The organism is Streptomyces sp. NPDC052023 (assembly GCF_044548465.1).
Taxonomy (GTDB): Bacteria; Actinomycetota; Actinomycetes; order Streptomycetales; family Streptomycetaceae; genus Streptomyces.
Genome location: NZ_JBIUBW010000025.1, coordinates 57,040 through 97,601, shown reverse-complemented (window position 1 = coordinate 97,601; position 40,562 = coordinate 57,040). Strand labels below are relative to the sequence as shown.

33 protein-coding genes and 6 pseudogenes (1 of these 39 running past the window's edge) are annotated in these 40,562 nt (G+C 72.0%); 26 read left to right on the top strand and 13 right to left on the bottom strand.

The window, feature by feature from the left end; translation table 11 throughout:
* The first annotated feature begins 49 nt into the window (after positions 1-49).
* The 6 genes and pseudogenes from ACIHCM_RS33505 to ACIHCM_RS33480 all read left to right on the top strand — a co-directional run bounded on the left by ACIHCM_RS33505 (position 50) and on the right by ACIHCM_RS33480 (position 4,833).
* Positions 50-613: a transposase gene (locus tag ACIHCM_RS33505; RefSeq protein WP_399904428.1), complete on the top strand. Its 564-nt coding sequence runs from the start codon at positions 50-52 to the stop codon at positions 611-613.
* Between the two features lie 23 nt (positions 614-636).
* Positions 637-1,959, top strand: coding sequence for an ISL3 family transposase (locus ACIHCM_RS33500; protein WP_399904425.1), 1,323 nt, complete (start codon positions 637-639; stop codon positions 1,957-1,959).
* Positions 1,887-2,243, top strand: a complete 357-nt coding sequence (locus ACIHCM_RS33495) for a transposase (RefSeq protein ID WP_399904422.1) — start codon at positions 1,887-1,889, stop codon at positions 2,241-2,243. Before ACIHCM_RS33500 ends, ACIHCM_RS33495 begins: the two co-directional genes overlap by 73 nt.
* A gap of 51 nt (positions 2,244-2,294) precedes the next feature.
* Positions 2,295-2,664: pseudogene (locus ACIHCM_RS33490) on the top strand (transposase); the annotation flags it as partial.
* 28 nt (positions 2,665-2,692) lie between these two features.
* Positions 2,693-3,544 carry an IS5 family transposase gene (locus tag ACIHCM_RS33485; protein WP_399904419.1) on the top strand — a complete coding sequence of 284 codons (852 nt, stop codon included), beginning with the start codon at positions 2,693-2,695 and terminating at the stop codon, positions 3,542-3,544.
* Between the two features lie 203 nt (positions 3,545-3,747).
* Entirely contained in the window at positions 3,748-4,833 is a 1,086-nt protein-coding gene (locus tag ACIHCM_RS33480) for an IS110 family transposase (protein WP_399904434.1), read from the top strand.
* A 116-nt stretch (positions 4,834-4,949) separates the two neighbouring features.
* On the opposite strand, the gene ACIHCM_RS33475 is transcribed toward ACIHCM_RS33480, so the two are convergent.
* Positions 4,950-5,837: an alpha/beta hydrolase gene (locus ACIHCM_RS33475; RefSeq protein ID WP_399904418.1), complete on the bottom strand. Its 888-nt coding sequence runs from the start codon at positions 5,835-5,837 to the stop codon at positions 4,950-4,952.
* Between the two features lie 147 nt (positions 5,838-5,984).
* On the opposite strand from ACIHCM_RS33475, the gene ACIHCM_RS33470 reads away from it, so the two are divergent.
* The 5 genes and pseudogenes from ACIHCM_RS33470 to ACIHCM_RS33450 all read left to right on the top strand — a co-directional run bounded on the left by ACIHCM_RS33470 (position 5,985) and on the right by ACIHCM_RS33450 (position 8,573).
* Positions 5,985-6,848 (top strand): helix-turn-helix domain-containing protein, encoded by an 864-nt coding sequence (locus ACIHCM_RS33470; RefSeq protein WP_399904416.1) that lies wholly within the window; start codon positions 5,985-5,987, stop codon positions 6,846-6,848.
* Between the two features lie 69 nt (positions 6,849-6,917).
* Positions 6,918-7,097, top strand: a pseudogene (locus ACIHCM_RS33465) (DDE endonuclease); the annotation flags it as partial.
* A gap of 291 nt (positions 7,098-7,388) precedes the next feature.
* Positions 7,389-7,796 (top strand): hypothetical protein, encoded by a 408-nt coding sequence (locus tag ACIHCM_RS33460; protein WP_399904413.1) that lies wholly within the window; start codon positions 7,389-7,391, stop codon positions 7,794-7,796.
* Between the two features lie 44 nt (positions 7,797-7,840).
* A complete protein-coding gene (locus ACIHCM_RS33455; RefSeq protein WP_399904411.1) occupies positions 7,841-8,308 on the top strand; it encodes a hypothetical protein in 468 nt (155 codons plus the stop codon).
* A 37-nt stretch (positions 8,309-8,345) separates the two neighbouring features.
* On the top strand, positions 8,346-8,573 hold the full coding sequence (locus ACIHCM_RS33450) for a hypothetical protein (RefSeq protein ID WP_399904408.1): 228 nt from the start codon (positions 8,346-8,348) through the stop codon (positions 8,571-8,573).
* A gap of 333 nt (positions 8,574-8,906) precedes the next feature.
* On the opposite strand, the gene ACIHCM_RS33445 is transcribed toward ACIHCM_RS33450, so the two are convergent.
* Positions 8,907-10,106, bottom strand: a complete 1,200-nt coding sequence (locus tag ACIHCM_RS33445; protein ID WP_399904406.1) for a hypothetical protein — start codon at positions 10,104-10,106, stop codon at positions 8,907-8,909.
* 85 nt (positions 10,107-10,191) lie between these two features.
* On the opposite strand from ACIHCM_RS33445, the gene ACIHCM_RS33440 reads away from it, so the two are divergent.
* From ACIHCM_RS33440 to ACIHCM_RS33390, 11 genes and pseudogenes are all read left to right on the top strand, one after another.
* Entirely contained in the window at positions 10,192-11,169 is a 978-nt protein-coding gene (locus ACIHCM_RS33440) for an ABC transporter substrate-binding protein (RefSeq protein WP_399904403.1), read from the top strand.
* A gap of 104 nt (positions 11,170-11,273) precedes the next feature.
* Positions 11,274-12,272 (top strand): annotated as a pseudogene (locus tag ACIHCM_RS33435) (FecCD family ABC transporter permease); the annotation flags it as partial.
* 302 nt (positions 12,273-12,574) lie between these two features.
* Positions 12,575-13,582, top strand: coding sequence for a FecCD family ABC transporter permease (locus tag ACIHCM_RS33430; protein WP_399904399.1), 1,008 nt, complete (start codon positions 12,575-12,577; stop codon positions 13,580-13,582).
* 20 nt (positions 13,583-13,602) lie between these two features.
* Positions 13,603-14,424: an ABC transporter ATP-binding protein gene (locus ACIHCM_RS33425; RefSeq protein WP_399904396.1), complete on the top strand. Its 822-nt coding sequence runs from the start codon at positions 13,603-13,605 to the stop codon at positions 14,422-14,424.
* A gap of 57 nt (positions 14,425-14,481) precedes the next feature.
* Positions 14,482-14,595 (top strand): streptamidine family RiPP, encoded by a 114-nt coding sequence (gene amiA, locus ACIHCM_RS33420; RefSeq protein WP_240499128.1) that lies wholly within the window; start codon positions 14,482-14,484, stop codon positions 14,593-14,595.
* Between the two features lie 91 nt (positions 14,596-14,686).
* On the top strand, positions 14,687-15,535 hold the full coding sequence (locus ACIHCM_RS33415) for a hypothetical protein (protein ID WP_399904392.1): 849 nt from the start codon (positions 14,687-14,689) through the stop codon (positions 15,533-15,535).
* A complete protein-coding gene (locus ACIHCM_RS33410; protein ID WP_399904389.1) occupies positions 15,532-17,013 on the top strand; it encodes a CocE/NonD family hydrolase in 1,482 nt (493 codons plus the stop codon). Before ACIHCM_RS33415 ends, ACIHCM_RS33410 begins: the two co-directional genes overlap by 4 nt.
* Positions 17,010-18,389 carry a YcaO-like family protein gene (locus ACIHCM_RS33405; RefSeq protein WP_399904386.1) on the top strand — a complete coding sequence of 460 codons (1,380 nt, stop codon included), beginning with the start codon at positions 17,010-17,012 and terminating at the stop codon, positions 18,387-18,389. The genes ACIHCM_RS33410 and ACIHCM_RS33405 overlap by 4 nt, the downstream gene beginning before the upstream one ends.
* A gap of 11 nt (positions 18,390-18,400) precedes the next feature.
* Positions 18,401-19,615 carry a SagB/ThcOx family dehydrogenase gene (locus ACIHCM_RS33400; RefSeq protein ID WP_399904384.1) on the top strand — a complete coding sequence of 405 codons (1,215 nt, stop codon included), beginning with the start codon at positions 18,401-18,403 and terminating at the stop codon, positions 19,613-19,615.
* A complete protein-coding gene (locus ACIHCM_RS33395) occupies positions 19,612-21,351 on the top strand; it encodes an ABC transporter ATP-binding protein/permease (RefSeq protein WP_399904381.1) in 1,740 nt (579 codons plus the stop codon). The genes ACIHCM_RS33400 and ACIHCM_RS33395 overlap by 4 nt, the downstream gene beginning before the upstream one ends.
* The gene (locus ACIHCM_RS33390) at positions 21,348-23,132 is read left to right on the top strand and encodes an ABC transporter ATP-binding protein (protein WP_399904378.1); all 1,785 of its coding nucleotides are present in this window, start codon (positions 21,348-21,350) and stop codon (positions 23,130-23,132) included. Before ACIHCM_RS33395 ends, ACIHCM_RS33390 begins: the two co-directional genes overlap by 4 nt.
* Positions 23,133-23,709: 577 nt before the next feature.
* On the opposite strand, the gene ACIHCM_RS33385 is transcribed toward ACIHCM_RS33390, so the two are convergent.
* Both ACIHCM_RS33385 and ACIHCM_RS33380 read right to left on the bottom strand, forming a co-directional pair.
* Positions 23,710-24,186 carry a hypothetical protein gene (locus tag ACIHCM_RS33385; RefSeq protein ID WP_399904375.1) on the bottom strand — a complete coding sequence of 159 codons (477 nt, stop codon included), beginning with the start codon at positions 24,184-24,186 and terminating at the stop codon, positions 23,710-23,712.
* Positions 24,174-24,880, bottom strand: a pseudogene (locus ACIHCM_RS33380) (permease); the annotation flags it as partial. The gene ACIHCM_RS33385 and the pseudogene ACIHCM_RS33380, both read right to left, overlap by 13 nt.
* A 57-nt stretch (positions 24,881-24,937) precedes the next feature.
* On the opposite strand from ACIHCM_RS33380, the pseudogene ACIHCM_RS33375 reads away from it, so the two are divergent.
* The 3 genes and pseudogenes from ACIHCM_RS33375 to ACIHCM_RS33365 form a co-directional block, all read left to right on the top strand.
* A pseudogene (locus ACIHCM_RS33375) lies at positions 24,938-26,805 on the top strand (ABC transporter ATP-binding protein).
* Positions 26,802-28,538, top strand: a complete 1,737-nt coding sequence (locus ACIHCM_RS33370) for an ABC transporter ATP-binding protein (protein WP_399904372.1) — start codon at positions 26,802-26,804, stop codon at positions 28,536-28,538. Before ACIHCM_RS33375 ends, ACIHCM_RS33370 begins: the two are co-directional and overlap by 4 nt.
* 68 nt (positions 28,539-28,606) lie before the next feature.
* Positions 28,607-29,753: pseudogene (locus ACIHCM_RS33365) on the top strand (chorismate-binding protein); the annotation flags it as partial.
* 88 nt (positions 29,754-29,841) lie between these two features.
* Here ACIHCM_RS33365 and ACIHCM_RS33360 read toward each other — a convergent pair.
* From ACIHCM_RS33360 to ACIHCM_RS33320, 9 genes are all read right to left on the bottom strand, one after another.
* Positions 29,842-30,624 (bottom strand): GTP-binding protein, encoded by a 783-nt coding sequence (locus ACIHCM_RS33360; protein ID WP_399904369.1) that lies wholly within the window; start codon positions 30,622-30,624, stop codon positions 29,842-29,844.
* Positions 30,625-30,820: 196 nt separating this feature from the next.
* Complete coding sequence (locus tag ACIHCM_RS33355) at positions 30,821-31,276, bottom strand: Fur family transcriptional regulator (RefSeq protein ID WP_399904365.1); 456 nt, start codon at positions 31,274-31,276, stop codon at positions 30,821-30,823.
* Positions 31,273-32,025 carry a class E sortase gene (locus ACIHCM_RS33350; RefSeq protein WP_399904362.1) on the bottom strand — a complete coding sequence of 251 codons (753 nt, stop codon included), beginning with the start codon at positions 32,023-32,025 and terminating at the stop codon, positions 31,273-31,275. Before ACIHCM_RS33350 ends, ACIHCM_RS33355 begins: the two co-directional genes overlap by 4 nt.
* 5 nt (positions 32,026-32,030) lie before the next feature.
* Positions 32,031-32,966: an anchored repeat-type ABC transporter permease subunit gene (locus tag ACIHCM_RS33345; RefSeq protein ID WP_399904359.1), complete on the bottom strand. Its 936-nt coding sequence runs from the start codon at positions 32,964-32,966 to the stop codon at positions 32,031-32,033.
* Positions 32,963-33,742, bottom strand: a complete 780-nt coding sequence (locus ACIHCM_RS33340; protein WP_399904356.1) for an anchored repeat-type ABC transporter ATP-binding subunit — start codon at positions 33,740-33,742, stop codon at positions 32,963-32,965. Before ACIHCM_RS33340 ends, ACIHCM_RS33345 begins: the two co-directional genes overlap by 4 nt.
* The gene (locus tag ACIHCM_RS33335) at positions 33,739-34,674 is read right to left on the bottom strand and encodes a TIGR03773 family transporter-associated surface protein (protein ID WP_399904353.1); all 936 of its coding nucleotides are present in this window, start codon (positions 34,672-34,674) and stop codon (positions 33,739-33,741) included. The genes ACIHCM_RS33340 and ACIHCM_RS33335 overlap by 4 nt, the downstream gene beginning before the upstream one ends.
* A complete protein-coding gene (locus ACIHCM_RS33330) occupies positions 34,671-36,239 on the bottom strand; it encodes an anchored repeat ABC transporter, substrate-binding protein (RefSeq protein WP_399904350.1) in 1,569 nt (522 codons plus the stop codon). The genes ACIHCM_RS33335 and ACIHCM_RS33330 overlap by 4 nt, the downstream gene beginning before the upstream one ends.
* 103 nt (positions 36,240-36,342) lie before the next feature.
* Positions 36,343-38,076 carry a choice-of-anchor M domain-containing protein gene (locus ACIHCM_RS33325; RefSeq protein WP_399904347.1) on the bottom strand — a complete coding sequence of 578 codons (1,734 nt, stop codon included), beginning with the start codon at positions 38,074-38,076 and terminating at the stop codon, positions 36,343-36,345.
* Between the two features lie 125 nt (positions 38,077-38,201).
* A complete protein-coding gene (locus tag ACIHCM_RS33320; protein ID WP_399904344.1) occupies positions 38,202-39,503 on the bottom strand; it encodes a choice-of-anchor M domain-containing protein in 1,302 nt (433 codons plus the stop codon).
* Between the two features lie 363 nt (positions 39,504-39,866).
* Here ACIHCM_RS33320 and ACIHCM_RS33315 point away from each other — a divergent pair, with 363 nt between their 5' ends.
* Positions 39,867-40,562, top strand: the start of a protein-coding gene (locus tag ACIHCM_RS33315) for a Y4yA family PLP-dependent enzyme (RefSeq protein WP_399904341.1). The gene runs 807 nt beyond the window's last position; 696 of the gene's 1,503 nt are visible here — the first part of the coding sequence; its start codon is at positions 39,867-39,869; its stop codon lies beyond the right edge, outside the window.

Sequence of the window (40,562 nt, the reverse complement as noted above, 5' to 3'; positions counted from 1 at the left end):
GCGCACCGCACGACGGCGGAGCTCAAGCGGGTAACGGGAAGGTCGTGCCATGACTCGATCCTTTCATAAAATCGAGTCTCCATTCGAACCGGGGCAGTTCAGTGAGAAGTTGCGGTTGGAGGCGGTTGAGCGCTTCCAGCAGGGTGACGAGAACGCGGTCATCGCTCACGACCTGCGGGTCAGCGTCCGGTCGGTACAGCGGTGGCGCAGGGCCTGGTCGCAGGAGGGGCCGAGAGCCCTGGCCTCGAAGGGGCCGGCGTCCTTGCCGTTGCTCAGCGACGAACTCTTCGCCGTACTCGAGCGGGAGCTGTTCAAGGGACCGGTCGCGCATGGCTGGCCGGACCAGACCTGGACGCCTTCGCGGATCAAGACCGTGATCGGGCGCCGGTTCCACAAGAGCTACACCGTCCAGGGCGTTGCCGCGCTGCTCAGACGACATGGCTGGACCTGCCAGGTTCCCGCCCGCCGTGCCATCGAGCGAGATGAAGCGGCCGTGGCCGGCTGGATGAAGGAGACCTGGCCCCAGGTGGAAGGACCGTGGCGGCGCTCGACGCCTGGCTCGTCTTCGAGGACGAAGCCGGATTCTCGATGGGCTCAGTCAAGATTTCCGTGACGGGGTGACGGAGTGTCATTCCGGTGGCATGGTCGGCCGTGTGTGATGACTTGCTGGGCATCGTGTTCCCGCATCTGGAGAAGGTGCGGGTGGAACACATGAGGGTGGAGGACGGCGTGGTGCGGGTCAAGGCCCGCACCCTGGAGGGTGCGTTTCCATGTCCGTCGTGCGGTGTTTGCTCGTACCGGGTCCACAGTCGGTACCGGCGACACCTGGCGGATGCCGCCGTGGGCGGGCGTCCGGTGGTCGTCGACTTGTCGGTGCGGCGGTTGTTCTGCGATGTCGCTGATTGTGCGCGTCGCACCTTCGTCGAACAGGTCGAGGGCCTGACCATCCGCTATGGACGTCGCATTGTGATGTTGGTGGTCCTGGTGCAGGCGATTGCCCTGGCACTTGCGGGCCGGGCAGGCGCCCGGCTGGCCGCCGTACTCCACATCGGCGTCAGCAGAGTGACCTTGTTGAACGTGCTGATGGCGCTGCCGGACCCGTGCCCTCCCTCACCACGGGTGGTCGGGGTGGATGACTTCGCCACCCGACGTGGGCGCAGATATGGAACGGTGCTGGTCGACGTCGAGTCCCGAGCCGTCCTCGACTTGCTGCCCGGCCGGGAGAAGGAACCTGTGGCGCTCTGGCTGGCCGGACACCCGGGGATCGAGGTGATCTGCCGGGACCGGGCCGGCGCCTATGCCGAGGCGGCCCGCGCAGGCGCTCCGGGCGCGCTGCAGGTGGCCGACCGGTGGCATTTATGGGGCAACCTGGCCACCGCTGTCGAGCGCACGGTGATCGCTCACCGTCCTTGCCTGCAAGAACCTGAGGTGAGGACCCCTTCGGCCCGGCGCATGGCCGCGGCTCCGCCCTCGACACGCAATCCGGACACCGGCGCAGAGAAATGGCTGGTCACCCGGACACGGGAGCGACACAAGGCAGTTCACCGACTGCTGGCCCGCGGATGGACGATCAGCGCCATCGCACGGGAACTGGGCCTTGCCCGACACACCGCGGAACGCTATGCCCACTGCCAGAACCTGGACGGCCTCATCGAAGGCTCCCTTCGCACCACACGCCTGGACGACTACAAGCCCTACCTGATCCGGCGCTGGAACGAAGGATGCACCGACGCCGCACGTCTCTTCCGAGAGATCCAGACCCAGGGCTACCCGGGACGAACCCCCCAAGCGGTGCGACGCTATCTCCGGCCGCTTCGCACCAGCCTCGGCTCCATCCGTTCGCCAGCCCCGGTACTCAAACCGCAGCAGGTCACCAACTGGATCATGTGGATCCCCAGCACCTGCGCGACGACGAAGAGCGCCAGCTGGGTGAAGTGTTCACCCGTTGCCCGGAGTTGACTGCCGTCCGTGGCCACGTGCATGCCTTCGCGCGGATGGTCTGCGACCTCGGCGGAGACCGCCTGCCGGCGTGGACAGACGCTGTCCGCGCCGATGACCTACCCGCTCTGCACGCCTTCGCCGACGGTCTCCGGCGTGATTACCAGGCTGTCACCGCGGGTCTTACGCTGCCCTGGAGTTCCGGTCCTGTCGAAGGCCACGTCAACCGAATCAAGATGCTGAAGCGACAGATGTATGGGAGAGCCGGGTTCGCGCTCCTCCGTAAACGAGTGCTCCTGGCCTGACCCAAGTCACGCTTCGTGACCCCGTCACGGAGATCTTGACTGAGCCTCTCGATGACGCCGCCGACCACCCGCACCTGGTCCCGCCGCGGCCACACCCCTGTGGTCCACGTCCGGGGCCGTTCCCGCCGCCGCTTATCGGTGGCCGCCCTGGCCTGCTACAAGACCGGCGAACCCTCGCGACTGATCTACCGGCCCTGCCCGGACGCCCGGCCCGACGGGCGTAAGAGCTTCTCCCTGGCGGGACTACCGCGACCTGATCCAGACCGCCGACCAGCAACTGGGCGGCCCGATCGTGCTGGTCTGGGACAACCTCAACACCCACCTCACCGCCGGCATGCGCCGCTACATCGCCGACCGCGACTGGCTCACCGTCTACCAACTGCCGTCCTACGCACCAGACCTCGGGCGTGTGTCGAAAGTAGATCTTGGGCTGTGAATGATCACGTTCCATGGGTCGGGGAGATCTCACGGACGAGCAGTGGGCGGTGCTGGAGCCGTTGTTGCCGAAGGGCACGAAAGCGGGGCGGCCGCCCGTCTGGTCCCGCCGGCGGTTGATCGACGGCATACGGTTTCGGGTCCGGACCGGTGTTCCGTGGCGGGATGTGCCCGTGGAGTACGGGCCATGGGGCCGGGTCTACGACCTGTTCCGTCGGTGGCAGCGTAACGGCACCTGGCACCGGATCCTGACCCGGCTGCAGTCCCTGGCCGACACGAAGGGGGCCATCACGTGGATCCTGAGCGTCGACTCCACGGTGTGCCGCGCCCATCAGCACGCGGCCGGGGCCCGCAAGCAGTGTGACCTGCAGAAGGAACCGCCGGGCGGTGTGTTCACCGAGCCCGATGACCACGGACTGGGACGCTCACGCGGCGGGTTCACCACCAAGCTGCACCTGGCCGTCGAACAGGGCCAGAAGCCCATGGCCATCGTGATCACGGCCGGGCAGCGCGGCGAGTCGCCGCAGTTCGGACCGGTGCTGGAAAAGGTCCGCGTGCCCCGCATCGGGCCGGGCCGGCGACGCGTTCGCCCTAACCGCGTGCGGGTCGACAGAGCCTACGCCTCCCGCAAGAACCGTGCCTACCTGCGGCGCCGAGGAATCCGATGCACCATCCCCGACAAGGCTGACCAGGCACGCAACCGGCAGAAGCTCGGCTCCCGCGGCGGTCGGCCTCCGCGTTTCGACCCGGCCGACTACCGCGAGCGCCATGCTGTCGAGTGTGGGATCAACCGTCTCAAGCGGCATCGCGCGGTCGCCACGAGATACGACTGTGAGGATGGCAGTGCCGTCTCGGCGGTGGCCTGACCCGCGATACGACTGACTGTCATGTCCTGAGTCTTGATCTGTCGGCCACCGTTCGGGGCGGCACTCGCCGTCACCAGGCTGGCGGGTGTGTCCCGATAGGGGCCTTCGCTACAGGCACCGTCACAGTCCTGACCACCCTGCCGGCCCGGCGACGGCCACCAGCCTTCCGGTTCAATGGCAGGAGACCGATGACCGGCGCCAACATGGCCGAGCCGACCCGATTGCACCATGACCGCGACCGAGAGGTCGTCCTCGGCGTCGACACCCACAAGGACGCACACGTGGCAGCCGTCGTCTCCACGACCGGCAAATTGATCGACTCCCGCAGCTTCCCCACCACGGCCGACGGCTACCAGCAACTGCTGGACTGGGCCCGCTCGCACGGCATCGTCCACCGCGCCGGAGTGGAGTGCACCGGCTCCTACGGAGCCGCGTTGAGCCGATTCCTGCGGGGCAACAGCCTTGCAGTGATCGAGGTGAACCAGCCGGACAAAGCCACCCGGCGCCGGCGGGGCAAGACCGACACCATCGATGCTGAAGCAGCAGCTCATGCCGTGCTGTCCGGCAGAGCCACAGCGACGGCGAAGCTCGCGGACGGCCCGGCCGAAGCACTCCGGCTCTTCAAGATGGCCAAGGTCTCCGCGGTCAAAGCCCGCACCCAGGCCATCAACCAGCTTCGAGCGGTCCTCGTGACGGCGAGCCCAGAGTTACGAGAGCCTCTGGAGGGACTGACCATTCCCAAACTCGTCCGAGCCTGCATCGCTCTGCCGAAGGCCGCGGCCGGCACGGTCACAGCAGCGGCTGTCTTCACACTGCGGCTCCTGGCCCGCCGCATCGAGGAGCTCGACGACGAGATCGCGGCCCTGAAACAGCAGATCACCGACGTGATCAGCCAGCACACACCCCAACTACTCGAGTGTTACGGAGTGGGTCCGGACACCGCGGCAGCCCTCCTCATCGCCACTGGCGACAATCCTGAGCGACTCGGCAGCGAGGCTTCATTCGCCTCACTCTGCGGCGTCAGCCCGGTCGAAGCCTCCTCGGGCAAGACACAGCGCAGAAGGCTGAATAGAGGCGGTGACCGGCAGGCCAACTCGGCCCTCTACACCATCGTCCTGGCCCGTCTGCGCTGGGAGACCCGCAGCCGCAGCTACGTCGAGCGACGCATCGCCGAAGGCAAGACCCGACGCGAAGCCATCCGCTGCCTCAAACGCTACGTCGCCCGAGAGCTCTACACGATCATCATCCGAGCCCGCACGCTGCCCCAGGAGCAAGTCTTGGCCGCTTGACATCCATAGGGGCATCAAGCTTGCCGTCCGCTATGAGGCCGTCGTGCTGGTCGCGGCCATCGGAGAGTGGTTGCGACCAGCACCCTGGCGTCCCTTGCCCACACAGGCTTGCCGACTCAGGCGAGGTGCTTGCTGAAGAACTCGACCAGCTTGGCGACGGCAGGAGTCACGTACTCGTCGCGGTCGTACAGGTCGACGTGGGTGGCGCCGTCGACGAGGAACAGTTCGGCGTTGCCGGGGCTGTCGGCGACGGCCTTCTCGGAGAAACCGCGGGTCACAGCCTCGGTGCCGGCGATCATGAGCAGCGGGCGGGGCGCGATCTTGGCGACGTCTGCGAAGGAGTCGAACTGGTCGAGGAGATCCGCGCTACGCACGACCACGTCACCTGTGGAGCGCGGGTGGTAGCCGCGGGGCGTCTTGTAGTAGTCGACGAACTCGGCCGTCGGGGCGGGGGTGTCGGCGTCGGCCGTCTCCGGCAGCACGGCGAACGTCGCCGCGGGCTCGCCGGCGGCCTCGGCGCTGCGGAGGTTGCCGGAGTTCGCCACCATCTGCTGCCAGCCCTCGGGGTCGGCTCCGCGGAAGAAGCTGGGAACGTCCGTCCCGGACACACCGGCCACAGCCTTCATCCGGTGGTCGGTCTGCGCGGCGTAGGGCACGTAGGCACCGGAGCCGCACACGCCCATCACACCGATGCGGTCGGGGTCGACCTCGGGGCGGGTGGTGAGGTAGGAGACTGCCGCACGGAAGTCCTCGGCACGCTGGAAGGGGTCCTCCAGAGCGCGGGGCGTGCCCTCGGACTCGCCCTGGAAGGCGGCGTCGAAGGTCAGGACGGCGAATCCCTCGTTGACCAGGCGTGTCGCGTACGCCGCCGGCGCCTGCTCCTTGACTCCGGTCGTGGGGTGGCCGACGACGATGGCGGCGAGCGGTCCGTCGACGCCGTCGGGGAGGTAGAGGTGGCCGGCGAGCTGCAGGCCGTTGGTCGGGAAGCGGACGTCAGTCCTCATGTTCTGCTCCTGCGGGATCGTAGGTGGCCGGCGATCTGCGGGCCTGTATCCACTGTCCGGCCGATGGCCTGGCGCAGGAAGGTCGCGTTGCTTCCTAGGAAGGATCTTTCCCAGGCAGGGCCTTCTCCCCGGTGCCATGCTGAAGGAATGACTGGTTCCGCCCACCTTCGTGAGCTCGGTGAGTTCCTTAAACACCGCCGTGGCGAACTCACACCCGCGCAGGTGGGGCTCCCCGAGCGCGCGCACACTCAGCGCCGAGTGCAAGGGCTGCGCCGCGAGGAGGTGGCCGAGCTCGCCGCGATCAGCACCGACTACTACGTACGCATCGAACAGGGCCGACTCGCACCGTCACCGCCGGTGCTCGACTCCCTCGCGCGGGAGCTGCGGCTGAACGGCGACCAGAGGACGTACGTGGAAGGACTGGTCGCCCAGGCCGCACGGGCCGGGCACCGCAAGACGCCGCGTCGGTCCGCCCGCCCCAAAGCACACCCGCACCTGACCCGGCTGCTCGCCCAGCTCACCGGCACACCCGCCCTCGTCTTCGGCCCGCGCCTCGACATCCTCGCGTGGAACCCGCTGGCGGCGGAGCTGCTGTGCGACTTTGCGGCCGTGCCCGAGTCCGAGCGCAACTACGTCCGCATGGTCTTCACCGACCCGGTGATGCGCGACATCTACCCGGATTGGGAGGACGTGGCCCGCACCTGTGTCGAGGTCCTGCGCATGGAGGCCGGAACGAACCCGACCGACCCGGCCCTCACCGCCCTCGTGGGCGAGCTGGCCGTCGCCGACCAGCACTTCCGGGCCTGGTGGGCCGAGCACCGCGTCGCACACCAGGACTTCGGCAGCAAACGCATCGCGCACCCCACCGTCGGCGAACTCACCCTTGACTGGGACACTTTCCGCTACGCGGGTGCCCCGGAACAGCAGCTCGTGCTCTGGTCGGCCGAACCGGGCACCTCGGACGCGGAACGACTGGCCGCTCTGACCCGCAGCACGGCCCAGAGCCCGTGACCTTCCTGAGCATCACTGCAACTGAAACGTTCGAGGAGCGATGGGCCAGCGCCACTTACGAAACAGGCCCTCAACCCGGTCGAGAGCATCTGGTCCGTCCTGCGACGCACCACCACAGCCAACCGCGCCTTCGCCGACCCCCATGACCTGATCACTGCCGTCCGGCGCGGCTTACGCCAGCTCCAGTACCGTCCCGACGTCCTCGACGGCTGCCTCACCGGCACCGGTCTCCGACGCCAGCCACCATGACGACATCACGCATTCAAAGTCAGTAGTCGACCCAGATGCCGTACGCATCGCGTCAAGGATTCGGTCGCCGCCGTACCAGTGCGACAGCTTCGACCCGGCGCTTCCGTTCTCCGATCCGGGCACCATCCTCACGGAGAAGTTGCCGTCACCGACGCCGGCGCCTTCCTTGGCGGACGTGAAAGGGAACTCGTCGTACTCATAGCCCTGGGGGGCGCTGCAGACCGGCGCAGGCCGCGTCCTTGGCGCTCCTGTTGCGTCGCTCTACGTCGCGGAGGCGGTCAGGTAGGGATCTTGACCGTCCTTTTCGGCCACGCCTCGGTGATCGTCGTCTGTGTGCGTGAGAACGACGAGGACGGCGATAACTACTCCTCCCTAGACTGGGAGTACAACGACATCCCGACCCGCAACGGCACCAACGACTTCGGCGCCCGGTCCGCCGCCACCAAGCACAACATGCGCAGCAAGAAGGCCGTCACCCCTCCCTGCAACGGCCGTGCCGAGCAGGGAAGCGGAAACCGCTGGGAGTACGACGGAGTCATCACCAGCGGAGGAAGTGTCCGCATGACCATTACCAGCGTTGCCGAACGTGGTGAGCGCGGGCAGGGAGGCGTCCGGACACCCGATGGACGCCCCATCGGGACCATTGCCGCCATCTGCCGCGGGCAGACGCTGTGCCCTGACTGGGTGAACCGGATCTGACCAGACGCAGCGCCGGCGGACACCGGAAGAGGGATTTATGCGTCATGGAAGATTTCTTCTCGCGCGTTCTGCTGGCGCTGCGCCGGTTCATCGGGGTCCCGCTGCCGGGAACAGCCTGGTACCTCTACGGCGCACATCCCCTCGGCAACACTGTCTTCAGGGTCTGGCTGAACGGCCCCGGCCATCCGGCCGAGCGCGCCGGCTCCCTCCTGGTCGACCTTCCGTTACCGGCGAGTGCCTCGGAGGAACGCGGCTGGTGGTGGTACGTCGGAGCCCTGCGCCGGATCACCCGCCTCATCTCCGAAACCGGGAGCGCGCTCGCGTACGGCGATGACGGCGTGGTGGTGGTGGTGGACGTCGGCGCCGTCCTGGAGCAGGAGACATTCCCGGACGAGCCGGAGGTCACGCTGGAGGACGGAGTGGACTACCTCATCGGCGACCTGGGCGGCGACGCGCTGTGGCACGAGACCCCCGCGTCCGCTTCGGCGGCAACCGGACTCGCCCGAAAATGAGCTGTGGGCATAGCGGTTGGGCTGACAGTTCGCGGCTGTGGAAGAGGTCGTGTTCCAGCTGCAGAGGTTGTTGCTGCCGTCGATCGCCGACGTCGCGGTGCTGTCGGTGGACGTGAACATCGAGGTAGTACGCGTTGACGCTCTATGCATCGCTGACGGCGCCTTATGCCCGGTGTGCGGAGTCTGGTCGAACCGGGTTCACGGTTCCACCTGCGGTTTCTCGCTGATGTTCCGAGTGGTGGACGAAGCGTTGTTCACCAGTTGAGGGTTCGTCGATTCGCCTGCGGCAACCCGGCGTGCACACGCCGTACCTTCGTCGAGCTGAACCGCCCCCGGTTCGGTAGAGATCTCAGTGTGTGGTTGTGACCTGGGGTTTTGCGGATTCCATGTAGGGGGTGGCCTCGTACTCGAGGGGCGGGACGTGGCCGCCCGCGCGGCGGGTCCGGCTCGACCGCCTGCCGCGACGAACTCGTGGCATCCGCAGCGCCGATGGGGGCGTGCGCGCACGCGCCCCCCGGCGCTTCGTGGGGGGCTTGGCCTCGGCGAACGCCGCCCCGCCCGTCGCGGACGCCCCGGCCGCGCCGGCCCGAAAGCGTCGTCAACGGCCCACAGGATCACGGTCGGCACCGTCGTCGCGGCTGCGCAGGGTCACGTGGCCGCCGTGGTGCAGCGGTGTGCCCAGCCGCGGACGGGCCGCCTCGTGCCCCGTCTCCGCGTCGAACAGGTGCACCTCGCCGTGGCCGCCCCGGGTGACGGCGATCCAGTCGGAGTCCGGTGAGGCTGCCACCGCCCTGCGCTGGACGCCTTCCCAGGGGGTGCCGCCGCGGCGCGGTGCGCCGTCCATGGCGGGCAGGGGAATGCGGCGGACGGAGCCGTCGGCGCCCAGGAGAACCAGTTCGTCGCCGTCGGGGTGGATCCGGGTGAAGGCGGTGTGGCGCCGGGCGAGGGCCAGGCGGAACACGAGCCCTGGGCCGAGTTCCGTGTGGAGCGTGCGGCCGGTCTCCAGGTCGTGGTGCCATGCCTGGTTGGTCCACTCAGGCCAGCGCAGCGGGTCCGGGTCGCCGCCGCGCAGCGTGCTCCAGAGCGCCGGCCGGCGGGTGTCGAGCCGGAGGTACCAGCCTCGGGCGGGGGACCCCCAGGGGATGACCGCCTCGGCGGCGAGTGCGTAGCCCCTCCTCCGGGCCCGGTGTACTCCCTCGCCCGTGGCCGCGAACACGTCTCCTCTGCCGGGTGCGTGCGCGTCCCCGTGCCCGTCGTCCGGCAGCGGCAGGACCGCGTGAGGTGTGACCGGAGGGCAGCCGGGCGGAGCCGCGAGGAGGTCGGCGAACCGGTGGACGGCAAGCTCGCCGGGCTCCCGGTGCCGCAGCACGACGAGCGGATCGTCGCCGCCCAGCACCGTCACGCCCGGTTCGCCGACGCGGGTGCGTACCCTCGCCGTGTCTCCGGTGTCCAGGTCGAGGACGGTCAGCAGGTCCGACCAGGGTTCGGTGTTCTCGCCCAGGCCGGTGGTGACGGCCAGTAGGCGACCGGACGGGTCGCAGCCGAGGTGCTCGGCCGGCACGGCGACCGGGACCGTGAGTTCCACGAGCTGCTCGGCGAACGGGTCGAGGACCAGCAGTTCCCCGCGACGGTCGTCGACGCAGGCCACCCGCCCGCCCGGCAGCGCCAGGAACCCGGCATGCTCGGAGAGATGACGGCCGGTGAGGCGTCCCACGACGGTGCCGTCCGGCACGGTCAGCACATGGACGGATCCATCCACATGGTCGGAGACGAGCAGGACGGGTGGGGCAGTGGGCATGGGTCCTCCAGAAACCGATTGGGTGAAAACGATTATCATGTATCTTCGGTGCGTTCCCGGTATCTGAGGAAGAGCGAGGGCATCGATGCTGCGCGCACCGTCGAGATTCGTCCGTAGTTGGATCACCGCAGCGGTGGTCGGTTCCGTCCTGGTCGGCTGCGGCTCGTCGTCCGGGGAACCTGTGAGTGACAAAGCCAAGCCGGCGGCGAAGACCGAAGTCACCGTCGAACCCATCACGGCGTCCACGGAGTTGACCGATACGAAGGGCGTCGAGGTCTCTTTGAAGAAGGAACCCGAGCGGATCGTCTGCCTGTTCGCGCTCTGCGATGACATCCTGACCGAGTTGGGCATCGTCCCGACGGCCACCAACAGCGCGTTGCTCGCCCACCCGGACTTCCTGGGGGAGGAGAAGGCCAAGGACGTCGACGTCATCCCGGGCGGGTTCATCGCCCCGGAGGTGGAGGCGATCCTCTCCCACAAGCCCGACCTCGTCATCGGACTGGGCGACACCCACGGCAAGCTCGCCCCGGCGCTCAAGGGCGCCACGACGTTCTGGGCGATGCAGCCCGCGACGTGGGAGGACAGTGTCGGATACCTGCGCGACCTCGCCGCGCTCACCGGGCGCACCGCCGAGGGTGAGAAGGCCGAGAAGACCTTCCGGACCAAGCTCGCCGCCGCCGAGAAGACTCCCAGCGACAAGACCGCTCTCATCATCTACGGCAGTGACGAGAACTTCGGCGTCGCGACCCCGGAGACCGACGTGGCCGCCAGTCTCTTCCCCAAGATCGCCGACTACCCCTGGAAGTCCCGTGGTGTGGAAGGCAGTTACAGCCTCGAGGAGATCCTCGCCCAGGACGTCGACGTGCTGTTCGTCGAGACGCTGAGCTTCGGCGACGCGGACGGCAAGCTGTCCGAGAAGCTGGCCGAGAACCCCCTGTGGGGCAAGATCCCGGCGGTGAAGAACGGCGACGTCCACGAGGTGAACTCGGAGGTGTGGGCCAAGGGCCGCGGCACCCGCTCGCTGGGCATCGTCCTCGACGAGGCCACGGCCGCGCTGCGGTGAGGACGTCCTTCTCGGCGCCCGCCGCGGCGGATCCCGTCGCGGCGGGCGGACAGCGGCCGTCGCGCGGGGCACGGAGCGGGCAGCCGCTCCTGGTGGTCGTCCTGCTGGCCGTCTCCTCGGTCTGCGCGCTCAGCCTCGGCACCCCATACGTCCCACCGCACCGGCTGGTCGCCGCGGTGCTGGACGGGGACACCACGCTCGCCGGGATCGTCGTCTTCGAACTCCGCGTGCCCCGACTGGTGCTGGCGCTCGTCGCCGGAGCTTGTCTGGGGGCGGCCGGACTGGTGCTCCAGGAGGCGCTGCGCAATCCCCTGGCGGTGCCGGAGATGCTGGGCGTGTCGTCCGGTGCCGCGCTGGGGGTGGCCGCGCCGCTGGTACTGAGCCTGTCACTGCCCGCCGCCGTCCAGCCGATGCTCGCCATCGGCGGGGCCGCGCTCGGCGGCGGGCTCACGCTCCTGGCTGCCGGACTCGGCCGCAGTCCGTCCGCGGTGCTGCTGACAGGGGCCGCGGTGGCGGCGGCGTTGCAGGCCGCGCTGCTCGTTCTGATGGTCATGGCCGACCAGTTGGACCTCCAGCTCATCTACCGTTACCTGCTCGGCTCCCTGTCCGCCCGGACCTGGGACGACGTGACGGGACTGTGGCCGTGGCTGCTCGTCGCGCTCCCCGCGCTCGTGCTGTGCGCGCCGGTGCTGTCGGTGATGCGGCTGGGCGACCAGGACGCCGAGGCGCTGGGGGTGCGCGCCCAGCGTGCCCGGCTGGCGGCACTGGCCATCGCGGTGGTGCTGATCGCCCCGGTGACGGCCGTGTGCGGGCCCGTGGCATGGGTGGGCTTCCTCGCCCCGCACCTGGCCCGGTGGTTCAACCCCGTGGCGGGAGCGGTGCGCTGGCTTCCGTGGTCCGCCGCCTGGGGCGCGGTCGTCGTGGTCGTCGCCGACGTCCCGGCCCGGCTGGCGCTGGCGCCCGTGGAGACACCGGCCGGCGCGTGGACGGCCCTGCTGGGGGTGCCGGCCGGGGTCGCGCTGATGCGGTCGCGTGGTCGCGGCCGGTCGGCCCGGCGCCGGCCGACCGCCTCGGCCGCGGTGCGCGGGCCGCTGCCCGGACCGCGGAAGGCGGCTTCCGTCGCGGCCGACGACGTTTCCCACGCGGGGGTGCCGGACGCGATCCCTCGCGCCGACGCGGCGAAGGACCTCCCCCGCGCCGACGCGGCGCACGCGACCCCCCGCGCCGTCGCGGCCGACGGCGTCCCCGGCGCCGGGGCGCCGGACGCGACCCCCCGCGCCCATGCGGTCAACGACATCCCCCTCGCCGGAACGTCGGACGACGCCGGCGGAGAAGACCCCGGGCGCGGTGGGCTCGATGACAACTGCTCGCCCCCTTCCGGGGCGTTCGGTACGGAGGATGTACGGTGACCCGGCGATTCACGGCTCTCGCCGTACTGGCCGTCGTGTGCGCCGGCGTGGAACTGGTGGCCGGGCGCGGCATGTCCCCGGGCGTGGCCTGGGAGGTCCTGAACGGCGGCGGGGACGCGACGGAACGCCACATCCTGTTCCAACTTCGCTTGCCCAGGCTGCTGGTGGCTCTCTGCGCGGGCGCCTGTCTCGCGGTGGCGGGGCTGGTCCTGCAGTCCGCTCTGCGCAATCCCCTTGCCGGGCCGGAGGTGACGGGCGTGACCCCGGGGGCGGTGCTCGGCGCCGTCACCGCGACCGCCCTGGGACTCGCCGGGTGGGACTCACCCCTGGCCGTGGTGCTCGCCGCGTGCGTGGGCGGGTGCGCCGGAGCCGCGCTGCTGTGGTTGCTCGCCGGGCGCGGGCGCGGTGACCCGGCGCAGACCGCCGTGCACGGGGTGCTGGTGTCGGCGGTGCTGGGCGGACTCACCGCCATGGTGCTCCTGGTGGAGCCGGGCGAACTCGGCAGTGTCGTCCAGTGGCTGGTGGGCACCACGGAGGGCCGGGTGTGGCAGCACTGGCACCTGCTGTGGCCGTGGGCCCTCGTCTGGGGGGTCGTGGCCTGGCTGCTGGCCGGGCCGTTGACGCTGCTGCGCTGCGGGGACGACATCGCCCTGGCCGCCGGCCTCTCGGCTCGCCGGGCCCGGACCCTGGCCCTGCTGTGCGCGGTGGCGCTGACGGCGGGCGCGGTGGCCGCCGTAGGAGCGCTGGGTTTCGTGGGGCTGCTCGTCCCGCACGTGGCCGTGGCCGTCTTCGGCGCGGACTTGCGGGTGAGTCTGCCCGGCGCCGCCCTGGCGGGCGCGGTGGTCGTGTGCGGGGCGGACGCGGCGGCGCAGCTGTCCTCGCGGCTGCTGGCGGGGGTGCTGGACTCCGGACGGCTCACGCTGCCGGTCGGGGCGCTCACCGCCTGCCTCGGGGCCGCGTTGCTGCTGGTCGTCGTGCGCCGCACGCCGAGCCGTTCGTTCTGACGTCGAATCGAGGACAGAGCATGACCGAGCCCGTGGGGATCCACGTCGAGGGGGTCCATTTCGGCTACCCCGGGCGACCCGTGCTGCGGGGCGTCGACCTGACCGTACGGCCGGGCGAACTGACCGCCCTCATCGGCCTGAACGGCTGCGGCAAGTCGACCCTGCTGCGACTGGCCGCCGGGCTGCTGCAACCGGACGAAGGGCGCGTCCGGCTCGGCGGGGACGACCTCGCCCGGCTGTCCCGGCGCGCGACGGCCCGGAGGGTGGCCCTGCTGCACCAGTCCGCCCCGGCCGTTCCCGGCATGACCGTGCGTCACCTCGTCCGCCAGGGGCGGTACGCGGCGCGCGGACCGCTGGGCATGCTGCGTGAGGGCGACGATCCCGTCGTGCACCGGGCGCTGCGGGATGTCGGGGTGGCGGAGTGGGCCGACCGTGACGTCGACGCGCTGTCCGGAGGCGAGCGGCAGCGGGTGCGGCTCGCGATGGCGCTCGCCCAGGACACGCGCGTCCTGCTGCTCGACGAGCCGACCACCTACCTGGATCTGCACCACCAGCTCGACGTGCTGCAGACGGTGGTCCGCCTGCGTGAGGAGCGCGGGCTCACCGTGGTGATGGTGCTGCACGACCTGGCCCACGCGGCCCGGTTCGCCGAACGCGTCGTCGCCCTGCGCGACGGCCGTGTGGTGGCCGACGGGGCGCCGGGGGAGGTGGTGACCCCGGGGTTGCTGGCGGACGTGCTGAAGGTGGCCGGACGGGTCGGCCGGGACCCCGAGGGAGGCTGGCCGGTGTGTTACCCAGATCACCCTCTCCCAGACCTAGAATATGAAAATCAGATTCATTAGATTGTCATCGCGGCGCTCGCTCGAGCGTCGTAACTCCCGATCTAACAAGGAGAGTTCATGGAGAACGAGCAGATCTTCACGCCGATCGCCGACCAGGGCCAGCTGGCGCACGCCTCGGCTTCCCACTCCAACGCGCTCGTCGAGAACCCCTTCGACGACAACGAGGAGTAAGCGAGGGCCTAGCCACCCTCGACCGTGGGCCCGCCCGTTGCCTTCCGGGCGGGCCCACGCCCATCCCCACCCTTTCGTCAGGAGGATCGTCGTGTCCCGCAGCCGACTCGCCCCCGGTGTCGACGTCGTCGCCGTGCCCGGCCGAGGGCTCGCCGTCCGGACCCCGGAAGGGGAGTTCTTCAGCGTCAGGACAGGGGGCGCCGACCAGGACGTTCTGCTCTCCCGGCTCACGGGCGGGTTCACAGGCCCGGCGGACGACGAACTCGACCGTGTGGTACGGGCGTTCGAGGAGACCGGCTATCTGGCGGAAGGGCCGCGGGACGCGCGGTGGCCCGCCGCTCGCCAGGACATCCGGATCCTCGGCGACCCGGTACTGACCGAACCGCTCGCGGCGCAACTGGCCGCCCTGGGCGCCCGGCCTCGCGTGACGGAGACCGCCTCGGGCGGATCACCGCTCGCCGTCGAGGATCTGCTCGACGGAGACCCCTCCGCGGTCGTGTGGTGCCTCGACGGACCCGTGCCGGACGGGTTGTGGGACGCCGCCGACCGCCTGCCCGACCACGGCGTCGCGTGGCTGCGCTGCCACCGCGAGGGCTGGCAGGCGTACGTCGAGCCGGTGGCCGCCGCTCCCTCGGACGTCACCTCGGGGCATGTCCGGTCCCGCCGGCTCGCCGCCACCCCCGCCCACCGCGAACTGGCCGCGTACTGGAGCGGACCTCGTACCTCCGGCGCGCCGGTCCGGCTCACCCCGCCCGCCGCCACGCTGCTCGCCGCCCTGCTGGCGGACGATCTCCATCGGTGGGCCACCGGCGCACCCGGCACCGTCGGCCTCCCGGCCCGGCGCCGGCTCCGCCGCGTGGACCTGCGCACGCTGACCGTCACCGAGCACCCCGTCCTCCCGGTGCCCGCCGTCGCCCCGATGCCGAAGAAGGACGGATGACAGCGTTCGACGCGGCCGTGGAGGAACTGGCCACCGACGTGGTCCTCCCCGCCGGTGACGGTCCCTTCCCGGCCGTCCTGGTGCGCACCCCCTACGACCGGACCCGGCACCGGGCCGAGGCGCACGGCTGGGCCCGCCGCGGATTCGCCGCCGTCGTCCAGGACGTGCGCGGCCGGTTCGCGTCGCCGGGGGAGTGGCACCCCTACGCGAACGAGGCGGCCGACGGCGCGGCGGCCGTCCGCTGGATCCGACGGCAGCCGTGGAGCGACGGCCGGCTGGTGGCCGTCGGCGCCTCCTACGCGGCCCACTGCGCCCTCGTCCTCGCCCTCGACGCGCCCGACGACGCCCGGCCCGACGCCGTCCTCGCGGCCGTACCCGCCCTCGGCCTGGCGGAGACGGCCCGCGAGGCGTCCGGTGTGGAGCGGCTGCTGTCCCGCGCCGGATGGTGGGCCGCCCACGGTGACCGACCGGACTCGGACGAGGGCGCGCTGGACAAGGCCCTCGCGGCGGACCCCGGTCTCCTCACCCACCTGCCGCTCACCGGCCTCCCCGAACGGCTGGGCCGCGCCCTGCCCTCCTGGGCGGGCCTGTGGCGCCACCGCGACCGCGGACGCCTGACCGCCCGGGCGGCGCAGGCCGCCGTGCCCCTGCTCGCGGTGGGCGGCCACCACGACCACTTCACCGAGGAGACCGTCGCACTCTGGCACGCCTGGGGCGGACCCTCGGCGCGGCTGCTGCTGGGCCCCTGGGGCCACGGCCTCGGTTCCACACCCGGCCCCGACGCCGGCCCGGCCCACCGGGTGAACCTCGGCGAGCTGTACGTGCGCTGGGCCCGCCGCGCCCTGGCCGGCGAACTCGCCCCCGGCCGCCACGGCGCACAGGGACTGGGCGGGGCCGACCTGTGGCTGCCCGCCGGTACGAACGGCGAACCGCGCACCCGGCGGCCGCGGCTGCTGCACGGGGCCGGCTTCACCGCCGACCCCGGCCGGCCCGTCCGCTCCGACGATCTGACCGTCCCCACCGACGGCCCGCCCGACCGCTGCCTGCTCATCACCCCACCGCTGCCGCGTCCGCTCGACGTCGTCGGCCCCGTGAGCGTGCACCTGCGGGCCACCGCGCACACGCCGTCCGCCGACTGGGCCGCCCGGCTGGTCGCCCTCACGCCGGAAGGAGTCGCCGAGCGGCTCGCCGTCGGCATCGTCCGGCGCGCCGAACCGGTTGGCCGCCAGGCCGCGTTCACCCTCGCCCTCGGCCGGCTCGCGCGCCGGCTGCCCGCCGGCACCCGGCTACGCCTGGAGATCGCCGGACACCACTTCCCGGCCCACGCCCGCAACCCGCACACCGGTCAGGACCCGGTGACGGCCGCCACGCTGCACGCCTCCCGGCGCGAGCTCGATCCGGACAGCGTGGTGCTGAGCCTGCCCGTGCTCCCCTCCCGCCCCACCCCCGTCGACCCCGCAGAGGAGATTCCGAGATGACGACGCTGCCGCTGGAAGCACTCGTCGACCCCGTCTGCGGCATCGTCCGCAACGTCGAGCCCGTCGAGCACCCGGCGGGCACCCCGCCCCGCTACACCGCGCTCACGGCCGAGATATCCGACGCCCGCAGACACGGCCTGTGGCCCGCCGACCGGGTCTCCCTCGGCACCACCTTCGGTGACCCCGCCCAGGCCCGCGTCGCCGCGATAGCCGAGGGGGTGGAACGGTACTGCGGCAACCGCGTCCCGCCGCCCGGCCACCCCGACGCCCCCGTGCGGGCCACCGCCACCGAACTGGCCGACAAGGGCCTGCGGCTCTACGGCCCCGGCGACCTGCCCGCGTACGCCGACTGGCAGTACGCCCGGGAGAAGTTCCCCTACCGCCCGCTCACCCCCGACACCCCGGCCCTGTGGACCCGCGGCACCGAACTGCTGCCCGGCGGAGGGACGACGGAGGTCTGGGCACCCGTCGCGCTCACCCACCTCAACTGGCGCCAGGGCGCACTGCGCGAGCTACCCCGCACCCACCACCTCAACTACGCCGGGATCGCCACCGGACAGGGCCTCGACGACGCCGTCGAACGCGGCCTGCTGGAGATCGTCGAACGCGACGCCCTGGAACTGTGGTGGCATCTGGACGGCCCGGCCCGCGGCATCGACCCGGCGAGCGTGCCCGGCCTCGCCGACGACCTCGCCGGCTCGGCGTTCGACGTCCACATCGTCCAGATGCACTCGGAGTTCGCCCCCTGCATGGCCGCGCTCGTGCACGATCCGCGCCTCGGCCTGTACGCCGCCGGGTTCGCCTGCAAGTACGACCCGGCCGAGGCCGCCCGCAAGGCCGTCCTGGAGGCCGTCCACACCTGGGTCTTCACCCAGGGCCTGACCGGCTCCGACGGCTGGGTGTTCCAGGCCGTGGAAGCCGGACTGCTCGCCCGCGGGCTGTACCTGGACCATCGTGCCGACGGCCGCTATCTCGACGCGTGCGGCGAGCAGTTCGAGCACGTACGGGACCTGGGCGCCCACGTGCAGGTGTGGCTCGACGAGCGGATGGCCGCCGAGGCCAGGCGGTTCACCGAACCCGCGCTCGGCACCGTGTCCGTCGGCGAGGTCGAGCCCGGCAGCCGGCAGCGCCTGGACAGCGCGCTGCGGACGGGCGGCCACCGGGTCATGACCTTCGACCTCACCACGGAGGACGTGGCCGAGACCTCCCTGCGCGTCGCACGGGTGCTCGTCTGCGGACTGCTGCCCAACGCCCCCGCCGCCTTCGGCTACTTCGGCTGCCCGCGCCTCGCCGAGGCCGCCGTCGCCCGAGGGTGGCGCACGAGCCCGCCGAGCGCGCCGGAGGACTTCACGCTGGCGCCTCCGCCGCACATGTGAGGGCCGCAGCCGTGGAAGAAGACCTCCGCGAGGACCGGCCGGTGGACCTCGTCGCCGCCCTCGCCCGCGCACGCTCCCCGGAGCCACCAGGACCCGGCACCCCCGCCGGGGGAGCGGTCCGGGCCTGGCCCGGACCGCCGAGCCCCCTCCCGCCGGCCGGCCCGGCCGACCTCGACGTGGGGGCCCTGCTGGGTCTGTCGCTGGCCGCGGCGGACGCCTCGGGACGCCTCCGGCCCGTGGCCTCCGCCGGTGCGCTGCACCCGGTGGACACCGAACTGGTGGTGGGCGCGGGCTGTTCCCTGCCGCCCGGCCGCTACGGCTACGACCCGCTGCGCCACCGCGTCCATCACCTCGGCCGGCCTCCGGGGAACACACCTCCCGGCGTGACCGCCGAACTCTCCGTCACCGCACGGCGCACGGTCTCCCACTACGGTCACCGCGCCTGGCCGCTGCTCCTGCTGGACACCGGGCACGCCGCCGCGGCCCTGTTCCTCGCGGCCCGCGCGCTGGGCACGGACGAGCCCGAGGCACGGCTGGACGGACTCGCCGAGAGCCCGCTGGCCGCCGTGCACATCCCGCCGCCCGACGGGCGGGGCGGCCCGGCGGCGCACCAGGCCGGTGGGCGGGGCCCGGCGCACCAGGACGGTGGGCAGGGCAAGGCGCGCCCGGACGGCGGCGCCCGCGTCCCGGACCCGCCGGGGGGCCCGCCCGCGCCCGCCGAACTGCTGGCGCGCCGCAGTACCCCACCGCCGATGCCGGGCACCCCGTCCGAGGACGCGCTGCGGGCGGTCCTCACCGCCGCCGTACAGGCGGGCACCGGCGACCTGCGCTGGTGCGCCGCGGTCGGTCCGCCCCGACCCGCCCTGGTGGCACTGTCCGCCGACGGCACGACCCTGCGGCGGCACGCGGCGGGAGAGGCCCGCCCGACGCTCGCCGCCTGGGCCGCGGGCCAGGCGTGGCTCGCGGCCGCGGGCGCCGTCCTGCTCGCCCACGGCTGCCCCGCGGACGCCGACGCCATGCACATCCGCCGCGCCCACCTGCGGGCCGGCTTCGCCGTTCACCTTGCCCATGTCACCGCCCTGCGCCACGGGCTGTCGGCCCGGCCCGTCGGCTCCTGGCAGCAGGCGGACCTCGGCGCCGCCCTCGGCGCCGCTCCGGGCCGGGACTGGGTCGTCCACGGACTGGCCCTCGGCACCCGCCACGCCGACGAGGAGAACACCACGTGATCGTCCACCCCGAGCTGCGCCGCGCCGCCGGGCGCACCCGGCGCCCCCTGCTCGCGGCCACCCTCCTGCAGGGCGCCGTCACCCTGACCCACCTGGCGCAGGCCGCACTGCTGGCCCTCGCGCTCGCCCACTTGGCCCGCGGTGACACCGGCGAGCTTCCGCGGCTGCTGGCCGCGGTGCTCGCCGTCGTCGCCGCCCGCGCCGGGCTCACCCTGTGGCAGCGGCACACCGCCACCCGTGCCGGGGCCCGCGTCAGGGTGGCCCTGCGGGACGAACTGCTCGTCCACCTGGGTCGGTTGGGGCCCGCCCACCTGACCACCGCCCGAGCCGGGGCGGTCCGCACCACCCTCGTCGACGGGGTGGAGGGCGTCGACGCCTACGTCTCCCGCTACCTGCCCCAGCTCCTGGTCACCCTCACCGTGCCGCCCCTGGTACTGGCGGCCCTGGCCGTGGTCGAACCGTGGGCACTCCTCGGCCTGGTCCCCGCCCTGCTGCTGGCCCTCGCCGGGCCGCGCGCCTGGGACCGGCTGCTGGCCGCCCGCGGCAAGGAGCACTGGGACACCTACGAAGGGCTCGGCGCCGACTACCTGGAGGCACTCCAGGGCATGCCCGCCCTCCGTGCCGCCGGCGCCGTCGGGCGCACCCGCGCACGCCTGGAGGAGCGGTCCGCCGCGCTGCACCGGGCGACCGTCGCCAAACTGCGGGTGTCCCTGGTCGACACCGCCATCACCGACCTCGCCATCCAGGGCGGCACCGTCGCCGCCGCGCTCCTGGCGTGCTGGTCGTCCGCCACCGGATCCACCACGGCGACCGGCACCTATTTGGTGCTGCTGCTGGCCTCCGAGTGCTTCCGGCCGGTCCGCGACCTGGCCCGCGAATGGCACGCCGGATACCTGGGGGTGTCGGCCGCGGACGGTCTCGCGGCCCTGCGCACCGCCGAGCCGGCCGTACCCGACACCGGGGAGATGCGCCCCCACTGGACCACCCCGCCCGAAGTGCGCTTCGACGACGTCCGGTTCGCCTACGACGGCACACCTGCGCCCGCCCTGGACGGCGTTTCCTTCACGGCGCCGGCGGGACGGACCACGGCGATCGTCGGCCCTTCCGGCGCGGGCAAGTCCACGCTGCTGGCCCTGCTGCTGCGCCACCACGACCCGCAGGAGGGCCGCATCACCCTCGACGGGCGCCCCACCACCGCGTACGCACTCGACTCGCTGCGGCAGGGCATCGCCGTCGTCTCACAGGAGACCTACCTCTTCCACGCCACCATCGCCGACAATCTGCGCCTGGCCAGGCCCGGCGCCACGGACGACGACCTGACCCGTGCGGCGCGCGTCGCCGGGGTCCACGACGAGATAGCCGCCCTGCCCGACGGCTACGCCACCGTCCTCGGTGAGCGTGGCGCCACCCTCTCGGGCGGCCAGCGCCAGCGTCTCGCCCTCGCGCGTGCCCTGCTCGCGGACGCCCGGGTGCTGGTCCTCGACGAGGCCACCAGCGCGGTCGACGAACGCCGCGAAGCGGACATCCTCCGGGAACTGATGAACGCCGCGAGCGGCCGGACCGTCCTGGTGGTCGCCCACCGACTGGCCGCCGTCCGGCACGCCGACCGCATCGTCGTCCTCGACCAAGGACGCGTGGACGCCGTCGGCGAGCACGCCGGCCTGGTCGAGGCCGGAGGCGTCTACACGCGGCTCGTCGACGCCGGCCGCGCCCACCGAGGAGAACTCGCCGCATGAGCACCGCCACCGCTACCACAAGCTCAACCACAACCACCTCCACCACTGCCAAATCCGACACGGACATACCTGCGCGAGGCGCACTGCGGGCCCTCCTGCCCGCCCTCGCCGCCCACCGCGCCATGACGGCCCGCACCTGCGCCGCCGCCCTCCTCGAACAGGGCTCCCTCGTCGCGCTGGTGACCCTGGCCGCGCACACGGTGGGGACCGCCGTCATCGAGGGACGCGCGCCTTCGACCGCCACCGTCACCGCGCTCGTCGTCCTGGTCCTCGTCCGCGCCCTGACGACCTGGCGGGAGATGGACCTCTCGCACGATCTGGCCTACCGGGTGCTGGCCGTCCTGCGGGTGCGCGTCTTCGACGGACTCGCCCGCAGCGCGCCCGCCCGCATCGCTGGCCGGCGCAGCGGCGACCTCGCCGCCACCGCCATGGCCGACGTGGAGGCGCTGGAGTTCTTCTACGCCCACACCACCGCCCAACTGCTCGCCTCGGGAACGGTCCTCACCGGCGGCTCCCTGTTCCTGGCCGTGGTGGAACCCTGGCTGCTGGCCGCCGTACTCCCGGTGGCGGCCCTGCTCGCCGCGGCGCCTTTCGCCGACGCGCGGGGACGCGCGGTACGCGGCGGCCGCACCCGGACGGCCACGGCGAGGCTGTCGGCCGACACGGTGGAGACCGTCGACGGACTGCGCGAGCTGCTGGCCTTCGGCCGGCTCGCGCAGCGCCGCCGCACGCTGGCGGAGCGGGGGCGGCAGGTGGCCGACGCCCAGCGTGCCGAGGCCACGTGGGAGGCGGTCGCCGCATCGGTCCGCGACCTGCTCATCGTGGCCGCCGTCCTCGGCACGGTCGCCGCGGCGGCGCAGTCCGTGACCTCGGGACGGCTGCACGGCGCGTGGGCCCCGGCGGCGATGGCCCTGGCCCTGTCCGTCCTCGGTCCGGTCGCGGAGTCGGCCCGCGCCCTGAGCCAGGCCGTGGCACTGCGCGCCGCGGCATCCCGCGTCGGCGCGGCCGTCAAGGCCCCCGCCCTCGCCCCGCCGCCCGCGGCGCCCCGACCCCTGCCGCCCGGTCCGCTGGGTGTCCGGCTGCACGGGGTGCGGTTCGACTACGGCGGACAGCCCGTGCTGGACGGCGTTGACCTGACCATCCCCCCGGGGCAGACACTCGCCCTGGTCGGTGTCTCGGGCGCCGGCAAGTCGACCTGCGCTCACCTGCTCGCTCGGTTCTGGGACCCTTCCGAGGGAGTGGTCCAGCTGGTGTCCGCCCACGGCGACCCCGTGGACGTCCGGGACGTGAGCGATTCCGAACTGCGGCGCAAGGTCGTCCTCGTGGGACAGGAGACCCCCCTCTTCCACGGCACCCTCGCCGAGAACCTGCGGCTCGCCGCACCTGAAGCGGACGACGACCTGCTCGCCACGACAGCGCGTCGGTGCGGCGTCGACCGGATCGCCGCTATGGACACCCTCATCGGGGAACGCGGCGCAACGCTCTCGGGCGGCCAGCGGGCTCGTATCGCACTCGCCCGCGCGCTGCTGGTCCGCCCGCGCGTCCTCGTCCTCGACGAGTCCACCGCCCACCTGGACAACACCGGCGACGCCCAGCTCGCCGCCGCGCTGCGGGAGGAGGGCCGCACCACGATCGTCATCGCCCACCGGCCGGCCACCATCCGCCGTGCCGACCGCATCGCCGTCCTTGACCAGGGCCGCATCGAGGAGGAGGGAACCTGGGACGACCTCACCGGCCGCCCCGGCAGCGCACTCAACCGCGTACTCACCCTTCCCTCCTGAGCGGGGGGCGCCCCCGTCTCCGGACCGGGAACCAACGAGGGCCGGCGGCCCTGCTCGACGCACGTGGGTCGCGCCGTCGCGCGCGACGCCTCTCGCATACCGCGTAAGGGCGGCGCCCACGCCCCGGCCGCGGAAGCTGGACATGCGTCTGGACGTGGTTCACCACGCCGCAGTGCGCTGCGAGGGGGCCACTCGCGGCGCGGCAGAAGCCGGCCCGCGACCCCGCCGTCCCAGGAGCCGGTGCGCGGCGAGCACGGACAGCATCTCCTGTCAGGGAACCGGGGAGTTCCGCGACCAAGGGGCCGGGCGGGGTGGTGAGCGTGTGTGACGCCAGTGCCCGCGAGCCCGGCCGCCAGGTCGGCCAGTCGGGCCGGGTCGGGGCAGTACCAGTGCATGCGGGCGTCGACCTTGTTCAGGGCGTCGTGCTGTTCTTGGGTGTCGAAGAAGCCGGGGCCGGTGGTGTCAACGGACCGCTCCCGTTGGGGCAGCCTGCACGCGATCGCGCAGCCCACGGGGGGGATTACCGAGAAGAGCCGGGCCGCACCGCACTGTTCATCGCCGCCGACACCGGACACTGCTACGTCGACACCGTGTTCGCCAGACATGGGGAGGCGTCGCGCATCGAGGACTTGGCCCTACGGCAGGTCCGCGGTACGGACGACCTGGCGCTTCCGTGGTCACGCATGGACTGGAACGGGTCGTCCGCACCGGCCGGGGCGGCCCGCGGGTAGGGCCGGAAGGCCCACCCCGGCGGCAGCGCGACGGCGGGCAGGGCGAGCAGCCAGGCGACACGAGGAGCGCCTGTGTGGGCGTGACCGTGGTCCTGCCGACCGTGCACGTCGGCGTCGGCGGAGTCCTCCCGCACCGCTCGCGCGGTCAGCGCGCCCCGTACCAGACGGAGCAGCGCCAGCAGGGCACCCGAGGCGATCAGATAGGGCCGCAGCCCGGCCTGTACGTAGCGGAGGTAGAGGTCGTTGAAGAGCGAGACGCGCAAGACCGAGGCGCCGACGAGCAGCAACAGCAGGGCGGAGCCGTACTTCCTCACAGCAGCCACCGCCCCACCAGGACACTGCCCGTCACCGCGGCTACCCAGGTGACGGACGAGAACCGGGGTACGAAGCCTCGCCCGAACGTGCCCGCCTGGAGGGCGAAGAGCTCCAAGTCGACCGGCTCCGCCACCATGAACGCCAACTGGGCCACCGGCCCGAAACCGCTCAGTGACGCCGCCACGAAGGCGTCCGCCTCGCTGCACACGCACAGCACCACGGCGAGCCGCGCCAGAATCAGAACCGACACCCAGGCGGATGCCGTGAAGACGTCGAGCAACGAGCGCGGCACGGTGATGTTGACGGTGACCGCCGCGGCCGCCCCGACCACCAGGAAGCCTCCGGCGTGCGGGAAGTCGTGCTGCAGCCCGGACGCGAAGGCGCCCGCGCGCGAACCCGCGGCCTCGGTGGCGGGCCGTGTCGGCAGCCGCAGCCACTCCGGGCGCCCGAAGCGTGCCCACAGCCACCCATGGTCACGGCAGTGGCCAGCGAGGCGGCGAACCGGGCCACCACCATCATCGGTTCACCGATGAAGGCGAGGGACGTGGCGACAAGCACCACGGGGTTGACCGCGGGCGCGGACGACAGGAAGGTGAGGGCGGCCGCCGGTGCCACCCCGCGCCGCATGAGACTGCCGGCCACCGGCACGGACGCGCACTCGCACCCGGGCAGCACCACCCCGGCCGCACCCGCCACGGGCAGCCGCCGCATCACCGAGGCGGGCGGCAGGCCCATCCCCGAAATCGGAGTACTCGTCAAGTGAAGTCACAACCGCCCGAGCCCGGCCCGGCCCCGGCAGCCGAGGACGCCACCGCCGACGGCGCGGGCACCTCCGCCACCCCGCCCTCCCCGCTGCGCAGGCTCGCCGAGCCCGTCCGCGGCCGACTGGCCGTCGCCGTCGGCCTCCAGGCCGTCGCCGCCCTCGCCGGAGTGGTCCCGTTCATCGCCGTCTCCCGCATAGCCGAACGCCTCACCGAAGGCTCTCCGGCCGACGGCGACGCCCTCTGGCCGCTGGTGGCGCTGGCCTGCTCGGCCGGCTTCGTCGCCCTGGTGTGCGGCACCGCGGCCGGCGCCCTCGCCCACCTCGCCGACAACGACCTCCAGCTCACCCTCCGCCGCCGGCTCGCCCGGCACATCGGACGGCTGCCGCTCGGCCGGCTCACCGACCGGGGCACCGGCGAGGTCAAACAGGCCGTGCAGGACGACGTGAGCGCGCTGCACACCCTCTGTGCGCACACCCTCCTCGACGTCGTCTCCGTCCTCACCGCCCCGCTGCTCACCCTCGCCTATCTGTTCACCGTCGACTGGCGCCTCGCCCTGATCAGCGTGGTCCCCCTGCTGCTCGGTGTCTTCCTGTTCAGCCGGGCCATGGCGGGCGCGGCGGCGCAGATGGCGGAGTTCGGCGCCGCGGTGGGCCGGATCTCCGCCGCCGCCGTGGAGTTCGCCTCCGGCATCGCCGTGTTCAAGAGCTTCGGGCGCGGCAGCAAGGCCCACGAACGCTTCGTCCGCGCCACCGAGGGCTTCGCCGACTTCTTCTCCGGCTGGGTCCGCTCCACCCTCGCCACCTCCACCGCCGCGATCCTGGTGGTCACTCCGGCCGTGGTCCTGCTGCTCCTGGCCGCACCCGGCGCGGTGTTCGTCACCCAGGGCTGGATGACCGGCGCCGAACTCGTACCCTTCCTGCTGCTCGGCCCCGCGGTCGCCGCCCCCATGGGCGTCGTCGGCCCCCGCATCCAGCAGATCCGGGCCGGCCAGGCCGCCGCCGTACGCGTCACCGAACTCCTGGACGCCCCCACCCTCCCCGAGCCCACGACCCCCGCCCTCCCCGACGGCCACCACGTCCGTCTGCGCGGGGTGTCCTTCTCCTACGACGGGACCACCGACGTCCTCAGCGGCGTCGACCTCGACCTGGCCCCCGGCACCGCACTCGTCGGCCCCTCCGGCTCGGGCAAGTCCACCCTGGCCTCCTTGCTGCCCCGCTTCCACGACGTCACGGCCGGCACCGTGACCCTCGGCGGCGCCGACCTGCGGGACATCCCCGCCACCGAGCTGTACCGACGGGTGGGCTTCGTCCTCCAGGACGTACGGTTGCTCCGCGCGAGCGTCGCCGACAACATCCGCCTGGGCCGCCCCGAAGCCACCGACGAGGAAGTCGAACGGTGCGCCCGCGCCGCCCGCATCCACGACCGGATCACGGAGCTGCCCGACGGCTACGCGACCGAACTCGGCACGGCCGTCACCTTCTCCGGCGGCGAGGCCCAACGACTGTCCATCGCGCGGGCGTTGCTCGCCGACGCGCCCGTCCTCGTCCTCGACGAGGCGACCGCCCACGCCGACCCGCACTCCGAGGCGCTGATCCAGGACGGCCTGTCCGCGCTCGCGGCCGGCCGCACCCTGCTCGTCATCGCCCACCGGCTGGCGACCATCCGCTCCGCCGACCGGATCGTGGTGCTGGAGGACGGACGCGTCACCGAACAGGGCCGCCACGACGACCTGATGGCCGCCGACGGCCGCTACGCCGCGCTGTGGGACGCCCAGAGCGGCACGGGCCCGGACGCATCGACGGCGTACCGAACCAGCGGCCCGTCCGCGCGGGGGCCGACATCCGAGGGGGAAGCGCACGATGATCCGTCAGCTCTACCGCGTCCTGGGCCCGGAGGGCTCCCGGCCGCTGAACCGGCTGCTGCTGCTCCAGTCCGGGGCGGCCGTACTCCAGGGCGTCGCCTTCGCGCTCCTGGTGCCCGTCCTCAAGGCCCTGCTCGGGTCCCACCCTGCCGACGTCCGGCCGTGGCTGGCGGCGTTCGCCGGCTGCGTGGTCGTCTACGCCGTACTCCAGGGCGCCGCTCTCAGCGGCGGGTTCACGGTCGGCTCCCAGCTCTCCCGGGTGCTGCACCGGCGGCTGGCCGACCAGGCGCTGCGCCTGCCGCTGGGCTGGTTCACCGCCGGCCGGACCGCCGAGTTCTGCCGACTCGCCGGGCAGAACGTCATCCAGGTGATGAGCACGCCGGCCCACCTGCTGCGCCCGTTCATCAGCTCCTTGCTCACCCCGGTGACTCTGATCGTCGCCACCTTCTTCTTCGACGTCCGTACCGCCCTGGTGCTCCTGGTCTGCGCACCCGTGCTCTATGCCGTCCAGCAGGGGAGCACGTCGCTGATGCGCCGCCTCGACCTCGGCCGCGACGCCGCCATCGGCGAGTCCGCCGACCGGGTCCTCGAGTACACCCGCAACCAGCCGGTCCTGCGCGCGTTCGGCCGGACCGCGGAGGGCTACGACGCCCTGGTGGCCGAGGCGCGGGCCGACCGTCGGCTCATCGCGCGCGGCCTGCCCGGCCTGGTCTCCTTCACCTTCGCCACCCGGCTCGTCTTCGCCCTGCTGCTGGCCCTCGGCGTCTCCTGGCAGCTCGACGGGTCGCTCACCGTGCCCACACTGCTGGCGCTCCTGGTGCTGCTGGTCCGCCTGATCGACAGCGTGTCGTCCGCCGCCGAGGCCGGCGCCGGCATGCGCATCGCCCGCAACACCCTGGAACGGCTCGGCGCCATCCTCGACGAACCGCCCTTCCCTCAGCCCGCCGAGCCCCGGACACCCCGTGACGCGAGCGTGGAGTTCACCGGCGTGACCTTCCACTACGACGGGGGTGAGAGCGGCGGGCGTGCCGTCCTGGACGACGTGACCTTCCGCCTGCCCGAGCGCAGCATGACGGCGCTGGTGGGACCCTCCGGCGCCGGCAAGACCACGGTCGCCTCGCTGATCGCCCGTTTCCGGGACACCATGCAGGGCACCGTCCGCATCGGCGGCGTGGTCGTCCGCGACATCACCGCCGACGACCTGGCCGCACACGTCTCGCTCGTCTTCCAGGACGTCTACCTCTTCGACGGCACGATCGAGGAGAACGTCAGGATCGCCGCCCCGGACGCGGACGCCGCCGAACTGGCGGAGGCCGCAGCCCTGTCCGGCCTGGACCGGGTGATCGCGGAACTGCCCGACGGCTGGGACACCAAGGTGGGAGAAGGCGGCGCACGCCTGTCCGGCGGGCAGCGCCAGCGCGTGTCCATCGCCCGCGCCCTGCTGAAGGACGCGCCGATCCTCGTCCTCGACGAGGCCACCGCCGCGCTCGACCAGGAGAACGAGGCGCTGTTCGCCGAGGCCGTGCGCACCCTCGCCGACCGCAAGACCCTGCTGGTCATCGCACACTGGCTCAGCACCGTCCTCCACGCCGACCAGATCCTGGTCCTGGAGGACGGGCGGATCACCGAGCGCGGCACGCACGAGGACCTGGTCACGGCGGGCGGCACATACGCCTCCTTCTGGCAGCGCCGGGCCCGCGCCCACGGCTGGCGGCTGGAGGGAGCACGGACATGAACCCGCACCCGGAAGCACCGATTCACCCGGATCCGGCGGACCCGGCAGCAGAGGAAGGGCACGACAGGATGAGCACCGGCCCCCGGAACACCTGGGACTCCTGGGCGCGTTCCGTGACGCCTCTCGGGCGCGCGAGCACCCTGGAACCCAGCCCCGACCCCGCGGCCACCGCCACCCGTCTCGCGCAGGCACACTTGGCCGACCAGTACGTGGTGTACGAGGCGGAAGGCGGCGTCTGGCACTTCGCGGCCGGCTCCGCAGTCAGCCTCACCGCACACGCGAACGCCGTCACCGCGCGCGCCGCCGGGCGTACCTGGACCTCCCGCACCGACGGCCGGCCGGTGACCGCGTTCGTCGCCGCGCTCGGCGCCCTGTCCGCGACACACGGGGCGGCCGACGGGGGACGTCACTTCTACGGTTGGGCGGCCTTCGAACTCGCCCACCTCCTGCACGCCGACGCCGAAGCCGCCGGGGACCGCCCGCTGCTGCACGCCCTGGTCCCGGCCGTCGAGGTGACCTTCACCGAGGCGGAGACCGTGGTGCGAGCGGTGGACGAGGCATGGCTGCGCAAGGTCGCGGACCTGCTGGCCCAAGAGACCGCCCAACAGCCGACGCCGGACGCAACGACGACGGAGGCAGCCGAACGCGTCATCACCGCGGGCACCGCGGCCTACGGCGGCGCGGTCGCCCGCACGATCGAGGACATCCGTGCCGGGCTCCTGGAGTAGGCCGTGCTCTCCCGGAAGGTCCCCCTGACCGCCGCACCGGCGGTCGACTTCGCCGCGACCTATCTCGCGGGGCGCCGGTCCAACACCCCGGGCCCGCTCCTACCTGCTGGACCTCGGCGGCTACCGGGCGGCCGGGTTCAGCCCGGAAACCGTCCTGGAGGTCGCGGAGAACGGCCGGGTCAGCACCCAGCCCCTCGCCGGCACCCGCGCGCACGGCCTCGACCCGGCGGAGAACGACCGTCGCCGCGCGGAACTGCTCAGCGACCCCAAGGAGATACACGAGCGCGCCGTGTCCGTACGCCTGGCCTGGGAGGAGATGGCGGCGGTGTGCCGGCCCGGCTCGGTCGTGGCTGAGGAGTTCATGACGGTCCGGCCGCGCGGCTCGGTGCAGCACCTGGCGTCACGGTTGGCGGTCCGGCTCCGCGAGAACGCCGGGCCGTGGGACGCCTTCGCCTCCCTCTTCCCTGCGATCACCGCCACCGGTGTCCTCGTCGTCCGCCGCGCGGGGAACTGAGGTCCGCTGGCGACCGGGCGGCGCCCGCGACTCCTGGAGACCGTCCCGGACCGCCCGGCGGTCACCCCGTGCCGTCGGTGCTCAGCAGGGGATCGGGGAAGGTGGCCCAGCCGTCTTCCCCCAGGGCCAGTTCGGCGTCGGTGAGCAGAGCGGCGGCCAGCGCCGAGCGGATGTCCAGGGCGTCCAGGTCGACTCCGGTGAAGACGATCTCGTTCCGGCGTTCGCCGTAGTAGTCGTCCCAGAACCAGGAAGCGAGGGTGCGCCGTTGGGGCGACGCCGCCGCCCAGGCGTCAGGTGCCTCGTCGCGCAGCCACTCGCCGTTTTCCTGCAGCGCCAGATGCGCTCCCGCCGAACGCCAGGTGATCACGGCGTTCGGGCGGCAGGACAGCCACAGGTGTCCGCGGCTGCGCACGACTCCGTTCATCACTGGTGCCAGCGCGTCCGCCAGGCGTCCCGGATGCAGCGGTCTCCGGGACCGCCACAGCACGGACTCCACACCCTCGTGCCGGCCGCGGCGAGCGAACGGCACACTCACGGGCTCCAGTCGTCCACGCCACTCCTCCCACCCGCCGCCACCGACGGGGCCGGCTGCGACGGGATCCGTCGAAGTCGACAGCGACGCACGACCGTTGAGGCGCACCGCGAGCGTGGCGACCCCGCGGCGGAGTCGGGCGTCCGTGCCGGTGAGGGCAGGGATCAGCAGAGTGTCGGCCGCCTCCACCTGGCGTGCGGCGGCCTCGGCGAGGGTCACGGAGGCGGCACGTCCGTCTCCGTCCCAGAGTCGTACCGTGCGGTGTACACAGCCGATGTGCTCGAGGAACGGGGCTGCTTCCAGACCGACCATGACCGGACCCGGCTCAAAGCGGTCGGCGAGTGAGCTGCCACCCAGTCGTGGCCTCCACAACTCCACAACTCCACAAGGATGGCAGCAGGTCGAGCTTACCGGGCAGGGTCAGGACGACGTGCGGCCTCTAGCGCCACGCCGCAAGATCCGGCGCTTGTGGGCAGCCGAACGGTGGTACCGCCCGGGGCCGGCAGAGCTATCCGTCGCCGACGCAGTCGGGACAGACTCCGGTCGCTCTCACTCCGTGGCGCACATGGACGAACCCGTAGCGAGGCCCCAGGCTCTCGATCCACTCCTCCAGCACCGGTGAGACGAAGGGCACGCTGTCGCCGCACACGGTGCACCGCAGGTGGTGCACATGATGGGGCGGCTGGTACCGGTAGAGGCGAGCGGTGCCGCGCACGGCCTCGACCAGATCCTCGGCCTCGGCAGCCGCAAGGGTGCGGTACACGGTCGACAGACCGACCGTGACGCCACGGGCCTGGAGTGCCGCGTGCAGCTGCTGAACGCTGGCGAAGCCGCCGAGGCGCCGGAGTTCGGCGAGCACCAACGCCCTTCGCGCGGTCAGCGCGACGCCGGACCGGGCGTTCGTCTCGGCACCGTCACCCGTCGCGGCCGACGCCGGGCGTTCCGCGTCCGGCCGGCCGCTCACCCTCGACCGCCTTCGAGGAGGCGGCCCCACACCACCAGCCGGTAACGCGAGCTGAACTCGGGAGTACATGTGGTGAGGGTCAGGTAGTGGCCCGGCTTGTCGTAGCCGGCCTGGCGGCTTGCCGCACTGCTCGGGACGGGCTGGATGACCGCGCCGTCGTCGGGACTGGTACTGGGCAGTGCGGACTCGATCCGGTACTGGAAGTCCCCGTTCGCGGTGGACAGCGTGACCATGTCCCCGGGACGTACGTCGTCGAGATGCCGGAAGGGTTCGCCGTGGGTGTTGCGGTGCGCGGCGAGGGCTACGTTGCCCTGCTGACCGGGCAGGGCGGTGCCGACGTAGTGACCGACGAAGCCGCGGTCGAGGACGCGGTGCTTGTCGGTGCCTTCGGCAACGGGGGCGGTCAGTCCTATGGCCGGGATACGCAGGACCCCGAAGGTCTGGGACCGGGCCGGGGTACGGCGCCCGTCGGGGAGACCCCGTGTGTCGTCCGCATGGCTCACCTCGTCGCTCGCGGCCCCGTCCGCCACCGCTCCCGCCCCGTTGCCGGGCGCCGATGGGGCCGCCCCGCCGCCGCTCCCGTCCACCCCGCCGGGTCGGCGCCACTCCTGTTCGAGTCGCCGCACCTCCTCGTGTGCCTGCGCCTGCGCCGCGTTGTTGGTCCACCACAACAAGTAGACGGCGAACAGCAGCATCAGCGCGCCGAGTGTCACCGCGGCGTCGCTGAGGCCCTGCACGATACGGCGCACCGATCTCACCGGGCCGGGGCCTGCTCGACCAGCGGGGTGTCCTCTCCGGCCTGCCGGTCCTCGGGCCCCGGCGCTGGACTGCCACCCGGTCCTCTCGTGCCAAGTCGTGCCGTCAGCAGACCGTGCCGGGGGGCGAAGAGCCAGCACAGGACGAACACGCCGGTGACCACCAGGACGATCAGGCCGCCGGCGGCGAGGTTGTAGGCGTAGGAGAGGTAGAGGCCCACCACCGCGCCGCCGGCGCCGACTGCCGGGGCGAGCAGCATCATGACGCCGATCCGGTCGGTCAGCAGCCGGGCACATGCGGCAGGGGTGATCAGCAGGGCGAGGACGAGGATGTTGCCGACGGCCTGGAGCGAGATGACCACGGTGACGGTGACCAGCGCGTACAGGACGATGTCCAGGACGAAGACGGGCAGGCCGACAGCCTTGGCGGTCTCGCGGTCCAGGCTTACGGTGACCAGCTCCTTGTGCACGGCGCCGGCCACGAGGAGCAGTATCAGCCCCATCACCGCCACGGTGACGACGTCGCGGTCACTGATGCCGAGGATCTGTCCGAACAGGAACGATTCGAGCGACCCGCTGTAGCCGGGGGCGGTGCTCAGGATCACGATGCCCAGGCCGAACGCGGCGGCGAAGAACACGCCGATGACGGTGTCCTCCTTGAGTCGGCGGTTCTGCGAGAACACGGCCACGGCGAGCGCGGTGAGCAGACCGGCCACGGCCCCGCCGAGGACCAGGTTGAACTGGAAGACGAAGGCGATGGCCACGCCGGGGAAGACCGAGTGCGACACGGCGTCGCCGATGAATGCCATGCCGCGCAGTACGACGTGGGCCCCGACCACCCCGGAGACGATGCCGCACATCACGGCCACCGCGAACGCCCGGCGCATGAAGAGGTGCTCCCAGGGACCGGTGACGAAGTCGAGGATCGCGCTCATCGGGTCACTCCCAGGGAGGTCAGCAATTGGTCGGACTTCGCGACACCGAAGGCCCGCAGCCACACGGCGGGGTCCCTGAGGGTCTCGGGCGCACCGTCGGCGATCACGGTCCTGTTCAGCAGGCAGAGCCGGGTGGCCATGTCGGCGGCCGCGGGAAGGTCGTGTGTCGTCATGAGCAGCGCCTTGTCCTGTGCGCGCAGCCGCAGGAAGAGCGCGGTGAGGAGTTCCTGGGTGGGCACGTCGAGCCCCGTGAACGGCTCGTCGAGCAGTAGCAGCCGCGGTCGCAGTGCCAGGGCTCGGGCGACCAGGACGCGCTGCCGCTGTCCGCCGGACAGCTCTCCGATGGGGCGGTGGCGCAGATCGGTCATGGCGACGAGCTCCAGTGCCTCCTCGACCGCCGCGCGGTCGTCGGCGCCGGGGCGTCGCAGCCAGCCGATCCTGTGGGTTCGACCGGTGAGTACGGCCTTCTCCACGGAGAGGGGGAAGTCCCAGGCGAACTCGTGCCGCTGGGGAACGTAGCCGACGGTGCCCCTGGTCCTCTCGGCCGGCTTCCCGTCCAGCCGGACGGTGCCGTTGTGCGGGGTGAGCAGGCCGAGGACGGCGCGCAGGAGAGTGGTCTTGCCGGCGCCGTTGGGTCCGATCAGCCCGACGAGTTCGCCAGTGCGCACGGTGAGGTCGACGCCGTCCAGGGCGAGCCGGCCGCCCAGCTCCACGGCTATTCCCCGTACGTCGAGCGCGGGCTCCTCAAGTGTGTCGCTGGTGGGGTGGTCGGTCACTGGTCCTCTCCTTCCCCACGGGAGGCGGGTGTGGTACTGCCCGTCTCACGTCGTCCACGTCGCCACACGACGGTCACGGCGAGGGCGGCCACCGCCGCGGCGGCACCGATGCCCCACCACAGCGGAGCGGACGACTCGTCCGACGGCGGCTCGCTCGCTGCCGGCTCCCCGGAGTCCGGCACCGGGGAAGAATCGGCGGAGGTCTTGGCGGCGAACGCCTTCGCCGGGTCCTGGGAGCCGACGGAGAACTGGAGGGTCCGCTTGCTGTCGTGGCTCTTGCCGTCCTTCGTTCTGGCACTCATCGACACGTCGAGGAGGTAGGTGCCGGGCTTGGTGAACGCCCAGTTGCCGTGGACGTGGGTGTTGACCTCGATGCCGGTCTCCTGTGGAAGCTTCTTGCGTCCGTCGAAGAGCACGGTGGGGGTTCCGAAGCTGCCGTTGAGGAACAGGACGAAATCGCCCGGTCCTTCGGCCCCCGTGAGCTTCCAGGTCACCTCCCGCTCGACCTCGGTGGCGATCCTGGGCTCCTGGCTGTTCCAGCCCGGCCACAGCACGCCCTCCTGCTGGACCTGGGGCAGAAGCCACACCTGGTCGCCGGGCTTGCCGAGGAAGCCGAACTCCTCGCCCGTCGGCACCTCGATCTTCGCGGTGTCCTTCACCTGCAGCACGACGTCGCGGGTGTCCCGCCAGACGGCGGGATGACTGGTGTCGTCGCGGATCTGCACGGTCCAGCGGCCCTGGTCGAAGCGGGGGCCGATGTCGATGTGACCGTCACCGATGACCGTGCGGCCCGTTCCGGTCTCCGCCGCGGCCTCGGCTTCGGCGCCCGGAGTCGGTGACTCGTCGGCCGTCGCAGGCAGCGAGGATGCCGTGGAGAGGAGGAGGACGGCGGCGAGGAGCGTCGTCGCTCCACGCAGGAGTCTGCTGTTCACTTCGTGCCTCCGAGGCAGGAGCGGAGCTCGTCGGCGTTGTGCCGCATCATCTCGGTGTAGTGCTGGGTCTTCTTGTCGAAGGCGTCGCCGTAGAGCATGCAGACCTTCACGTCCTGGTCCTCGGCGACCTGGTTGAGGACGGTGGCCCGCTGTACCAGGTTGGGTTCCATGAACACGGCCGGGACCTTCAGGTTCTGGATGGTGCGCGAGAGCTTCTCGATGTCGTCGGCGCTGGGTTCCTGCGCGGGGTTGGGCACGACGAACCCGGCGACGGCCATGCCGTAGGCGTCGGCCAGATATCCGAAGGCGTCGTGGGTGGTGATCAGCTGACGCCTGTCGTCCGGTATCTCCGCGATCTTCTGGCGGACGTACCTGTCCACCTCGTCGAGTTCGTTCTCGTACGTCCGGCTGGTGGCGTCGTAGGACTTCGCGCCCTCGGGGTCTGCCTTCTTGAGGGTGTCGCGGATCAACTGCACGTAGGCTTTGGCGTTCTGCACGTCCTGCCACAGGTGCGGGTCGATCTCCCCGTGGACGTGCTTGCCCAGGACGGCCTGCGGCAGCTGGTGGATGTCGGCGCCCGGCCTGCCGAGGAAGGAGAACCGCTTCTCCTGCGGCACCTTCTCCAGAGCCCGGTTGGGTACGTCGATGACGACGTCGCCCGGCGGGATCTCCTCCTGCTCCTTGCCCTTGGTGCGCAGGTCGGTGAAGGCCGACATCCTGCCCGAGTCGATGTTGACGGTCAGGTCGGTGTGTCCGTCGTCGAGGATCGTGTCGCCGGGGCCGGCGACAGTGTGCGGGTCGACGCCGACCGCGAAGGTGAAGGTGCCCGTGCCCACCGGCTTCGGCGCGGCGTCGCCGTTCTTCAGCTTGGCCTCAAGGCTGAGCTTGTAGACGCCCGGTTTGGTGAAAGCCCAGTTCAGGTGGGTGTGTGCAGCGGGCGGGAGGCTGGTGGTGTCCTTGTCCGAGAAGCCGTCCGCCGAGTTGAAGTAGATGTTCGGCTGGCCCAGTGACTCCGTGAGATATGCGATCAGTTCGCCGGGCCCCTGCACGTCGGTCGCGGAGAGCAGGATGTCCGAGGAGCGCGTTGCGCCCCGTTCCTCGCCCTCTCCCCGCACCCGCAGACCGAGCCAGAGGACGTCCAGACCGATGTCCTCCACCAGAGGGATGACGTTTGCGCCGTAGGTCTCCGACGCCTCGGCCAGGGAGACGTTGGGCGTGTCCTTGCGGGCGTTGGCGTCGACCGTCTTGATGAGGGCGTGCTCCTCCAGGAGCATGTGGTTGGTGAAGGTGACATCGGCCTTGGACACCGCGTCGGCGTCCTTCGGCGTGGGTTCGTAGGAGTGGGGGTCGCCGCCGGGCGGCACGATCGAGTCGACCTGGACGCGGTCGCCGCCGACCTCGCGGACCAGGTCGGCCAGGATCTCGGTGGTGGTCACCACCCGCAGCGCCGCGTCCGGGTTCTCGGCGTCGGCGGCGGGCCGGGCATGGCCCTCGCAGCCGGTGACGGTCATCCCGAGGACGGCGGCCGCGGCCATTGTCCGCACGACGGGTCTGGGCACACGCATGATGGAGCAACTCCCAACAGGCAGGGGGCCGGCGCCGGGCAAAGGGATGACCGGGCGCCGGATGGAGGTGGGGCGTGCGGTCTGTCGGCCGCGCCGACCGGCTTCAGGACTGCGGGCCGGTGTCCGTGCGCACCGGCACCGGGCGGCGCCTGGCGCGGCCTACGGCGAGTGCGCCGCCGCCGGCTGCCACCAGAGCTCCGGCGCCGGCGGTCAGCGACAGCGCCGACCCGCTGCCGGTGTGGGCGAGGCTGCCGTCTCCGGACGTCCCGTCGGGCGCGGATCCACCGCCCGTCGTACCGCCGGAGCCGCTGCCGCCGGTTGAACCGCCGGTTGAGCCGCTCCCACCGGTGGCACTGCCGCCGGTACCGTTTCCTCCGGTTGAGCCGCCGTCCCCGGTGCCGCCTCCCGGGTTCACGGTGTTCGGGTCGACGTCACCGACCGCGAACGTGTAGGTCCGGGTGTCCGAGGCGGCCTGCCCGTTCGCCAGGGTTCCACTGAACTGGAAGGTCACCTTGTAGGTGCCTTCCTTGCTGAACCCCCAGTTGCCGTGAGCGTGCACGCCCAGGTTGACCTTCTGGGTGTCCGGCAGGCCGTCCTTCGTGTTGTACAGGACCTTCGCACCGCCGAGGCCCGCGGTCTCCCAGATGGCCAGTGAACCGGGCCCGCTGACCTTGGTCAGCTTCATGTCGAGGGGACCCTTGAGGTCACCTGAGTCGAGCTCCTCGGTGTTCCAGCCGGCCCACACCACGCTCTGCTTCTGGACCTGGGGAATCAACCAGAAGTCGCTTCCGGCCTGCCCGAGGAAGGAGTAGGCGCTGTTGGTGGGGACCTTCTCCATCGCGTCCTGGTCGACGTGGAGGACAACGGAGGAGGGCTCGCGCCAGACGATGTTCGCCGGGTTGCGGCTGTCCTTGAAGAGGGTGCGCAGCTTGCCGTCGACCATCTTCCCGGCGACGGCGTCCACGTGGCCGTCGTCGATGACCACCTTCTGCGTCTGGATGGCGTCCGCCGCCTTCGCCGCGGGCACCTGGAGCGGGACCTTCGGCGTGCGGGTAGTCGCCGCGCCCCCGTCAGGCTCGTCGGGAGAGGCGGGGACCGGCGGCTGGGAGAGCGGCGGAGGCGCGACGGTGTCCTGCGGTGCGGACTCCTCCACGCGCACGGTCCACTCGGTGTCGGCCGTGGTGGTCCGGCCCGTCGTAAGGTGGGCGGTGGCCCTGGAGGTGATCCGGTACTCTCCCGGCCGGGTGAAGGCCCAGGCGACCTCACCTCTGTCGGCGGCACGCAGGGCCTGGGCGTCGGGGAGTCCGTCGGTGCTGTCGAAGAGCACCTTGGGCGCCTGCGCCCCGGCCTCCGTCTCGGTGCCGGCCTGGGGCGTCCGGAAGACCTTGAGATCGCCTGGGCCCTCGATCCCGGTGAGGGCCCATTCGACGGAGTCCTCGGCGAGCTGTTCCGCCGGAACTCCGGTGGTGTCCCAGTGCGGTGCCGCCGCGCCCGCCTGCTGCCCGTCCAGGATCCAGACCTTGCTCCCCGGCTCGCCGAGGAAAGCGTGATCGGGCCCTTCCGGGACGGTGGCCGCGGTGTCGGCGCCGACGACCAGGTCTGCCCCTGCGCGGTCCTGGACGGGCGCGCCGTCCTCCGTCTCCTGGCGCAGGTCGAGCCCGACCTGTCCGTTCTCAAGGCTCACCACCACGCCGGCCGTCGCGCTCGGCTGGGCGGCCTCTCGCTGGACACCGTTGTCGCCGGCGTCGGCGAAGGCCACGGGGGACAAGCCCGCGGCCAGGGCCACGGAACCGACGGCCCCGACTATGGCCCACCGTGCACTCTGATGTGAAGTCATGGGATGGGTGGTCCTTCTCCGGCGACGGCTCTCCGGCACGTCGCCATGTTGTGGTGGTGGGGGGCGGGGGGGGGGGGGGGCCCCCCCCCGGGGGGGGGGGGGGGGGGCCCCCCCCCCCCCCGCCGTCAGGAGGAGGCCGTCGGCAGATCCGTACCGTCTGCCGGCCCGCTCTGCTGCTTGCGCCGGTGCAGGTACACGGCGGCACCCGCGCCCACCACGAGGAGGGCCGCACCCGAGGCACCGAGAGGCAGTGCGAGGCCCGCGCCGGTCTGGGCGAGCCCGCCGTTGGGCGAGGTGCCGCCGCTGGTGCTTCCGCCGTCGGTGGCCCCGCCGGTCACGGCGCCCGTCGTGCCGTTGTCGCCGGTGGTGCCGCCGTCGGTCGTTCCGCCGTTGGTGGTTCCGCCGTTTTGGCCGCCGTCGGTGGTTCCGCCGTTGGTGGTGCCGCCGTTTTGGCCGCCGTCGGTGGTTCCGCCGTCGGTGGTGCCGCCGTTCTGGCCGCCGTCGGTGGTGCCGCCGTTCTGGCCGCCGTCGGTGGTGCCGCCGTTCTGGCCGCCGTCGGTGGTTCCGCCGTTTTGGCCGCCGTCAGTGGTGCCGCCGTCGGTGGTTCCGCCGTTGGTGGTGCCGCCGTTCTGGCCGCCGTCGGTGGTTCCGCCGTTCTGGCCGCCGTCAGTGGTGCCGCCGTCGTTGCCGCCGTCCCCGTCGTCGCCCGGCAGAGCGATGGAGTCGGTGTCGACGTCGCCGACCGCCATGGTGAAGATCTGGCTGTCGGAGACCACCTCACCAGAGGCGAGGGTGGCCGAGAAGGTGAACCCGAGCCGGTAGACGCCCGGTTCGGTGAAGGCCCAGTTGGAGTGCTCGTGCGTCTGTGCCGCCACCGGGTAGGTGTCGCCGACGCCGTCCGTGCTGTCGAACTTCATCACCGCTTGTCCGAACATGTCCCAGTCGAACATGAGCAGCTGCCCGGGTCCCTCCAACGTGTTCAGGCTCAGCTCGAACGTCCCCTGGATGTCCGCGTCCCGGAACGCCTCGGTGCTCCAGCCGGCCCACAACACCTCGGGGTTCTGGGTCTGCGGGATCATGTAGATGACGTCACCCGGTGCTCCGAGGAAGTCGTAACCCGCGTCCGGAATGGTCAGTTCGCCTGCGGTGGTGAGGTGCATGATCACCGAACGTGGCTCGCGCCAGACGACCTCGGTGGTTCTGCTGTCCTTGAAGAGGGTGCGGAACTCCCCGTCGACCATGCGCGGCGCGATCGCGTCGACGTGCCCGGTGTCGATGACGATCCGCTCGTCGACCACGTCGCTCGCCGCGGGATCGGCCGCGAGCGGCGCCGCGTACGCCGCGGGTACGGCAGTGGACACCGAACCCGTGCCGGACGCCGCGCCCGCGGAGACGAGCCCGGCCATGGACAGTGCAAGTGCCCCCACTACGCGCACAGAACGCCTACTTGATGTCATCGCCCCTCATCTGCTGTTGTCACCATCCGCCAGGAAGGGCGGCATGGGTGGGGAACTCCCCGTTCCGTACGCGGCCCCCGTCGGTGAGTTCCCCGGTCGCGCTCCGCGCGCGGCTCCACGCGACGATGACAACGTCACCATCAGATCTCTGCGTGGCCACGACAAAGCTAATAGATACGGTAATCATTCTCAATAAGCGGGCGGTGTGACCTCACCCTCGACCTTGCGCGGGTCGGCCCTTTTGCATGGCTTAGCGGCGTGTGTAACGGGAAACGACTACTGCTGTGCGGCCGTCGCGCAGACGTGCGAGGGCCGGTCGAGTGGGGGGACGCCATGCCAGAACAGTCCTTGTACCTGAGGCCGCGGACGGATCCGCCGCTCGCCTCTCTCCTCCAAGACGCACCGTTCCTGCATGCCCTGTGCGATGCGCTTGGTTCGCCGCTCAACGTCCTGCTGCCGGAGGTGGTCGCCGACAACGCGGACCGGTTCCGGTCCGTGTTACGGCGCCATCACCTCGCGGGCCGCGTGTACTTCGCCCACAAGGCCAACCGCTCCAGCGCCCTGGTCCGCAGGCTGGCTGCCTGCGACCCCGCCGTCGTCGGGATCGACGTGGCCTCGCTCGGTGAGTTACGGCACGCGCTGAGCTGCGGCTTCACCGGTGACCGGGTGATGGCCACCGGCCCCAAGGACCAGGAGTTCTTGTGGCTGGCGGCCCGGGTGGCGGCCACGGTCAATGTGGACTCACCCGGCGAGCTGGAGCGGCTGGCGCACCTCGTACGGACGCACGGACTCGGCCGGGTGGACATCCTGGTGCGGCTCTCGGAGTTCGAGGCGGACGGTGCCTACGCAGGACCTGGCACGCGGATGCTCTCGCGCCGCAGCCGCTTCGGCACTCCGGTGGCCGAAGCGGACGAGCTGTGGAAGGCGCTGGAGCGCCACCGCGAACACGTCGATCTGGCCGGGGTCTCCTACCACGTGGACACCACGGCGCTGGACGAGAAGGCCAGGGCACTCGAACGCTGCGTGCTG

Excerpts from the sequence above, each read along its gene's own strand:
- ACIHCM_RS33505 (WP_399904428.1), top strand. The coding sequence starts at position 50 with ATGACTCGATCCTTTCATAAAATCGAGTCTCCATTCGAACCGGGGCAG.
- ACIHCM_RS33485 (WP_399904419.1), top strand. The coding sequence starts at position 2,693 with ATGGGTCGGGGAGATCTCACGGACGAGCAGTGGGCGGTGCTGGAGCCG.
- ACIHCM_RS33480 (WP_399904434.1), top strand. The coding sequence starts at position 3,748 with ATGGCCGAGCCGACCCGATTGCACCATGACCGCGACCGAGAGGTCGTC.
- ACIHCM_RS33475 (WP_399904418.1), bottom strand. The coding sequence starts at position 5,837 with ATGAGGACTGACGTCCGCTTCCCGACCAACGGCCTGCAGCTCGCCGGC.
- ACIHCM_RS33470 (WP_399904416.1), top strand. The coding sequence starts at position 5,985 with ATGACTGGTTCCGCCCACCTTCGTGAGCTCGGTGAGTTCCTTAAACAC.
- ACIHCM_RS33455 (WP_399904411.1), top strand. The coding sequence starts at position 7,841 with ATGGAAGATTTCTTCTCGCGCGTTCTGCTGGCGCTGCGCCGGTTCATC.
- ACIHCM_RS33445 (WP_399904406.1), bottom strand. The coding sequence starts at position 10,106 with ATGCCCACTGCCCCACCCGTCCTGCTCGTCTCCGACCATGTGGATGGA.
- ACIHCM_RS33440 (WP_399904403.1), top strand. The coding sequence starts at position 10,192 with ATGCTGCGCGCACCGTCGAGATTCGTCCGTAGTTGGATCACCGCAGCG.
- ACIHCM_RS33425 (WP_399904396.1), top strand. The coding sequence starts at position 13,603 with ATGACCGAGCCCGTGGGGATCCACGTCGAGGGGGTCCATTTCGGCTAC.
- amiA (WP_240499128.1), top strand. The coding sequence starts at position 14,482 with ATGGAGAACGAGCAGATCTTCACGCCGATCGCCGACCAGGGCCAGCTG.
- ACIHCM_RS33410 (WP_399904389.1), top strand. The coding sequence starts at position 15,532 with ATGACAGCGTTCGACGCGGCCGTGGAGGAACTGGCCACCGACGTGGTC.
- ACIHCM_RS33405 (WP_399904386.1), top strand. The coding sequence starts at position 17,010 with ATGACGACGCTGCCGCTGGAAGCACTCGTCGACCCCGTCTGCGGCATC.
- ACIHCM_RS33390 (WP_399904378.1), top strand. The coding sequence starts at position 21,348 with ATGAGCACCGCCACCGCTACCACAAGCTCAACCACAACCACCTCCACC.
- ACIHCM_RS33370 (WP_399904372.1), top strand. The coding sequence starts at position 26,802 with ATGATCCGTCAGCTCTACCGCGTCCTGGGCCCGGAGGGCTCCCGGCCG.
- ACIHCM_RS33360 (WP_399904369.1), bottom strand. The coding sequence starts at position 30,624 with ATGGTCGGTCTGGAAGCAGCCCCGTTCCTCGAGCACATCGGCTGTGTA.
- ACIHCM_RS33345 (WP_399904359.1), bottom strand. The coding sequence starts at position 32,966 with ATGAGCGCGATCCTCGACTTCGTCACCGGTCCCTGGGAGCACCTCTTC.
- ACIHCM_RS33330 (WP_399904350.1), bottom strand. The coding sequence starts at position 36,239 with ATGCGTGTGCCCAGACCCGTCGTGCGGACAATGGCCGCGGCCGCCGTC.
- ACIHCM_RS33325 (WP_399904347.1), bottom strand. The coding sequence starts at position 38,076 with ATGACTTCACATCAGAGTGCACGGTGGGCCATAGTCGGGGCCGTCGGT.